Source organism: Streptomyces sp. NBC_00536 (assembly GCF_036346295.1).
Lineage (GTDB): Bacteria > Actinomycetota > Actinomycetes > Streptomycetales > Streptomycetaceae > Streptomyces.
In genome coordinates this window covers 574323-631608 of the sequence record NZ_CP107819.1, presented here as the reverse complement: position 1 = coordinate 631608, position 57286 = coordinate 574323, and the positions used below count along the sequence as shown (strand labels likewise).

Here is a 57286-nt window from a genome sequence, read left to right as displayed (position 1 = left end):
GGTGCATCTCCAGCAGGTGCCGGGCGGCGGCAGCGGCGCCGTGCCCGTCGTTGACCAGGGCCGTCGCGGCCATCCCGTGCATGGCGACCCGGACACCGGGCGGGATCGAGCGGTATACGGCGGTGGCGATGAGCGGGTGGAAGAACTCCACCACCTCCTTGCGCCGCACGCTGGTGAGCACGGTCAGGATGCGGGCCTCGCGCAGCTGGTCGATCGCCTCGGCGGCCTGTGCCTCGCCGAGCGCCGCGACTCCGCCGACGATGTCGGTCGGGACCGCGGTGCCGAGGACGGCGGCGGCCCAGGCGAGCCGCGTGGTGGACGGCCCGAGCTGTTCGAGCCGGTCGATGAGGCCGCTGCCCTTGACGGCGGAAGCCAGGTCGCGCAGTTGCGGGATGCTGTCCTGGTGCGGTTTCAGCCCGCGGTCGCGGCCCTTCATGGCCAACTCGACGACCTCGAAGGGGTTTCCGCCCGTGATCGCCCAGCACTCGCGGCAGAACACGTCGTCGGCGTCCTCGCCGAGGGCGTCGCGCACGATGCGCGCCACCGCGGTCGTGGTGAGGGGCGCCAGCTCGTGCGGCCGTGACCCCTGGCGCCCCATGAGGGCGCGTAAAGCCGCCGCGTCGGCGGGGATCTCGTCGGGTCGGCAGGCCACCATGATCAGCATGGCCAGCTCCTCCGCCCTGGCCGTGAAGGCGGTCAGCCAGGCCAGCGATTCGGCGTCCGCCCAGTGCGCGTCGTCGACGACCAGGACGACGGGGGCGCTGCGCACCGCCAAGTGCGTGACGACCCAGTCCAGTCCGTCGCGCACGCCCTGCGGGTCCGGTGCCGTGGGGCCCTTCGGCGCGGCGGTGAGCCCGAGGGCCGGGGCGACGATGCTGTACCAGTTGCCCAGCGCTTCGCGCCGTTCGTCCTCGCTCATGGCGGCGAACGTCGGCTGGATGAGCTGCCGCATCACGTGGAAGGGCACCTGCCGCTCCTGCTCGCCGCCGCGTGCGAAGAGCACGGTGCAGGAACGCTCGGCGGCCAGTCTGCGGGCCTCCGCCAGCAGTGTGGTCTTGCCTATGCCCGCCGACCCGGCGAAGGTCAGTACGCCTCCGCGGCGGGTGGCCGGACCCTGTAGCGGTCCCGGGGAACCGCAGAGTTCGTCCACCGCGCGGTGGATCGCCAGGACTTCGGATTCCCGTTCGAGCAGGGGCTTGGGCGCCCCTCCTCGTGGTTCCGTGACATGTGACACTCGTGCCCCCTCCAGCGCGTGCGCCCGAGTGTACGGGCCGAGGGGTGAGTTGTTCCTGCTTAAGTACATTCTTGCGGTATCTCGCCACCCGTACGAGAACAACCGTGTACCCTCCGCCACCGCCGGGCCCGCTGCCGCACGGGCCCGGGCGTCAGCGTCGCGCCGTGGGAATCATGGGCAGTTCGCTGGGCTGCGGGATCCCCGCGGGGACCTCGCGGACGGTGATGCCCGGGGCGGGGACCAGGCGCCACCGGGACGCCACGGTCGCCACCGCCGTCAGGATCTCCGCCACCGCGAACGAATCGCCGATGCACTTGTGCTGGCCCGCCCCGAACGGGAGGTAGCGGTGCGCCCGCGGCCGTTCGCCGGAGTCCTCGTGCCAGCGGTCCGGATCGAAGCGCGCCGGATCGCGGAAGAGCGCCGGGTCCCGGTGCAACGCGTGCGGGCTGTACGCCAGTTCGGCCCCTTGCGGGATGGCGACCCCGCCGAGGGTCAGCGGGACCAGCGCACGCCGGGTGAAGAGCAGGGGCGAGTGCAGGCGCAGTGTCTCCTGGAAGACGCTGTGCGCGTAGGTCAGCCGGGGCAGGTCCTCGGGGCGGACGGGGCGCTCGCCCACCACCGCGTCGATCTCGGCGTGCAGGCGCTCCTCCACCTCGGGGTGGCGGCCCAGCTCGTGGAAGATCCAGGACAGGGTCGTCGCCGAGGTCTCCGTACCGGCGAACATGATGGCGATCACCTCGTCGCGCACCTGCTCGGGGCTCATCCCCTCGCCCGTCTCGGTGTCCACGCTGGACAGCAGCAGGGACAGGAGGTCCTCCCGGCCGTCCGGCCCGTCGCCGTACTGCGCGATGACCTGGTCGATGATCCGGCGCAGCCGCGCGGCGGCCCCGTCGAAGCGCCGGTTGTACGGAATGGGCAGCCCGTCAAGGAACTTGGGCATGACCGCGCGCACCAGCATGCCCTCCAGGACGATCGGGAGCGAGCGGTGCACCTCCGCGACGGCGGGCCGGCTCATCTCTCCCGAGAAGATCATCTCGGCGACCGAGGAGAGGGCGTAGCGCCGGGCCTCGGTGACCATCGAGACCTCACGGCCCGCGGTCCACGAGCCGGCCATCTCCTCGGCCTGACGGCACATCACCTCGGCGTAGTCGGCGATGTGGTTGCGGTGGAAGGCCGGTTGCATCATCCGGCGCTGCTTGCGGTGGAACTCGCCGTCGGTCGTGACGATGCCGTTGCCGAACATCGGGCGGAGCCGGTCGAAGATCCGGCCGCGGCCGAACTGCTGGGCCTGCTGCACCAGTACGGCGTGCACGTGGTCGGGGTCGGTGAGCACGTGGACGGGCCAGGTGCCGATGTCGATGCGGACGATGTCGCCGTGGGTCCGTAAGGATTCCAGGAACGCGATCGGCTCCCGCCACAGCTGGAGCGCGTGGCCCAGGAGCGGCAACCGCCCCGGAACCACGGGTGCGTGGGTCACGGAGCCGGGGTGCGCGAGTTGTGCCATGGGTCCACTTCCTGTCATGCCACGTTGACCAGGTCGGGGCGGGTGTAGGCGGACTCCATCCCGGCCGCGAAGCGTTCGTCGCTGTACCGCGTGCACTCGTAACGCTGCCACAGATCCGCGCCGATCATCCAGTCCTCGTAGCTGCGCACGTACCGCTCGACCGCCGTGCGGACGGACGGGGGCGTGGCGCCGTCCGCGTCCATGACCTGGAAGAGCCGCCGCTCCGCGACCAGGTACTCCTCGATGCGGGCCTGGATGCGGGCCTCCACCACCTGGACGGCGGCCGGGAGGGAGACGCCGTCCCGGGCCGAGATGAGGGAGACGAGGTTGTTGTTGTCCCCGCAGGCGTGTTCCTTCGGCAGGGAGAAGACGTCGTTGCCCCAGGAGATGACGTCCAGGACGCTGGCGGTGAGGGTCTGGAACTCGGGGAGGTCGTGGACGGACTGCGGCAGGTCGAGGCCCAGCCCGGCCTCCACCATGTCCATCATCGGCAGGATCTGGGAACTGTGCCGCCGCATGAGGATGTAGTCCTGGACCGTCGGGTGCCCACCGGTCCGGCGGTTTCCGGCCTCCTGGTCCAACGAGTGCAGCATGAGCGGGACATGGGCGCGGTAGCGGGCCGCGGTCGCCCCGGACATCCCGGCGAGGATCCGGTCGCACAGATCGGTGAATCCGTTGACGAGCGGATTGCCGAGCGCCGCAGCCGCCTCGCTCCGGCCGGTCTCCAGGTGTTCGGTGATGGCGTCGGTGACGGGCCGCCAGGCCGCCAGTTCACCCGTCCTGATGAGATGGTCGTGCTGGTCGTCCAGGACGAAGGACCAGGCCATCCACTCGGCGAGCAGGACGACGCGCTCGTACGGCACCTCGCCGCTGACCCGTCCCGCGAGATGGCCGAAGCCGATGCCCGCGAACTGTTCCACCGCGGCGCTGACCAACTCGTGCTCCACGGCCCAGGCCGTGGCCTCGGCATTCGCCCTGGCCGCCTGCGGATGCTTGGAGTTCCCGAACGGAAGGTGGAAATCGGGAACGGAGAATGGGTCGAGCTGGGTCATTGATCCCCCCACGGAAAGTCGGATTCGCCAATACCCGCTCAATGTACGATCACGATTGCGGTCACGACGCTGCACACCCCCCTACTCCTGCGCCGCCAGTGACGACGGCGCACTCCAACCAGCAGGGTAGGGACCGGTCATGGACTGACCTGATCCCGCCATGTGCGACCACATCCGGCCACCCAAAGAGTAATTAACTCTCAGGGCGGAGCGCACTGTCAATGTAGGGCGACGGGGTATGTCGAATTCATTTCGCCGTTGTCGAAAGCATATTCATCGCGAATATGCACACAGCACCCACGGTGTCGCGCAGGTGCTCGACCCGTGGGAGCCAGGGGGAGCCGGGCGATTGGCCGGAGATCGACCACGCGTCCGTCAGGTCGAGGGGACGGGCGCCGAGGGGGCCGGAGGCGTGGCCGTCGGTGTGGCCGTGGGTGCGGGCGGAGTGGCCGTCGGGCTCGCCGAGGGGTCCGGGACGCAGGTCACTTCGTCGCGCGGGGTGTAATGGGTGCGGTACGTCTCGCGCTTGACCTCCTGGCCACCCCGTACGAAGACCCGGTCGACCGCCACGTCGAAGCCCTCCAGGGGCGTCTGCGCCTCGCAGTCGGGACCGGTGGCGGTCCGCTTGCCCGGAGGGGTCACGTGGGTGCGCGGGCCCTGGGTCGCGCGTATCGCGTCGTACCTCGGCGTGCCGCGCAGGGCGATGGTCACCGAGGTGTCGGTGGAGGTGGCGCGGATCCTGACCGGGTGGCCGGAATCGTTCCTCCAGCGCAGGTCGAGGGTGCCCCAGGCGACGGTGGCCTCGCGGCCTTCCGGGTACCGCTCGATGTAGAACGAGTGCGCCCCGTGCTCGACCGGAGCCAGGCCCGCGAAGAACATGGCGTTGTACATGGTGGTCGCGACGGCCGAGACGCCGCCGCCCGGAGCTTTCACGTACCGCCCGTCGTTAATCATGATCCCGTCGACGAAACCGTTCTGCTCGGTCCGCTCGCCGACTGCCGTGTTGAAGCTCCACGTCTCGCCGGGGCGGACGACGGCCCCGTCGATCAGCTCCACGGCCCGCGCGATGTTGTGGGTGCGGTAGGGCGCGGCGGGGAAGGCGACGGTGAAGGACGACAGCTGGCGCATGCCCTCGGGGGCGGAGCCGGTGCCGGAGCCGACGGAACCGGAGCCGACAGAACCGGAGCCGACCGTGCCCGCGGCCGGGGCCGCCGGACCCGCGGGGTGCTCCGCCGCCGTGGCGGTGCCGGGGAGCAGGGCGGTGAGGGCGAGCACGGCGGCCGCGCCCGCGGTGGTCAGGGCGATCCGCCTGGTGTCCGTACGGCCGTGTGCGCGTCGCATCTCTCTCCCGGTGGCTCTGGAAACGTGTCGGTACCGCCCCAGCGTGATCTGAATTTCCGGCAAATGGGATGGAATGTGCCGATTCTCACGGTGGAAGGCGAGCTGTCCACCGGCCTCGCCGCGCACGGGAGTGAGCAGGCCACTTGGTTCGGATTGGCCCTATCTGGTGTCCAGGGAGGTGCCACATGCTGACACGGTTAGCTCTTTGGTCCCCGGAAAGGATCCACGGTGTCCTCCGCCCCGTCCCGCCCCCCGCGCCGGCTCACCCGTCGGCTGTTCCAGCTCTACGCCGGGCTGGCCCTCTACGGCGCGAGCTCGGCGTTCCTGGTCCGGGCGGGCCTCGGCCTGGATCCGTGGGACGTCTTCCACCAGGGCATCGCGGAGCGCACCGGCTGGAGCATCGGCACCGTGTCCGTGGCCGTCGGCGCCCTGGTCCTGCTGCTGTGGGTGCCGCTGCGGCAGCGCCCGGGCCTGGGCACGCTGTCCAACGTCTTCGCGGTGGGTCTGACCATGGACGCCACGCTCGCCGTGGTGCCGGACGTGCGCGGCGCCGTGGCCCAAGGGGCGCTGCTGGCGGCGGGCATCGTCCTCAACGGCGTCGCCACCGGCCTCTACATCGCCGCCCGCTTCGGACCGGGGCCCCGCGACGGCCTGATGACCGGCCTGCACCGGCGCACCGGGCGGTCGGTGCGGCTGGTGCGGACCGCGATCGAGGTCACCGTCCTCGCGGCGGGCTTCCTGCTCGGCGGCACCGTCGGCGTCGGCACCGTCGCGTACGCGCTGGCCATCGGCCCGCTCTCGCAGCTCTTCCTCCGGCTCTTCGCCCTCCGCCCGCCGAGCCCGGCGCCGACCGCATCGGTTGTCGTGGCGTCGGCCTAGGCCACCGAGCGGATCCGGCGGACCAGGACCGAACCCACCAGGGCCAGGGCGCCCGCCAGGCCGTACAGGGCCGTGTACCCGCCGAGGTGCGTGACGACCGGGGCGGCGATCACGGGGGCCAGGACCTGCGGCAGCGCGTTGGCGATGTTGATGACGCCCAGGTCCCGGCCCCGGTCACCGGCCGTCGGCAGCACGTCCGTGAGCAGTGCGAAGTCCACCGACGTGTACACGCCGAAGCCGACGCCGAGGATCAGCGAGGCGACCACCGCCCCGGTCCAGGTCTGCCACCCGGCGAGCAGCAGGGTGGCCGCGGAGATGATCAGCCCCGACCGGATCACGTACGGCTTGCGGCGGCCGCTGCGGTCCGAGCGGACGCCGCTGATCACCACGGTCGAGAGCAGGGTCAGCGCGTTGAGCGCGGTGAGGATCAGCACCCCGGTGTCGGCGTCGTCGGTGTAGTGCACGGCGTCGGTCAGGTAGTACAGCAGGTACATCGTGCTGATCGAGTACGACAGGTTCATCAGGAACCGGGTGAGCCAGGCCCACCCGAAGTCCGGATGGCGGCGCGGGTCGATCCAGAAGCCGGCGAGGAAGGACCGCCAGCGGAAGGCGGGCCGGTCGGCGGGGGAGAGGACGGTGTCCCGTCGCATCAGGACGTACGGGAGGACCGCGACCACCGAGAAGGCCGCGCAGGCCAGGTACCCCGCGCCGGTGCCGCCCGCGACCGTCGCCAGGGCCGTGCCGACCAGGATGCCGACGACCTGGGAGACCCCGAGCCAGCCGCCGACCAGACCGCGGCGGCGCGGCGGCACCTGATCGGGTACGGCCGCGGTCAGCGCGGCGAACGAGGCGTTCAGGGCGAGCTGCACCAGGCACCAGCCCGCGATGACGGCGGGGACGCTCCGCGCCAGGGCGAGGAGGACCAGCCCGGCGCCGCCGCCCGCGGTGCCGGCGATCACCCAGGGGACGCGCCGGCCCGCGCGCGCCGTCGTACGGTCGGACAGCGCTCCGAAGACCGGGTTGGCGACCATCGAGACGGCCGCGCCCAGGCCCGTCACCAGGGCGAGGGTGGCGGCCTTGTGGCCGGGGGTGAACTGCTCCGCCTGCCGCGCCAGCAGCAGTTGCAGCGGGCCGAACCAGCCCACCCAGACACCGAGGTTGGCGAGCGAGAGCGCCCCCACCCAGCGCCCGCCCACCGGCGCGCCGGTCGCGGCGGCGGCCCGGCCGACGCTCACCGGCCGCCCCCGGCCGCGCCGCCATTGATCAGGTTGCCTTTGGCCGGGTTGCCTTTGATCAGGTCGCGGTACCAGGCGTACGACTCCTTGGGCGTGCGCCGCAGCGTCTCGTAGTCGACGTGGACGAGGCCGAACCGCTGCCGGTAGCCCTCCGCCCATTCGAAGTTGTCGAGGATCGACCAGATGAAGTAGCCGCGTACATCGGCCCCTTCGGCCATCGCCCGGTGCAGGGCCCGCAGGTGGCCCGCGTGGTAGGCGATCCGGCGCGCGTCCTCGATCCGGCCCGTGGCGGGGTCGGGCCCGTCGCCGTACGAGCAGCCGTTCTCGGTGATGTACAGCGGCGGCAGCCGGTCCCCGTAGCGCTCGCGCATGACGCCGAGCAGTTCGCGCAGCCCGTCCGGGACCACCGGCCAGCCGAAATCGGTGCGTTCGTGCCCCTCGATCGGGCGGATGCCGAACGGGAGGTCCGCCGGGAGCGCGATGCCGCCGAAGTCGGCGGCGTCGGCGGCCGGTTGGGGAGCGCCGACGAGCATGGGGTTGTAGTAGTTGATCCCGTACCAGTCCAGCGGGGCCGAGATCGTCTTCAGGTCCTCCGCGACCGGGCCTGGGAGCAGCTCGGCCAGGCCCTCCGGGTAGGCGCCGGTCAGCAGGGGGTCGGCGAAGAGCCGGTTGGTGAGCGTGTCGTACAGCTCGGCGGCCGCGCGGTCGGCCGCGTCGTCACCGGCGGTCCAGACGGGGCTGTGGGAGGCGGCGATGCCGATCCCGCGGGCGCCCGCGGCGCGCAGGGCCTGTACGCCGAGGCCGTGGGCCAGGAGCTGGTGGTGGGCCACGGGCAGCGCGTCGAAGACGAGTTGCCTGCCCGGGGCGTGCTCGCCGAGCCCGTATCCCAGGAGCGTGACCTCGGCGGGTTCGTTGATGGTGATCCACAGGGGGACGCGGTCGGCGAGCCGTTCGGCGACCACGGCGGCGTACTGCGCGAACCGTTCGGCGGTGTCGCGGTTCAGCCAGCCGCCCCGCTCCTCCAGGGCGAGCGGGGTGTCCCAGTGGAAGAGGGTCGGCGCCGGGGCGATGCCCGCGGCGCACAGCTCGTCGACGAGCCGGTCGTAGAAGTCCAGCCCCTTGCCGTTGACCTGCCCTTCGCCCCGCGGCAGGACGCGCGACCAGGACACCGAGAACCGGTAGGCCCCGACGCCGAGCCCGGCCATCAGGGCCACGTCCTCGCGGTAGCGGCGGTAGTGGTCGGTGGCCACCTCGGCGTGCGAGCCGTCCTTGACGCGGCCCGGCTCCCGGGTGAAGGCGTCCCAGGAGGAAGGGCCCCGGCCGTCGGCCGTGAGCGAGCCCTCGATCTGGAAGGCGGAGGCGGAGACGCCCCAGAGGAAACCGGCCGGGAACCCGGGTACGGACGCAGTCATGCGGACTCGCTTCGGTCGGGAGGGAGGCGCGTGCGGAGGAACGCGTGCGGAGGAACGCGTGCGGAGGGAGGCGCGTGCGACGGGGCGCTGACGGAACTCTCGGGTCCCGGGACCCGGCCTGTCAATGGAAAGTGAACAATCCTCAAGTTCTGCCGTCGCCGTGCCCGGCCGGGGTGTGTACCCCGGCCGAGGGCGGGCAGACGGCAGGGGAGAGCACCAGCGAGGAGGGTCAGGTGTGAGGGTTGTGAACGCGCGGGTGGTGCGCAGGAACGGGCCGGAGGCCCCGTCCGACGCGGCCGGTGCCCGTGCCCTCGTGGCGGGTCTGCTCGGCGCCGGGACCGCCGCGGCCGGACGGCATGTGACCGGACCGCACGTGAGCGGGGCGGCCCTGGCGGACGCCCTGCTGGTGACCTCCGAGCTGGTCACCAACGCCTACCGGCACGGCGGGGGCCTGGTCGGCTTCGAAGCGGAGGTCGACCGGGAGGCCCTGGAACTCACGGTCACCGACCGCAGTGGTGAGGTCCCCCACGTCGTGCCCCACCCGGCCGTCCTGTCGGGCGGAACGTCGGAGGCCATCGCCGAGGGCGGCTTCGGATGGCCCCTGATCCGCCTCCTCGCGGACCGCGTGTCGGTGGCGCCGCTGCCGAAGGGCGGCAAGTCCATCCAGGTGCGTCTGCTGATCCGGTGACGCGTCCACGCGCGCCTGCGCGCTGATCAGTCGAGGGGGCGGGCCCGCACGGGCGCCGTGGGGTCCTGATGGCCGCCCGTCGGGAGGATGCGCACCTCGCCCTGATCGCTGATCTCCGCACGCAGGATCCCGGTCTCGTCCTCGTACACCGGGTGGCCTCCGGGGCCCGTCTGCGCGGTGCGCGTGACCACGACGGCGTCGGTGCCCTGGGCGCTCTCCGTGCTCTCTGGGCTCTCCGTGCTCTTGAACACCAGCTCGTACCGGTTCACCGTTCCATTGTGGCTCAGGCAGGCGTACCGAGCGCGTCCCGGACGTCCGGGTGGATGGCGAGGACCGTGTCCGCGCCGGTCAGCTGGAAGAGCCGGACCAGTTGTTCGGCCGGAGCGGCGATGCGCAGCGTGGTGGTCCGGTGCAGCCGCAGGAGCATGTTCAGGAACGAGGAGTCACCGAAGGTGATGGCTCCCGCGTCCAGGACCACCAGCGGGTGCGACCCGGCGGCCGAGGCGAGGGCGTCCTCCAGGGGCGCCAGCGTGTCCTGGTCGAGTTCGCCGCGTGCCTCGATCACCCAGCCCGGCCCGGCCCCGTAGGCTCTGCCGACCACTCCCGCGCCGTGTGCTTCCGTGTCCCGCACCGTGTCCGCCTCCCGTGGTCGTGTGCGTGGTCTCCCGCGCGGTGTCCCCGCGGGGTGTCCAAGGGAGCGAGTATGCCCGGTCCGCCCGCGGAGGGCGACGGCCCGGCCCCCGCGGGCCCTCCTCGGGAAGTTTTCCGGCGCGCGGGTGTGTAAGGGTCGAGGTTGTGGGCACGAGCGCCTGCGCAGCCATTCGCCAAAGGGAGGAACGGCCACATGTCTCGCACGGACACACTTGTCAGCCGCGGTCTTGGGGCGGGAGCGCCGGTCGCGCCCGTCGCGGGGCCCCCGGCGGGGCAGTCCGCCGTGGACCTGCCGCGGGTCGACAACGCCCGCGAGGTGGCGCCAGCGGACGCGCGCGAGATGTCCCGGGTGTTCCTGGTCCGGCTGCGCTCCCTGGAGGAGGGGACGCGCGAGTACCAGTACGTGCGCAACACACTGATCGAGATGAATGTCTCACTCGTGCACTTCGCCGCGCGGCGCTTCCGCTCCCGCGCCGCGGGTGCGGGCGGCGGCGTCGAGATGGAGGACATCCTCCAGGTGGGAACCATCGGCCTGATCAAGGCGATCGACCGCTACGACCCGGAGCGCGAGGTGGAATTCTCCACCCTCGCCCTCCCCTACATCACCGGTGAGATAAAGCGGTACTTCCGGGACACCACCTGGGCGGTGCACGTCCCGCGCCGCCTGCAGGAACTGCGGACCGGACTCGCCCAGAGCCAGGAGGCGCTGAACGGCGTCCTCGGCCGGGCCCCCACCGTCAAGGAGCTGGCCCAGCACCTCGAACTCCCCGAGGAAGAGGTCATCGAGGGCCTGGTGGCCGCGAACGGCTACACGAGCGGCTCGCTGGACACCCCGGCCGACGCCGACGAGCAGGCTCCGGCGGGACGCAGAGCACGGCCGCTGGCCGAGAGCGTCGGCGAGGTCGACGCCGCCATGGAACTCTTCGAGGAGTTCCACACCCTCGCACCCCTGCTGGAAGACCTCGGCGAGCGTGACCGCAGCATCCTGCGGATGCGCTTCGGCCAGGAGCTGACACAGGCCGAGATCGGCTCCGAGCTGGGCATTTCGCAGATGCAGGTGTCCCGCCTGCTGTCCCGCACCCTGACCAGGCTGCGCACCGGCATGCTCAGCACCTGAGCGCCCGGCTCGTCCCTCCGGACCGGGGCCCGGGCCGCCGGCCCCGGCAGCCGTCATACTCGCTGCGACGAGTAGAGCGAGTGAACGGGTGACCGAGCGGCCGAGCCGACGCGTGGCGGAGCCGACGCGCGGCCGAGCCGTTCCCGGAGCACGCCGCACTGGAGGGTGCAGCATGGCCCACGGCACCACCCCTCCGGCCGCGGCCCCCGGCCCCTTCGTCCACCCCGCCCTCTTCTACCGGGGCCGGGCGCAGTACGTGGCGGGGGTGGGTGCCTTCGTGCGGGACGCGCTGCGCGCCCGGGAGCCGGTCCTCGTCGCCGTTCCGGGTCCGAACCTGGACGCGCTGCGCCGCGGCCTCGGCGCGCACACCGACGGGGCGGCCGGAGCGGACGGGATCCTGTTCGCGGACATGCGGGAACTGGGCCGCAACCCCGGTCGCATCCTGGGCGCCCTCCAGGAGTTCGCCGACCGGCATCCCGGCCGCTCGCCCCGGATCGTCGGCGAGCCGGTCTGGCCCGGGCGCACCCCGGCCGAGGTGCGCGAGGCGACCCGGCACGAGGCACTGATCAACACCGCCTTCGCGGGCCGCCCCGCCCGCATCCTCTGCCCGTACGACACGGCCGCGCTCCCCGCACGGGTCGTCGCCGACGCCCGGCGCACCCACCCCACGCTGATCGAGCACGGCCGGGACACCGCCAGTCCCGCGTACACGGACGCCCGGGTCGTCTGCGCCGACTGTGACGTCCCGCTGCCCGAGCCCGCCGCGGCGGACCTCGTCCTGGACTACCGCGCCGGGGAGCTGGCCCGGGTACGGGAACACGCGCAGGCCTGGGCGCACGGCACCGCCCTCGCCCCGGCCCGGCGCGACGACCTGGTCCTCGCCGTCAGCGAAGCGGCCGCCAACTCCCTCGCGCACGGCGGCGGCAGCGGCACCCTGCGCCTGTGGTCCACCGACGCGGGCGCGGTGGTGGCGGAGGTCCACGACGCGGGCCGCCTCGCCGACCCGCTGGCCGGCCGCCGCAGACCGCCCCGGGCCTCGGGCGACGGCGGCCGCGGACTGTGGATGATCCACCAGCTCTGCGACCTGGTCGAGGTCCGGGCCCTGCCCACGGGGCTCACCCTGCGCCTCCACATGACGCCCGGCCGAGGTCCGGCCGACAGCTGATTCAGGGGCTGATTCAGGGGCCGGCTCGCGGCCGACCCGTGGCGGCGCAGGGCGTACAACCATGTCGTGGTTCGACCGGTCCAAGAGGGCAGCGGTTTGCAATCATTGGGGATCGATCATTGTGAGGACCAGTGTCAACGGGGACGGGTGAGGCCACAGTGACGGCCATCGGATCGGACACCGGCGACCCCCTGCGCGCGCGCCCGCCGCTCGCGGGCCAGCGCCGCAGGCTCGCCCTGCGCGGCGTCCGCGGGCACGTGGCGAAGGGCCGCGACTTCACCCGTACGGCCCTGCGCGACTGGGGCTGGGAAGCCAACCAGACCACCGAGGACGCCCTCCTCGTGGTGTCGGAACTGCTGACCAACGCGAGCCTGCACGCGGGCGGCTGCGACGAACTCGTCCTGACCGTCGGCACGGCCCTGCGCATCGAGGTCCTCGACGGCGATACGGAGCTGCCCGCCCCGCGCGTCACACCGCGCGGCGCCCCGGGCGGCCACGGCCTCGCCATCGTCCAGCGGCTCGCGGACCGCTGGGGCGCCGTCGCGCACGCCGACGGCAAGGCGGTCTGGGCGGAGATCGACGGCGCCAGGCTGACCACCGGCAGCCCCGCGCCCGTCCGGGAGTAGGCCGTCCGGCCGGGCCCGAATGGCGCAACCGCGCGGTAGCCGCCCTCCGTACGGGGAACCGATGGGTGCCGGCCGTCCGCTCGGACCGCCGGACCACCAGCGGTTTCCGCACGCAGAGAGGTGCGCTCCCATGGCACACACGGCAGACACGGCACACGCGGACGGCGCGGGGGCACAGGGATGAGCCCCAACGCCACCCACCTCGCCAAACCGGGCGCCAAGACCGCCCGCGACCTGATGACACCGGGCGCGCACTGCGTCGGCCACGACGAGACCGTGCTGCGGGCGGCCCGGCAGATGGCCGAGCTGGGCGTGGGCGCCCTCCCCATCCGCGACGCCGGTGACCGCCTCATCGGCATGATCACCGACCGCGACATCGTGGTCCGGGTCCTCGTGCCGGGAAAGGACCCCGCCACGACACCCGCGGGTGAACTCGCCGCGGGCGCTGTGACGGTCGGCGCCGACGACGACGCCGAGAAGATCCTGCGGACCATGGCCGCGCACAAGGTCCGGCGGCTCCCCGTCCTCGACGGTCACCGCCTGGTCGGCATGGTCGCCCAGGCCGACGTCGCCCGCGCCCTGCCGCACCCGGAGGTCGGCGCCCTGCTCAGCGCCCTCTCCAGCGACTGACCCCGTACGGTTCCCCCGCATCGCGCGCTTCCCGCTCCCCGGGACCCGAGCCGCCGATCGCGGGGGAACCACGGCCCCGGCCGGGTCCCGTCGGCGTCGGCGTCAGCGGTGGCCGTCGCCGTCGGTGAGGACGACGTGTACGCCGTCACCCGCGGCGCCGACGTGGACGACATGGGCGCCCACCCGGACCGTCATCGTCCCCTCGGCGGTCCAGCAGCCCTCGGGGCCGTCCGCGCCGGGCAGCGGGGTCCACACCTCCAGGAAGGTCGAGCCGTCGGCATTGGTGCCGGTCTCGATCATGCGGCTGCCGTCGGCGCGCAGTGCCCCGACGTCGAGGCCGGGTTCGCCGACCTCGTGGTGGAAGGTGACCCGCGCCCCGTCGTAGGAGGTGCTCCCGGCGAAGCCGCGGCTGTCGGCGTACAGGACACCGGTCTGGAGCCACACGACGTGGCCGGTCTCCCGGAGCGGGCCGCCGTCACGGCTGATTCCGGCGCGCAGCCATGCGCCGCGGGTGGGTGCGTCCATGGCCCCAGGGTGCCAGAGCCGCTGGTGAGGGCCCCGGGGCGGGCGGTGTTCAGTGCGCGCCCCAGCCGCCGTCCAGGGGCAGCGAGGCTCCGGTGAGGTAGCCGGTGTGCGGGCCGCACAGCCACAGCACGGCCGCCGCTACCTCCTCCGGTTCGATCAGGCGTTTGATCGCCGAGCGGGTCAGCAGCACCTCGGACACCACGTCGGCGGGGCTGATGCCGTGCGCGGCGGCCTGGGCCTGGATCTGGTCCTCGACCAGCGGGGTGCGGACGTACCCCGGGTTGACGCAGTTGCTGGTCACGCCGTACGGAGCGGCCTCGATGGCGGTCACCTTGTTCAGCCCCTCCAGCCCGTGCTTGGCGGCGACGTAGGCGCACTTGTAGGCGCTGGCCCGCAGGCCGTGGACGCTGGAGATGTTGACCACGCGGCCCCAGCCGCCCGCGTACATGTGCGGCAGGACGCGCCGCAGCAGCAGGAACGGCGCGGTCACCATCACCTGCTGGATCAGGGTGAACCGCTCGGGCGGGAACTCCGTCAGCGGGGCCACGTGCTGGAGTCCGGCGCTGTTGACCAGGATGTCCACGGCGGCGGGCAGCGACTCGATCGCGGCCGGGTCGGACAGGTCGACGGTGTGCGCGGGCCCGCCCACCGCCGCTGCCGTGGCGGCGGCCGACTCCCCGTCGACGTCGACCACGTGCACGGCGGCGCCCGCGGCGGCCAGGGCGATCGCGCAGGCCCGGCCGATACCGCTGCCCGCACCGGTCACCAGGGCGACCCGCCCGGTCAGGTCGATCCCGTCGGAGGGGGCCGCGGGCCGGGTCGCCGGGGGAGGAGGAAAGCTCGTCATGGCGGGCAACAGTAGGCAGCGGTGACAGCGACTGACATGGTGCGCGCGCCCACACTCCGCAGAGCCATCGTGGTGCGCACCGCCACCCGCCCCGCCACCCGCCCCGCCGTCCACCCCGAGGCCGGCCCCGCCACCCCGCGCACCCGCCGGGCGACTCGCGCGCGCCCGCCGCCGAGTGGCCGCCGGATCTTGCGCTTTCGAGTGACACCCGCGCTCGGCTGCGGCGCGTCCGGGGCGGGGCTCCCCCACGATTCCCCTCGGCCGGACGTGCTCCGGTCAACGTTCGTCCGCCGAGTGGCCCGGCCGCAGGGAGAGCACGTGCACATCCTGCTCGTAGCGAGCGCGTTCAACAGCCTCACCCAGCGCGTCCACGCCGAACTCCGCGACCGCGGTCACAGCGTGGCCGTGGAACTGGCGCTGCCACCGGCCCCCGGGGGAGAGCCGTCCGCCCCCCAGGACGAGGCGCTGCGCGCCGCCGTCGCGCGCCACCGCCCGGACCTGATCCTTGCCCCCATGCTCAAGACCGCGATCCCGCGGGACGTGTGGTCCGCCCACACCTGCCTGATCGTCCACCCGGGCCCGCCGGGGGACCGCGGCCCCTCCTCCCTCGACTGGGCCGTCCACGAGGGCATGACCCGGTGGGGCGTGACCGTCCTCCAGGCCGACGAACGGATGGACGCGGGCGCCGTCTGGGCCTCGGCCGACTGCGCCGTGCCCCCGGTCGGCAAGAGCGACCTCTACCGCGGCGAGGTCTCCGACGCGGCCCTCGCCGCCGTCCTGCTGGCCGTCGACCGCTTCGCCTCCGGCACGTACGTCCCCCTGCCCCAGCGCGAACCCCGCCCCGGGGAGGCCCAGGACGGCCCGTGCCGGACCCGCCCGTACTTCCGCCAGGAGCTGCGCCGCATCGACTGGCAGCGCGACACCACCGACACCGTGGTCCGCAGGCTGCGCGCCGCCGACTCCCAGCCCGGCGTGCTGGACGAGCTGCTCGGCGCCCAGTGGTTCCTGCACGGCGGCCACCCGGAGCGCGCCCTGCGCGGGCGCCCGGGGGAGCTGCTGGCCACCCGGTCGGGAGCGATCTGCCGGGCCACCGCCGACGGCGCCGTCTGGATCCCCGAGCTGCGCGCCCGGCGGCTGCCGGGGGAGCCCGTCCCGGTCAAACTGCCCGCCGTCACGGCCCTGGGCGAGCGGCTGCCCGAGCTGCCCGAACTGCCCGCCCGGGGACGCGGCTGGTCCGACATCTCCTACCGCGAGGAGGGCCAGGCGGGCTTCCTGTCCTTCACCTTCCCCGGCGGCGCGATGAGCACCGGTCAGTGCCGCCGCCTGCTCGCGGCCTACCGGGCCGCCTGCGCCCGCCCGACCTCGGTCCTGGTGCTGGGCGGCGGCCGGGACTTCTTCTCCAACGGCATCCACCTCGGCGTCATCGAGGCCGCCGCAGACCCCGCCGCGGAATCCTGGGCGAACATCACGGCCATCGACGACCTGGTCGAGGCCGTGCTGTGCACCACCGACCGGCTGATCGTCGCCGCGCTCGGCGGCAACGCGGCCGCGGGCGGGGCCATGCTCGCCCTGGCCGCCGACGAGATCTGGTGCAGGTCCGGGGTGGTGCTGAATCCGCACTACCGGCTGATGGGGCTGTACGGCTCGGAGTACTGGACGTACACCCTGCCCCGCCGGGTCGGCCCCGCCGTGGCGGAGAGGCTCACCACCGAGGCGCTGCCGGTGTCCGCCGAGGCGGCGCGGCGCCTGGGCCTGGTCGACCGTACGACGGCCTGCGCGCCGCAGGACTTCGCCGGGGAGACCGGGCGGCTCGCGGCCCGGCTGGCGGCCTCGCCCGCCGTATCGGCCCGGATCGCCGCGAAGAAGGCCGCGCGGGACCGGGACGAGGCGCTGCGGCCGCTGGCCGCCCACCGGGCGGCGGAGCTGGCCCGGATGCGCCGCACCTTCTTCGACCCGGAGGCCCCGTACCACGCGCTGCGCCGGGACTTCGTCCGCAAGGCGCCCGCCTCCGGCACTCCTCCCCACCTGGCCCGGGCCACCCCCGAGCGCCGCCGTGTCACTGGATCGGCGGCAGCTGACGGCGCACCCGGACCGGTCGGCTGTTACCAAGAAGGGTGATGGCCGGTATGACGGCTTTCACCGCATACATCCCCAAGGAGGCATCCCCATGGATGCTGAAACCACCACCTCCCCGAACGCGGTCGAGGACCCTCCGATCCACATCCTCTGGATCAACGCCGGACTGAGCTGCGACGGCGACTCGGTCTCCCTGACCGCCGCGATGCAGCCCAGCATCGAAGAGATCGTGATGGGCGTCCTGCCCGGGCTGCCCAAGATCGCCGTGCACTGGCCGCTGATCGACTTCGAATGCGGTCCCGTCGGCGGCGCGGACACGTTCATCGAATGGTTCTTCAAGGGCGAGCGCGGCGAAATCGACCCCTTCGTGCTGGTCGTCGAGGGGTCCATCCCCAACGAGAGCATCAAGCCCGAGGGGTACTGGTGCGGCTTCGGCGACGATCCGGAGACCGGCCAGCCCATCACCACCAGCGAGTGGATCGACCGGCTGGCCCCCAAGGCCCTGGCCGTCGTCGCCATCGGCACCTGCGCGACGTACGGCGGCATCCACGCCATGGAGGGCAACCCCACCGGCGCCATGGGCCTGCCCGACTACCTGGGCTGGGACTGGACCTCCAAGGCGGGCATCCCGATCGTGTGCGTGCCGGGCTGCCCGATCCAGCCCGACAACTTCTCCGAGACCCTCACCTACCTCCTCTACCAGGCGGCCGGATCCGCGCCGATGATCCCGCTGGACGACAAGCTGCGGCCGACCTGGCTGTTCGGCAACACCGTCCACGAGGGGTGCGACCGGGCCGGCTACTACGAGCAGGGCCAGTTCGCGCACACCTACGACTCGCCCAAGTGCCTGGTCAAGCTCGGCTGCTGGGGCCCGGTCGTCAAGTGCAACGTGCCCAAGCGCGGCTGGATGAACGGCATCGGAGGCTGTCCCAACGTCGGCGGCATCTGCATCGCCTGCACGATGCCCGGCTTCCCCGACAAGTTCATGCCGTTCATGGACGAACCCCCCGGCAGCAAGGTGTCCAGCGCCGCCAGCGGGGCGTACGGAGCGGTGATCCGCAAGCTCCGCGCGGTCACGGCGCACACCGTCGACCAGGAACCCAAGTGGCGCCACCGCGGCGAGAAGCTCACCACCGGCTACCGGCCGCCCTGGTCCGGGCGGTAAGCCCCCCCCCGACATCCACGCAGCTCCCCGTAGTCCACGCACGTCCGTACGTACGCACGCACTGAAGAAGGGTCACGGCAGACACGATGGCACCGAAGACGAAGGCGGCCGGTGACGGCAGCGGCCTGGTCGAGATGGCCTGGGATCCGATCACCCGGATCGTGGGCAGCCTCGGCATCCACACGAAGATCGACTTCAAGCAGAAGCGGGTCGCGGAGTGCTACAGCACCTCGTCGGTCTTCCGCGGCTACAGCGTCTTCATGCGCGGCAAGGACCCCCGCGACGCGCACTTCATCACCAGCCGCATCTGCGGCATCTGCGGTGACAACCACGCCACGTGCTCCGTCTACGCGCAGAACATGGCCTACGGGGTGAAGCCCCCGCACCTCGCCGAGTGGATCATCAACCTCGGCGAGTCCGCGGAGTACATGTTCGACCACAACATCTTCCAGGAGAACCTGGTCGGGGTCGACTACTGCGAAAAGATGGTCCGCGAGACCAACCCCGGCGTCCTGGAACTGGCCGAGCGCACCCCCGCCCCGCACGCCGGCGAGCACGGCTTCAAGACGATCGCCGACATCATGCGCTCGCTCAACCCCATCGAGGGCGAGTTCTACCGCGAGGCACTGCAGGTCAGCCGCTACACGCGGGAGATGTTCTGCCTCATGGAGGGCCGCCACGTGCACCCCTCCACCCTCTACCCGGGCGGCGTCGGCACCATCGCCTCCGTCCAGCTCTTCACGGACTACATGAGCCGCCTCATGCGGTACTGCGAGTTCATGAAGCGGGTCGTCCCGCTCCACGACGACCTCTTCGACTTCTTCTACGAGGCCCTGCCCGGGTACGAGGAAGTCGGCAGGCGCCGCGTGCTGCTCGGCTGCTGGGGCGCGCTCAACGACCCCGAGCACTGCGACTTCACCTACGCCAACATGACCGACTGGGGACGGAAGATGTTCGTCACCCCCGGCGTGGTGGTCGACGGCAAGCTCGTCACCAACGACCTCACCGAGATCAACCTCGGCATCCGGATCCTGCTCGGCAGTTCGTACTACGACGACTGGCAGGGCCAGGAGCAGTTCGTCACCCACGACCCGCTCGGCAACCCGGTCGACCCCCGCCACCCGTGGAACCAGCACACCATCCCGGCCCCGCAGAAGCGGAACTTCGACGACAAGTACAGCTGGGTCATGTCCCCTCGCTGGTTCGACGGCAAGGACCACCTGCCCCTGGACACCGGCGGCGGCCCGCTCGCCCGGCTGTGGTCCACGGCGCTGTCCGGGCTGGTCCACACCGACTACGTGCAGGCCACCGGCCACAGCGTGGTCATCACCCTGCCCCGCACCATGACCAAGCCCGAGACCCGCTTCGAGTGGAAGATCCCGAAGTGGAGCAACGCGCTGGAGCGCAACCGCGCCCGCACGTACTTCCAGGCGTACGCGGCCGCCATCGCGCTGCACTGCGCGGAGAAGGGCCTGGCCGAGGTCCGCGCCGGACGCACCCAGACCTGGGAGAAGTTCGAGGTCCCGGACGAGGGACTGGGCGTCGGCTTCACCGAAGCCGTCCGCGGGGTCCTCTCGCACCACATGGTGATCCGCGACGGCAAGATCGCCAACTACCACCCGTACCCGCCGACCCCGTGGAACGCGAGCACCCGAGACACCTACGGCACCCCCGGACCGTACGAGGACGCCGTACAGAACACCCCGATCTTCGAGGAGAACACCCCGGAGAACTTCAAGGGCATCGACATCATGCGCGCCGTGCGCAGCTTCGACCCCTGTCTGCCGTGCGGTGTGCACATGTACGTCGGCCCCGGCAAGACCGTCAAGCAGATGCACGTGCCCACCGGCCTGAGCGGACTGGGCGGATGAGCGCCTCCGCCTCCGCCTCCGCCTCCGCCTCCGCCTCCGCCTCCGCACCCGCCCCCGTCGACGCCAGGCAGGCCGGGATCCGGGTCGAGGAGGTACTCGACCGGCTCGCCGCCACCGGGGACCGGGAGGTGTGCGACGCCGCCGAGGAACTGGTCCGCGTCCTCATGGACTTCTACGGCGCCGGGCTCGCCCGGATCGTCGAACGGCTCGCCGCGGCCCCCGGCGGGCTGCCCGGCGGCCCCCTCGGCGGACTGCTGGACGACGAACTCGTCGTCGGCCTGCTCACCCTGCACGACCTGCACCCCGAGGACGTCCACACCCGGATCGGGCGCGCCCTGGCGGCCTCGGCGGACCCGGTCGAGCTGATCGGCTTCGACGGGGCGAGCGGGATCCTGCGGCTGCGGCCCGCCGCCCCCGGGAGCGGCTGCGGCTGCGGCTGCCCGTCCGGCGGCTCAGCGGCCGCCCCGGCCCACCGGAGCATCGAGGACGCCCTCGCCGCCTTCGCCCCCGAGGTCACCGCCGTGGAACTCGAACCGGCCGCGGCGCCAGCGCCCGCACTGCTCCAGATCGGCCGCTCCCCGCAGTCCCCGGCGCGCGTGCCGTGACGGCGCCCACGGGACGGCCCGGGCCGCTGCGCCCGGGCCCGCGCGGCCTGCGCCGCTTCGCCGGGCCGCGCCTCCCGCGCCGGGAAGTGTGCGAACTCTGCGGGGTGGTCGTGGCCGAGGAGCACCACCGCCACCTCGTGGAAACCGAACGGCGCGCCCTGGTCTGTGCCTGCGTGCCCTGCGCCCTGCTGCTCGACCGGCCGGGCGCCGCCGTCGGCGGCCGGTTCCGCGCCGTCCCCGACCGCTACCTCACCGACCCGGACCACCGGCTCGACGACGGGGCGTGGGAACTGCTCCAGATCCCGGTCAGCGTCGCGTTCTTCTTCCGCAACGCGGCCCTCGACCGGCTCGTCGCGCTCTACCCGAGCCCGGCCGGAGCCACCGAGAGCGAACTCGATCCGGCGACCTGGCAGACCGTACTCGGTGCGAGCCGCCTCTCGGCCCTGCTCGAACCCGACGTCGAGGCCCTGTTGCTGCGGCGCTCCGGGGGCCGGACCGAGTGCCATCTGGTCCCGATCGACATCTGCTACGAACTGGTGGGACGCATGAGGCTGCTGTGGCAGGGCTTCGACGGCGGGGCGGAAGCCCGCGCCGCGCTGGACGCCTTCTTCGCCCAGGTCGAACGCCGGGCCAAGGTGCCGACGGGTACGGGTACGCCCACCGCCGAGGCGGGCCGACCGTGACCGACTTCGCCTTCACCTGCACGGGCGTGCGCGCCGACGCCTACGCGGCCGGCCCCACCCTCGTCTTCCGGCTGCGCGTCACCGCCACCCCCGGCACCCGGGTGCACGCCCTCGCGCTGCGCTGCCAGATGCGCATCGAACCGGCCCGGCGCGGCTACGAACCCGCCGAGGCGGCGGCCCTCGCCGACCTCTTCGGGGCCCGCTCCCGCTGGGGCACCACCCTCCAGCCCGTGCAGTTCACCCAGGTCACCGCGATGATCCCCAGCTTCACCGGGGAAACCGAGACCGACCTCGTGGTGCCCTGCACCTACGACATGGACATCGCGGCCACCCGCTACTTCAACGCCCTCGAAGACGGCGAGGTGCCGCTGCTGATGCTGTTCTCCGGTACGGCCTTCACCGGGTCCACCGGCTTCCACGTCGAACCCGTCCCCTGGGACCGCGAGGCCTCCCACCGCATGCCGGTGAGCGTGTGGCGGGAGATGGTCGAGCAGCACTTCCCCGGCTGCGGCTGGCTGCGGCTGCCCCGCGACACCATGGACGACCTCCTCGCCTACCGTTCGCGGCACGCCCTCGCCTCGTGGGAGGCGACCGTACGAGCCCTGCTCGACGCGGACGCCGCCGCCGGGAACCCCGGGCCGCAGGACCCCGCGTGGGCCGGCGCCGTACTGCCGCGCGCGACCGAAAGGACGGCGCCGTGACCGCGACCGCCCCCGCCCCGGCCTCCTCTTCCATCATCGCCCCGGCCCTCTTCGACCACGCCCGGCAGGTGGCCGACGCGGTCCTCTTCGAGGGGTACGTGCTCTACCCCTACCGGGCCTCGGCGGCCAAGAACCGGCTGCGCTGGCAGTTCGGCGTGCTGGTGCCCCCCGCCTGGGGGCCCGCGCACCACGAACACGCCGACCAGCGGACCGAGATCCTGATGGAACCGAAGGGAGCCGCCACCCTCGCCGTGGAGCTGCGCTTCCTGCACGCCCAGCGCCGCACCGTCCAACGGGCCCTGCCCGGCGGCGGGTTCGAGGACGTGGCCGAACTGCAGCTGCCCGACCGGGTGCTCGTCCCCTGGGACGAGGGAGCCGAGGAACGCGTCGAACTGACCGTCCCCGTCGCCGGACTCGGCGGCCCCGGGACCGTGTTCCCCTTCACCCGACCCGCCCGCGAGGACACCGAAGCGGTCCTCGACGGCGCCGGGCGCACCGTGGGACGCCTCGTCCGCCGCACCGAGGAGATCAACGGCTCGGTCCGGCTCACCGCCACCGAACTCGACGGCCCCTACCGGGTGCTGAAGCTCACCGCGGCCGTCGAGAACACCAGCACCTGGCGGCCCGCCCCCGGCACCGCCGAGGCGGATGACCGCGACGCCGCCCTGCCCCGCTCGCTCGTCGCCGCCCACCTGCTGCTCGGACTCGACACGGGCGGTTTCCTGTCCATGACCGACCCGCCCGAATGGGCCAAGGGCGCCGTCGCGGACTGCGTCAACGAGCGCACCTGGCCCGTGCTCGCCGGTGAACCCGGCCGCGCCGACGTGGTCCTGTCCTCCCCGATCATCCTGGAGGACCACCCCGCCATCGCCCCCGAGAGCGCCGGGGCGATGTACGACTCCACCGAGATCGACGAGATCCTCGCCCTGCGCACCGCGGCCCTGACCGACCAGGAGAAGCGCGAGGCGCGCGGCACCGACCCGCGCGCCGCCGCGGTCATCGACCTGGCCGAGTCGATGCCGCCCGAGGTCCTGGAACGGCTGCACGGCGCCGTACGGGCCCTGCGCGAGATCACCGGCGAGGCCCCCGGCCCGGCCCCCGCCCCCGCCCCCTTTGGCGCCCCCTTCGGTGACCCGTTCGGCGAACCCTTCGACGAGCAGGCCGTGTTCCGGCCCGAACACCCCTGGTGGGACCCGGCCCACGCCGATCCCGCCGACCCGGCCCGGGACCGTATCTCCGTCGACGGGGTGTCGGTCGGCGCCGGCAGCCGGGTCCTGCTGCGCCCCGGCGCGCGCCGCACCGACGCGCAGGACCTGTTCCTGCACGGCCGCGCCGCCCTCGTCGAAGCCGTCCTGCACGACGTCGACGGCGGAGTGCACCTCGCCGTCACCGTCGAGGGCGACCCCGGCGCCGACATCCGCCGCGAACAGGGCCGGTTCCTGTACTTCCAGCCCGACGAGGTCACCCCCCTGGAGGACGCGTGAACGACGAGCGCCCACCGGGCGCCACCCTGATCGCCGGGATCGGCAACGTCTTCCTGGGCGATGACGGCTTCGGCGTGGAGACCGTACGGCAGTTGGCGGCCCACCCGCTGCCCGCCGGCGCCGAGGCGGTGGACTTCGGGGTGCGCGGGGTCCACCTCGCCTACCAGCTCCTCGACGGGTACGACATGCTCGTCCTGCTCGACGCCACCGCCCGCGGCGGCGCCCCGGGCACCCTCTACCTGATCGAGGCCGACGCACCCGGTTCCGTCGAACCGGGCCGGGCCGTCCTGGACGGCCACCACATGTCCCCCGACGCGGTCCTCGCCCTGCTGGGCACCCTGTGCGAGGGGACCGGCGCGACACCGCCGCGGCGCACGCTCGTCGTCGGCTGCGAACCCGCCTGCGTCGAGGAGGGCATCGGGCTGAGCGCCCCGGTGGCCGCCGCCGTGCCGCGGGCCGTGGGGATGGTCCTGGAGCTGCTTCAGGACGGGGACGAGGACCGGGAACCGCTGCGCGAACTGAGGAGGATCCGATGACCGGCACGACCAAGAAGAAGACGACCGTCATCGGCGGTGCGACCGTCGTCGCGCTCGCCGCCGTGATCAAGCAGATCATCCCCGACATCCGGCGCTACCTGAAGATGCGCCGGATGTGACCTCGGATGTGACCCCGGATGTGACCCGGGTGTGACCCCCTCCGGTGCCCGAGCACCCCGGCGCCCGAATGGCGTACGGGGCACACGGCGCGTCGGCGTGCCCGACCGTACGGTCCCCCTCCTGCCGGTCTAATGAGGCCCGGCAGGACGGAGTCCCGATGCACGAGATGTCGATCGCCATGGCCGTCGTGGGCCAGGTGGAAGAAGCCGCCCGGGCGGGCGGCGCCCGGGCCGTCACCCTCGTCCGGCTCCAGGTCGGCGAACTGGCCGGGGTGGTGCCCGACGCCCTCGCCTTCTGCTTCGAACTGGCCTGCGCCCAGACGGTGCTGGAAGGCGCCGCACTCGTCACGGAAGCGGTCACCGCCCGCGCCCGCTGCGGTGCCTGCACCGGCGAATGGGCCGTCGGCATGCCCCCCGAACTGTGCTGCCCCGCCTGTGGCCGGGCCACCGACGTCGAACTGCTCACGGGCCGCGAACTGCGCATCCTCAGCGTGGAGTGGGAGGACTGCCCCGGCCCCGGAGCCGCCGCCCCCGCCGCCGCCCGTGAGCGTGACCGTGAACCCATCTCCGAGGAGCACTGAAGACACCATGTGCCGTGTGGTCGACCTCCAGCAGGCGGTACTCGCCAAGAACGAAGCAGCCGCGCACACCCTGCGCGCCGGACTCACCGCCCGCGGCACCACGCTCGTCAACCTGCTGTCCAGCCCCGGCAGCGGCAAGACGGCGCTGCTGGAGCGGGAGTTGCTGCTCGCCCGCGAACGCGGGGTGCCGGTCGCCGCGTTGACGGCCGATCTGGCCACCGAGAACGACGCGACCCGGCTCGCCCGCTCCGGCGCCCCCGTCAAACAGGTGCTCACCGACGGACTCTGCCACCTGGAGGCCCACATGCTGGGCCGCCACCTGGACGGCTGGCTCGCCGAGGACACCCGGCTGCTCTTCGTGGAGAACGTCGGCAACCTGGTCTGTCCCGCCTCCTACGACCTGGGCGAAACCCTGCGCGTGGTCCTCGCCTCGGTCACCGAGGGCGAGGACAAGCCGCTCAAGTACCCGACCGCCTTCGGCCTCGCGCAGCTGGTGGTGGTGACCAAGACCGACATCGCCGGGGCCGTCGACTTCGACGAGGCCGCCTTCCGCGCCAACGTCCGGCAGGTCAACCCCGGTGTGGACGTGGTCCTCACGTCGGCCCGTACGGGCACGGGCGTGGGCATCCTGCTCGACCGCGCGCTCGCCGCCGCGGCCGGAGCCCCGGTCCACCAGCCGGTCATGGCCCGCCGACAGCCCCCCGCACACCGCCACGACGACGGTCTCGCCCCCGCCCACGACCACGATCACACCCACTCGCACGACCACAGCCACGGGCACGACCACGCTCACCCGCACGACGGCCCGCACCAGCACCCGCACCCCGCCGCGGTGCAGACCCGCTGATGGAAGCGGTGCAGCGGCGCCGGGTCATCGTCCGCGGCGTCGTCCAAGGCGTCGGATTCCGGCCGTACGTCTACACCCGCGCCACCGGTCTCGGCCTCGCCGGGCACGTCACCAACACCCCTGACGGCGTGGTCGCGGAGGTTGAGGGCGCCCCGGCCGCCGTATCGGCCTTCTGCGAGCGGCTCGCCGCCGACGCGCCCCCGCTCGCCGTGGTGGACGCCGTCGACCACCACGAGGTACCGGTCGCGGGCGGCGCCGGTTTCACCATCGTCGCCTCCCGCACCGGCGGCCCCGCCCGTACGCTCGTCTCCCCGGACGTCGCCACCTGCGCGGACTGCCTCGCCGAGCTGGCCGACCCCGCCGACCGGCGCCACCGCCACCCCTTCATCACCTGCACCCACTGCGGGCCGCGGTTCACCATCGTCACCGGGCTGCCGTACGACCGCGCCCACACCACCATGGCCCGCTTCCCGATGTGCGCCGACTGCGCCCGTGAGTACGCCGACCCCGGCGACCGGCGCTTCCACGCCCAGCCCGTCGCCTGCCCCGCCTGCGGCCCCCGGCTGCGGCTGCTGCGCGCGGGGACTCCGGGCAGGACGGGCGCCGGGCCGACGCCACCGCCGCGCGAGGACCCGGCCGGGCCCGACCCGGTGGCCGAAGCCCGGCGGCTGCTCGCCGCGGGGGCGGTCCTCGCCGTCAAGGGCCTCGGCGGGTACCACCTCGCCTGCGACGCCGCCCACCCCGGCGCCGTCGCGGAACTGCGCCGCCGCAAGGGCCGCGGGGACAAGCCCTTCGCCCTGATGGCCCGGGACCTCGCCGACATCGAGGCGCTGGCCGAGGCGGGCCCCGAGGAGCGCGCCCTGCTCACCGCGGGCGCCCGGCCCATCGTCCTGCTGCGCCGCCGGGCCGGGGTGGCGGCCCCGCCGGGGGTGGCGCCCGGCGCCCCCGACCTCGGCGTGATGCTCCCGTACACCCCCGTGCACCACCTGCTGCTGGGCCTGCCCGGCGATCCTCCCGGACCCCGCCTCCTCGTCATGACCAGCGGAAACCTGTCCGGCGAGCCCATCGTCACCGATGACGCCGAAGCCCTGGAGCGGCTCGCCCCCCTCGCCGACGCCTGGCTCACCCACGACCGCCCGATCCACGTGCCCTGCGACGACTCCGTCGTGCGGATCTGCGACGGCGAGGTCCTCACGGTCCGCCGCGCACGCGGCTACGCCCCGCTGCCGCTCGCCCTCCCGCTGCCGGTCCCGCCGACCCTGGCCACCGGCGGCGACCTCAAGAACGCCCTCTGCCTCGGCGAAGGACACCGGGCCTGGCTGTCCGCCCACATCGGCGACATGGACGATCTCGCCACCCAGCACGCCTTCGAACGCGCCGAGCGGCAGCTGGAATCCATCACCGGCGTCACCCCCGAACTGCTCGCCGCCGACCGGCACCCCGGCTACCGCTCCGCGCAGTGGGCCCTGCGCCACCGCGGCGGACGCCCGGTGGTCCGGGTCCAGCACCACCACGCGCACATCGCGTCCGCCCTCGCCGAACACGGACAGGGCGGCGCGCGCCGGGTGATCGGCGTGGCCTTCGACGGGACCGGCTACGGCGACGACGGGGCGGTCTGGGGCGGCGAGGTGCTCCTCGCCGACTACGCCGGGTTCACCCGCTTCGCCCACCTCGCCTACGTCCCCCTGCCGGGCGGTGACGCCGCCGTGCACCGCCCGTACCGCATGGCCCTGTCCCACCTGCGCGCCGCGGGCCTCGACTGGGACCCCGCGCTGCCCTGTACGGCGGCCTGCCCTCCCGATGAACTCCGCGTCCTGCGCACTCAGTTGGAGCGGGACCTGAACTGCGTCCCGACCTCCAGCATGGGCCGCCTCTTCGACGCGGTCTCCGCGCTCGCCGGGGTCTGCCAGCACGCGGGCTACGAGGCGCAGGCCGCGATCGAGCTGGAGAACGCGGCCCTGGCGGCGCCCGAGGCCGCCGGTGCGCCCGGCCGCGGATACGGTCACGGATACACCTTCGCCCTGCGCGACCCGCAGCCGGTCGACCCGCAGCCGGGCGGGCCGACCGGTGCGGTCATCGCCGATCCGGCCCCCGTCCTGGCCGCCGTCGTGGCCGACGTACGCGCCGGCGTTCCGACGGCCGTGATCGCGGCCCGGTTCCACGCGTCGGTCGCCGCGCTCGTCGGCGCACTGTGCGCGCGGGCCCGGGACCGGCACGGCCTGGACACGGTGGCGCTGACCGGCGGGGTCTTCGCCAACACGCTGCTGTCCACGGCCTGCGCGCGCATCCTGCGCGCGGACGGGTTCACCGTCCTGCGCCACCACCGGATCCCGCCGGGCGACGGCGGACTGGCCCTCGGCCAGCTGATGGTGGCCGCCGCCGCGCGGCCCACCGAACACCCACAGCGAGGAGAAGCCCATGTGCCTGGCGGTACCCGGCAGAGTGCTTGACATCGAGGAGAAGGACGGCACCCGGATGGCGACCGTCGACTTCGGCGGGGTGGTCAAGGAGGTGTGCCTGGAGTACCTGCCGGACCTCCAGGTGGGCGAGTACGCCATCGTGCACGTCGGCTTCGCCCTCCAGCGGCTGGACGAGGAGTCGGCCAAGCAGACCCTCGAACTCTTCGCCCAGCTCGGCATGCTCCAGGAGGAGTTCGGCGACCCGTGGGAGCAGGCGGCGCAGGCGGGCGGATCCCCCTGGCCGTTCGAAGGGGATCCCTTCGAGGGCGACCAGGCCGAAAGTGACGCCGTCGAGGAGGCGCGGAAGTGAAGTACATCGACGAATTCCAGGACCCGGACCTCGCCCGTAGGCTCCTCGACGACATCCACGCCACCGTCACCCGGCCGTGGGCCCTGATGGAGGTCTGCGGCGGCCAGACCCACACCATCATCCGGCACGGCATCGACCAACTCCTGCCCGAACAGGTGGAATTGATCCACGGGCCGGGCTGCCCCGTGTGCGTGACCCCGCTGGAGGTCATCGACAAGGCCCTGGAGATCGCCTCCCGCCCCGGAGTGATCTTCTGTTCCTTCGGGGACATGCTCCGCGTCCCGGGGACCGGCCGCGACCTCTTCCAGGTGCGCAGCGAGGGCGGTGACGTACGGGTCGTCTACTCCCCGCTCGACGCCCTCAAGGTCGCACAGCAGAACCCCGGCCGCGAAGTGGTGTTCTTCGGCATCGGCTTCGAAACCACCGCCCCGCCCAATGCGATGACGGTGTATCAGGCGAAGAAGCTCGGCATCCCCAACTTCAGCCTGCTCGTCTCCCACGTCCGCGTTCCCCCGGCGATCGAAGCGATCATGGGCTCGCCCGGTTGCCGGGTCCAGGGCTTCCTCGCCGCCGGGCACGTGTGCAGCGTGATGGGCATGGGGGAGTACCCGGAACTGGCCGCCCGCCACCGCGTTCCGATCGTGGTGACCGGCTTCGAACCGCTGGACATCCTCGAAGGCGTACGCCGCGCCGTGCACCAGCTGGAACGCGGCGAGCACACCGTCGACAACGCCTACGCCCGCGCGGTCCGCCCGGAGGGCAACCCGGCCGCGCTCGCCATGCTGGAGGACGTCTTCGAGGTCACCGACCGGGCCTGGCGGGGCATCGGCATCATCCCCGGCAGCGGCTGGCGGCTCTCCGAGCGCTACCGCGACTTCGACGCCGAACACCGCTTCTCGGTCACCGGGATCACCACCCTGGAGCCCGCCGAATGCCGCAGCGGCGAGGTGCTCCAGGGCCTGATCAAACCGAACGCGTGCGAGGCCTTCGGAACCACCTGCACCCCGCGCAACCCGCTCGGAGCCACCATGGTCTCCAGCGAGGGCGCGTGCGCCGCCTACTACCTCTACCGCCGGCTGGAACTCACCCCGGCCAGGACCGCCGCACCGCTGGAGACGAGCCCCGTTGCCTGACACCGCGCCCGACATGCTCGCCTGGACCTGCCCGGCCCCGCTGCGCGACCGCCCCCGCGTGGTGATGGGCCACGGCGGCGGTGGCGCGCTCTCCGCCGAACTCGTCCAGCACCTCTTCGCCCCCGCCTTCGGCGGCCCGGTGCTCGCCCAGCTCGGCGACTCCGCGGCCGTCACCCTGGGCGGGGTCCGGCTCGCCTTCTCCACCGACTCCTACGTCGTACGGCCGCTGTTCTTCCCCGGCGGCAGCATCGGCGACCTCGCGGTCAACGGCACGGTCAACGACCTCGCCATGAGCGGCGCCCGGGCCGCCTATCTGTCCGCCGGGTTCATCCTCGAAGAGGGCGTCGAGATGTCCGTGGTCGCCCGGGTGGCCGAGGCCATGGGCGCGGCCGCGCGGGCCGCCGGGGTGGAAGTGGCCACCGGCGACACCAAGGTCGTCGAGGCCGGGCACGGCGACGGGATCTACATCAACACCGCGGGCATCGGCCTCATCCCGGCCGGGGTCGACCTGCGCCCGCAGCGGGTGGTCCCCGGGGACGTGGTCATCGTCAGCGGTGCGATCGGCGTGCACGGCGTGGCGATCATGAGCGTCCGGGAGGGCCTGGAGTTCGGCGTGGACATCGCCAGCGACTGCGCCCCGCTGGGCGGGCTCGTCCAGAGCATGCTCGCGGTCACCCCCGACCTGCACGTGCTGCGCGACCCCACCCGGGGCGGCCTGGCGGCCGCCCTCAACGAGATCGCGCAGGCCTCCGGCGCGGGCGTGGTCATCGACGAGCGGGCCGTCCCGGTGCCGCCGCCCGTGGCCAATGCCTGTGCGATCCTCGGCCTCGACCCGCTGTACGTCGCCAACGAGGGCAAGCTGGTGGCCTTCGTCCCGCGCGAGCACGCCGACGCGGTGCTCGACGCGATGCGGGCGCACCCGCTGGGCGCGGACGCGACGGTGATCGGGGAGGCGGTGGCCGACCACCCCGGGCTCGTCGTGGCCCGTACCGGCCTCGGCGGCACCCGCGTGGTCGACCTCCCGCTCGGCGAACAGCTGCCCCGCATCTGCTGACCCCCTTTCCACGGCCGGGGGCCCGTCACCCCCGGCCGGGCACGGCCCGCCCGCCGACGAAGGCCTCCGGGGCCGTGGCGTACGGCAGCCCGGCCAGCGGCTGGTCGGTCACGAAGCGGGCCATCAGGTCGGCGAAGTCCGCGCTGCGCTCCAGCGGGGCCAGGTGATCGGTCTCCAGGATGGTCAGGAACTGCGCGGTGGGCAGTACGGACGCCACCCGGCGGCCCATGTCGGGGGTGGTGAGCGTGTCGTGCTCACCGGTGACCACCAGGGCGGGCACCGCCGGGCAGGGCTCGGGGCGGTACCACTCGTGCCGGATCAGCCGCCGGTTGTGCTCGGCGGACTTCCGCAGGGAGGCGGGGCTCTGCCCGGCGATCTGCTGGTAGACGAGCCGGCCGACCGCCGCGTGCTTGCGCACGGTCCCGGTGCCGGGCGGAGACATGAACCGGTCGGTCAGCTCGCGCGCGATGTCCTGCGTCTCGCCGCGCGCGATCATGCCGTCCCAGCGCTCCATCGCCGCCGTGTACTCGTCGGTGACCGCCGTCGCCATCCCGCTCAGCATCAGCCGCTCGACGAGCGCCGGGTAGTGCTGGACGAAGCGCAGGGCGATCGCCCCGCCGAAGCAGGTGCCGAAGAGGCTGATCCGCTCCAGCCCCAGCGCGTCCACGAGGTGCCGGGTGGCCGCGGCGAGGTGGTCGATGCCGTAGCGGGCCGGGAGGAAGTCCGCGGTGCCGTAGCCGGGCAGGTCGACCGTCACCACGGGGCCGTGCGGGACGAGCCGCTTCTCGTGCCGGGTCCAGGACGTCCGGTTCTGCTCGGAGCCGCCGAGGATGAGGACGGGCGTACCCGAGCCGCCCGCCCGGGCGATCCGGCATACGTAGCCGAGACCGTCGAAGACCAGGTGCCGCTCCTCGACCCGCAGGGGCGCCGCGTCCGGGCCGCCGCCCTGCGCGGGGACGGGAAGGGGGACGGCCGGGTCCCGGTGCGTGAGCGATCCCTGGCCCTGGACCGTGACGGAACTCGGCATGACTGTCATTGATCGCTCCAAGAGGCGCCGGAAAGACAAAGCGCGCTGTACAACCCTCCCCGGCGGCGAAAAGTGTCGGCGCGGGCCGCACGGGTGCGCCACCCGGCCGATGACTCGGACGGGTGGCGCGGGGGAGGAGCGGTGACGGAGCGGTGACGAAGCGGAGGTCAGGCGACGGGCGAGTCCTCGGTCTCCGGAATGGTCACGAGCCAGCGGGAGTCCTGGCGCGGGCGCAGGTAGAGCGCCCAGTACAGGGTGGCGACCGCGGTGATGCCGCCCGTCCAGAGCAGGTACACGGTCTCCTGCTGGGTGAGGATGTAGGCGAGTACGAGGATCAGCGCGACCGGCACCGCGGGCCACAGCGGCATCCGCCAGGCGGCGACCGTGCGGTGCGCGCCGCGGCGGCTGTACAGCGCCGCCACCGCCACCAGCAGGTACATGCCGGTCACCGAGACCCCGGTCACGCCGTAGAGGGTGTCCAGGTTCACGAAGCAGAGGCCCGCGCCGGGGACGCCGACGAGCAGGGTGGCGACCCAGGGGGAGCCGGTGCGGCCGAGCCGGGACAGGGCCTTGTTGACGGGCTCGGGCCAGGCCTTGTCGCGGGCGGAGGCGAAGAGCACCCGCGAGTTCTGGATGACCATGACGATGCCCGCGTTGATGATGGCCAGGGCGACGCAGAGGCTGACGAAGGTGCCGACGGCCGAGTTCGACCAGGCGGTGACCATCGCGCCGATGTCTCCGCTGGTCAGGGCCGCGAGGTCGGGGGCGCCGACGGTGATGGCGATGACCGGGACGAGGATCACGGCGGTGGAGATGGCCAGGGTGGCCAGGACGGTCCGGGCGACGTTGCGCCGCGGGTTCTCCAGCTCCTCCGACAGGTAGACGGCGGTCGAGAACCCCTGGGTGATGAACAGGGCGATGGCGAGTCCGGAGACCACCATCATCGCGGTGACCGTCGAGGTCGAGGCGCCCGTCTCACCGGCCACCGAGCCGTGGATCAGGGCCGAGGCGCCGCGCTCGCTGTGGGCGAAGCCGAGTACCGCCACCAGGGCGGCGGCCACGACCTCCAGCACCAGGAAGATGCCGGTGATCCAGGCGTTGGCGCGCAGGTCGAGCAGACCGGCGAGGGTGGCGAGCAGCATGACCGCTCCGCCCGCGATCGGGGCCGGTATGTGCACGATCGGCGCCAGGTAGTCGGCCGTGCCCATGGCGATCACGGGTGGCACGATCATCACGACCAGCAGCGACAGGACGAAGACCAGCCAGCCCGCGAGCCGCCCGGCGAGCGTCGACACGATGGCGTACTCGCCGCCCGCGCTGGGGATCAGGGTGCCCAGCTCGGAGTAGCAGAACGCGACGCCGATGCACAGCAGCGAGCCGATGGCGATCGTGAGGGCGGCGTAGGTGCCGAGGCTCGAAAACAGGTCGGGCACGACCACGAAGAGGGTCGAGGCGGGCGTCACGCACGACAGGGTGAGCAGGGTCCCGCCCACCACGCCGATGGAGCGCTTGAGCTTCTGGGGGACGGGGCCGGTCGCGGGGGCGAGCGCCTGGGGAGCGCTGATCGTGTCGGACATCAGTGCGGGTTCCGATCGGCAGATGCTGGGTGATGAGTGCGGGAGCGGTATCGCCTCCGAGGCGGCTCGTGATCAGGTGGTTCTGTGTGGCTCCCGAGCCGTAATGCAAGCTCCACGAGATCCGCTGGTCAATAGCTGTTTACCTGCGGAATCCATCGTTCCGACACGCTGACGATGTCCGTTTCGGCGTTAAGGCCGCGTAAACACTGCCCTCCGGGGGGTGCGGGAACCGCAGCTCGGCCGCGAATTATTTGCGCGATTGTTTCTCACGGCGCTCGTCCTCGGTCAGCCCGCCCCACACCCCGTATGCCTCGTGGGTGCGCAGCGCGTGCTCCAGACACGCGCGCCGGACCGGGCACCCGGCGCAGACCCGCTTCGCCGCCTCGTCCCGGTCCTCCCGCTCCTCGCCGCGCTCACCGGCCGGATGGAAGAACCGGCTCGGGCCGAGATCGCGACAGGCCGCCCGGTCCTGCCACTCCCAGTGGTGGAGCGTGGGTCCGGGCAGCAGTGACACGTCGGGCATGACAGTTCCCCTCTCGCCGGCACGTTCGGCTCGTGGACGCGTCTGACCGCTCGAAGGGGCTTGAAACACACCGCGCGTGACGGGCTGTGAGTGCGCGTGCCCGATACTCGGGGCGCAGGGAACAGGAACCATCACAGGGCCAGGCACAAGGCCGGGACAGAAGAGGAGACGAGGGTGCGCCCCACCGGCATCGCGCGCCGCACCCGGCTGCGGAACCCGGCGGCCGCGGCCGCCCTCTCGCTCGCCTTCCTGGCCACCGCCGCCCCCGTGGTCACCGCCGCGGCGACCGCCCCCGCCGCCGAGGCCGCGCAGCCGGCCGCGGGCGTCCTCGACCCCGCGGCGCTCACGGAGGAGCTGGACGCCGTCCACGCCGCGGGCATGTACGGGGCGTACGCGTCCGTCCGCGACGGCGCCGCCGAGTGGAACGGCGCCACCGGCGTCGCCGACCTCGCCACCGGCCGCCCCACCCGCCCGGACATGGAGCACCGCGTCGGCAGCGTCACCAAGTCCTTCACCGCGGTCGCCGTCCTCCAGCAGAGCGCCGCGGGCCGCATCCGGCTGGACGCACCGGTCGGCGACTACCTCCCCGCCCTCGTCCCGGGCGAGCGCGGCCGCCTGATCACCGTCCGCATGCTGATGAACCACACCAGCGGCATCGCCGACTACGTCCCGCAGGCCTTCCCCTCCCTCGCCCTGGGTTCCACCGCGAGCCTGGACGAGTACCGCCACCGCACGGTCCGGCCGGCCATGCTGATCGCCTGGGGCCTCGGCGCCCCGCAGCTCTTCCCGCCCGGCACCGACTGGTCGTACTCGAACACCAACTACGTCCTGCTCGGCGAGCTGCTGCGCACGGTCACCGGCCGGGACCCCGAGGAGGTCATCGCCCAGGACGTCATCCGCCGCGCCGGGCTGCGCCACACCTACTTCCCGGGGACGGACCCGCTGATCCGCGGCCCGCACGCCAAGCTGTACGAGAACCTCCACGGGCTGGTCGACCCGCGCCGCGACGCCAGCGAATACAGCGAATACAACATGACCATGGCGGGCACGGCCGGGGCGCTGATCTCCACCCCGCAGGACCTCAACACCTTCTACCGGACCCTGCTCCGCGGCGGCCTGCTGCCCGCCGCCCAGCTCCGCGAGATGCGCACGACCACGCCCGTCAAGGACGAGAACGGGCGGGTCATCGCCGGATACGGACTCGGCATCTACACCCTCGACACCCCCTGCGGCCCGGCCTGGGGCCACGACGGCTCGGTCTGGGGCGGCGGCACCACCGCCCTGTCCAGCGCCGACGGCACCCGCCAGTTCGCCCTCGGCTTCAACCTCACCAAGTACCAGCGCACCGACGCCGAGGGCCGGCCGGTCCCGCACCCCGTGGACGCGGCACTCGACCGGCTCCAGGCCGGGGCCCTGTGCGGTACGGGCGTCCTCGCGCCCGGCACCCCGTCCGCGCTCCCGCGGGCCCACCCGCCGCTCCTCCCGCTGGTCCCGCCGTCCCTGTCCTCGGCGACCGCTCAGCGCTTGCGGTAGTCCCGCGCGTCCGCTGCGGCGGCGAGCACCGAGTCCAGGTCCCCGCCGACCGCGGAGGTCAGGGTGATCGCCACCGCTCCCTCCAGGAACGGCGCGTCCACGATCCGGGTACCGGCGGGCAGCCCCGCCTCCTCGTCACCGATCAGCGAGTTCACGGTGAGCACCGCGCTGCCCATGTCACACAGCACGGCCACGCCCCGGCCCTCGTCCACCGCGCGAACGGCGCCGCGGATCAGCGCCGCGCTGGTACCGATGCCGCCGTCCTGGGTGCCGCCCGCCAGCGCGAGCGGGCCGGGCTCCGCCGAACCGAGGAGCGCCCGGGTCAGCGCGGCCACCGACTCGGCGACCGCCTTGCTGTGCGACACCAGCACGACACCGACCCGGCCGGTCGTGGACCCCGCCCCGGGCCCCGCCCCGACGGCCGGCTCCCCGGCGAGGGAATCGCCCCCGGTGTCGGGGCCGACCTCGACCTCGGCCTCGCCTTCGCCGTCGACGGCGATGCGCAGCGCCTCCATCAGCAGCGCCACCGAGTTGGCGCCCGCGTCCTGGTGCCCGACGCTGCGCTCGCCCAGGTAACTGGCCCGGCCCTTGCGCGCCTGGAGCCCCGCCGTGACGTCGGCCCCCGTGCGCGCCGCCTTCGACGCCGCGTCCAGGGCCTCGCGCAGCGGCCGTCCCGCCTCGGCGGCGTCGCTCAGGGCCAGCACGGCCGGAGCCAGCGCGTCCACCATCGTCGCGTCGCCGATCTCGGCGCCGCCGAGCTTCTGGACGGAGCGCAGACCGGCGCCGAGCGCGGCGCCCAGCTCCCCGGCCGTCGGCCGCTCGGTGTCGCCCAGCACCTTGCCGGTGCGGCGCAGCGCGGTGCCGAAGAGCGGACCGGAGGCCCCGCCCACCGTGTTGGTGAGGGTGGACCCGGCCAGGGTCAGCAGGGCGCCCGGGGTGCGCGGCCGGGTCTCGGTGACGGCGGCGGCGACCGCGCCGAAGCCGCGGACCAGGTTGGCGCCGTGGTCCCCGTCGCCGATGACGGCGTCCAGTTCGGTGAGCCGCTCGGCGTCGCGGCGTACCAGACGGGTGGTCTCGGCGAGCCAGCGCTGGAAGCAGGCGGCGTCGAGAACGGGTGCTTCCGGCTGCATGGTCGTCATGCGTGTCACTCCTGGAGGGGGATCGGGTGGGACGTGGAAGGATTCAGCAACCCCAGCGCAGGGACGGGGTGTTCACCGGCGCGTCCCACAGACGCAGCAGTTCGGCGTCGGCGCGGCACAGGGTGAAGGTGCATCCGGCCATGTCCAGGCTGGTGACGTAGCTGCCGACCAGCGAACGGGCCACGGTGACGCCCCGCTCCGCGAGGACGCGCCCGGCCTCGGCGCGCATGACGTACAGCTCGATGGGCGGGGTCCCGCCGAGCCCGTTGACCAGCAGGATGACCGGGTCGTCGGAGCACCGGGGGAGGTCTTCGAGGATCGCGTCGAGCATGGCTCCGGCCGTGGCGGCCGCGCTCATCGACGGGCGCCGCTCGCGGCCGGGTTCGCCGTGGATGCCGATGCCCAGCTCGATCTCGTCCTCGCCCAGCGAGAAGTTGGGGCTGCCCTTGGCCGGGGTGGTGCAGGAGGTCAGGGCCACTCCGTAACTGCGGGAGCGCTCGGCCACCTTGCGGGCCACCGCCGCCACCTCCGCCAGCGGCGCGCCCTCCTCGGCGAGGGCGCCCGCGATCTTCTCGACGAAGAGGGTGGCGCCGGTGCCCCGACGGCCGGGTCCGGCCGCGTCGGCGGCGACGGCGACGTCATCGGCGACGACGACCTGCGCGACCTCGATCCCCTCGTCCTCGCAGTCCTCGGCGGCCATCGTGAAGTTGAGGATGTCCCCGGTGTAGTTCTTCACGATGTGCAGCACGCCCGCGCCGGAGTCGGCGCCAGCCGTGGCGCGGGCGATCGCGTCCGGCACCGGCGAGGTGAAGACGGGCCCGGCGACCGCCGCGGTGAGCATGCCGCGGCCGACGAACCCGGCGTGCAGCGGCTCGTGCCCGCTGCCGCCGCCGGAGAGCAGCGCGACCTTTGCGTCCCCCGGCCCGCCGACCCGCGTGACGATCCCCGCGGTCGCGTCGACATCGAGGTCCGGGTGGCCGGCGGCCATTCCCCGCAGGGCGTCATGGACCACGGTTTCCGGGGAATTGATCAGCTTCTTCACTGCGGACCTCTCTTGAATGCGTGCGCGCTTGAATGCACGCGTTTTAATGCGGAAGAAAAATGCACATATCGCAGGGATGGTTCCGGCTGCCTTACGGCTGTTTGACCTGGGCTGTTGCTAGGAACCCTACGTCGTGGACGGGGCCGTCGGGGCCGGGTATTTGGTCCTGGACTTGGCGGCGGAAAGACCCGCTCGAAGCCCTCGGCGCCGTGATAGGGATGAAAAAGGCGCCGATTAAGCCGTCTGCAATTCAGGAGGATTTTCCGTGAAGACCGTCGGTACACGCATGCTCATCAGCCCGCCGAAGTACGTCCAGGGCGCGGGGGCCATGAACGACCTGGGCGAGCACCTCGCCCCCCTCGGCGGCAACGCTCTGGTCCTCGCCGACCAGGGGGTCTGGGGCTTCGTCGACACCGCCGTCACCGACTCCCTCGCCGCCGCCGGGGTCCGCCTGACCAAGGAGGTCTTCGGCGGGCTCTGCACTCAGCGGGAGATCGACCGGGTCGCCGCGGCCGCCCGGACGGCCGGCGCGGACGTGGTCATCGGCATCGGCGGCGGCACCGCGATCGACACGGCCAAGGCGGTCGGCCACGCGCTCGGGGACATCGCCGTGGTCAGCGCCCCCACCGTGGCCTCCACCGACGCCCCGACCAGCGCGCTCGCCGTGATCTACACCGAGGACGGCGCCTTCGAGCGCTACTCCTTCTTCCGCCGCAACCCCAACCTGGTGCTGGTCGACACCGCGCTCGTCGCGAACGCGCCCAGCCGCTTCATCGTCTCGGGCATGGGCGACGCCCTCGCCACCTGGTACGAGGCCCGCGTCTGCGTCGCCGCGGACCGCACCGCGATGGCGGGCGGGCTCGCCACCGCCGCTTCGCTGAGCCTGGCCCGGCTCTGCTGGGAGACGCTCATGGAGTACGGCCACCAGGCCCGCCTCGCCGCCGAGGCCCATGTGGTCACCCCGGCCCTGGAGAAGGTCACCGAGGCCAACACCCTGCTGTCCGGCCTCGGGTTCGAGTCCTGCGGTCTCGCCGCCGCGCACGGCATCCACAACGGCCTGACCGTCTCCCACCGCACCCACGGCATGATGCACGGCGAGAAGGTGAACCTCGGCACCCTCGCGCAGCTCGTCCTGGAGGGCGCGCCCACCGAGGAACTCGACACCTGGCTCCGGTTCAGCCGCAGCGTCGGCCTGCCCACCACGCTCGCCGAGGTGGGCCTGGCCGACCCGGACCGCGGGGAACTCCTCGCCATCGGCCGCGCGGCCACCGCCGAGGGCGAGACCACGCACAACATGCCCTTCCCGGTCACCCCGGACATGGTCGCGGACGCGCTCCTCGCCGGTGACGCCTACGCCCGCGCCACCGCCCGGAAGCACTGCTGAGCACTCCTGATGTCACCGCGGCCGGCCGCCCGGGCCCCGGGCGGCCAGCAGCAGCGCGATGTCGTCCGGGCGGTCGGTGGCCTGCCCCGCCTCGCTGACCAGCCGGTCCGCCGTCTCGGTCAGCGGGCCCGGGCCCGCCGCGGCCAGCGCCGCCCGCAACCGCTCCACCCCGACGTCGATGTCCGTCCCCGGCGTTTCCACCAGCCCGTCCGTGTACAGGGCGAGCACCGCGCCGGGCTCCAGGGTGAGTTCGGTGACGGGGTACGTGGCCCGCACGTCGATGCCGAGCACCACCCCGCCCGGCAGGTCCAGCACCTCGGTCCGCCCGTCGGGATGGCGCAGCAGCGGCTGGGGGTGCCCCGCCCGGACCGCGAGGGCCCGGCCCGACGCCGGGTCGAGCAGGACGTAGCAGCAGCTGGCGAACTGCCCCGGATCCAGGCCGATCAGCAGCCGGTTCGTGCCGCTCACCACCTCCTGCGGGCTGCTCCCGCTGAGCGCGAAGGCCCGTACGGCGCTGCGCAGTTGGCCCATGGTCGCGGCGGCTGCCACCCCGTGCCCCTGGACGTCACCGATCACCAGCGCCAGCAGCCCCGGCCCGGTCTCGACGACGTCGTACCAGTCCCCGCCGACGTCCATCCCCTGGGTGCCCGCCAGATAGCGCGCCACCGTGTCCACCTGCTCCAGCACCGGCAGCCGGGCCGGCAGCAGCGCCGCCTGCAGACCGCGCGCCATGGCGGCCTCGGTGTCATAGCGCTGCGCCCGCTCCAGGGCCTGCGCGATCAGCCCGGCCAGCGCGGTCAGCACAGTGCGCTCCTCCGGGCTGAAGCCGCGGGGGGCGTCGAAGCCGAGGATGCACGAGCCCACCGGACGGCCGGAGGCGATCAGCGGCAGGAAGGCCCGGGCGCCGACGTCGGTCTCCATCGGGATCCCCGGGTAGGCCTCGGCGAGGTGCTGCATCGACTCGAAGAACAGGGGCCGCCCCGAGGTCAGGGTCTCCACGCCGGGCAGCCGGACGTCCAGCGCCACCCCGTCGAACCGGTTCAGGAAACCGGGCGGGAAACCGGTCTCCCAGGCCAGGTGCAGATGCCGTTCGTTGAGCAGGTAGATCGCCAGCTGGCGGCCGCCGAAGGCGGGCAGCAGCTCCTCGGTCACCACCGCCGACACCTGGCGGGCGGTCACCGCCTCCGTCAGCGCGATGGCCATGGCCACCGGGCGGTACACGGCGGTCGCCCGGTCCGCGGGCGACCCGAGCCCGGCGCCCGGCCGCGTCACCGACCCGGGCGTGTACGCGGGCGGCCGGGCGGCGGCGAGCAGCACGGTCACCCCGTCCGCCCCCGGATAGAGGTCCACGGAGATCCAGTCCCCGGACGGGTGGTGGGCCAGGAACCCCAGCGGCTCCCCGGACATGTACACGGCCCGGAAACTGTCCTCGTGCACGGGCTGGCCCAGCCAGGGCAGCGCCTCCCACAGGACGTGCCCCCGCAGTCCCGCCGCCTCCGGGCCCAGCAGGGCGTCCGCACCCGTACTGGCGAACCCCACCCGGCCGAGCCGGTCCAGGGACAGCAGCGCCTGCGGCATCCGGCCGACCGCCGCCGGGACGTCGTCCGGGGACCCGGGCGGGTCCACGCCCAGCGGGTCGCCGTCCCACACCACCGGTGCGCCCGCCGCGGTCAGCGCGGCCAGGTCCCGCGCCAGTGCCGCGGCCGCGTCGCGCAGCCGCTCCCGGTCTTCCGGGCCGACCGGCTTGCCGGGTGTCGCCGTACGCAGCACCATCAGGACCCCGTACCGCTCGCGCCCGGCGGTCACCGGCTCGTACAGCGAACCGAAGGCGAACGGCAGACCGGCCATGAGCTGCGGGAACAGCCGCATCGTCGATTCCGCGTCGGGCAGGTGCACGGCGTGCCCGGAGCGGTACGCCTCGGCCACCGGATAGGGGCGGTTCACCTGCATCCGCCACCAGGGACGGAACAGCGGCCCCGGCAGCCCCGCCAGGACCGCGAGCCGCAGCAGACCGTCCGTCCCCGAGCGCAGGTACACCCCGCCCGCATAGCCCCCGACGGCCTCGACCACCCCCACCGTGGCCCGCACGAGCGCCCGGCCCGTAGCGTCCGGGGCGGGCCCGCGGAGGTCCGGTCTCGCCGTCACACAGTCAGGATGCGCCCCGACCGTCGGCCGCTGCATCCCGGGGGCCCGTCTTCCCCCGGTAGCCGGTCACCACGGCCACCGTCACCACCAGCAGGACCACGGCCACCGTCCGCAGCGCCACCCCCATGGCAGCGGTGAAGGCGGCGGCCTGCGCCGGATCCTGCGGATTCCCGTGGAACCGCGACGCGAGCACCGTGCCCACCACCGCCACCCCGAGCGCGGCCCCGATCTCCCGCGCCGCCGTGTTCAGCCCCGACCCCAGCCCGGCCTGGTGCACCGGGAGCCCGGCGACCACCGACAGGGTCAGCGCGGGCGCGCACAGCCCGGTGCCGACCGACAGGACCAGCAGGTAGCAGGCGTACACCGGGTACGGAGTGCCCGCGTCCACCGTCGACACCAGCAGCAGCCCCACACCGATCAGGCCCAGCCCCGCCCCGGCCGGCAGCCGCGGCCCGGTCCGCTGCTGGAGCCGGGCGCCGAGCCGGGGCACCAGCACCATGCCGACGGTGAGCGGCACGATCGCCAGACCCGTCTGTGCGGGCGAGAACCCCTTCGCGTACTGGAGGAACTGCGCGTTGACGAAGAACAGGGAGAAGAGCCCGAAGAAGGCCGCCCCGATCCCGAGCGCCCCGGCCCGCAGCCGCCGAGAGGCGAAGATCCGCGGATCCAGCAGTGGCCGCGCGGCGCGCAGCGCGTGGCCGGTGAACGCGGCGAGCAGGGTGACCCCCGCCCCGAAGGAGCACAGCACCCGCGCCGACGCCCAGCCGTGCGAGGGGCCCTCGATGATCCCGTGGACCACCCCGAACAGCGCCCCCGCCAGCAGCAGCGCACCCAGCGGGTCCACCGCCGCGTCGGCCCGGGCCGGGGTGCGGGGGACCGTACGGGCCACGGCCAGGGCGAGCAGCGCACCGAGTGGCACCACCGCCCAGAACAGGGCGCGCCAGGTCAGGAACTCGCCGACCAGGCCACCTCCCACATTGCCCGCCAGCCCGCCGAGGCCCGCGGAGAGGGTCCAGGTCGCCAGGACCCGGCCGCGCCCCTCGGGCGTGCTCAGGTGCACCAGGACGGACATGGTGGCGGGCATGATCAGCGCCGCTCCGGCGCCGCACACCCCGCGCCCCGCGATCAGGACGGCGGGGGAGTGGGCCAGGGCGCTCAGCGCCCCGCCCGCGGCGAACAGGCCGAGCCCGGCGAGCAGCGCGCCCTTGCGGCCGTACCGGTCGCCCAGCGCCCCGGCGGGGATCAGCAGCGCGGCGAAGACGATGACGTACGCGTCGACCGCCCACAGCAGCCCACCGGGCGAAGGGTGCAGGGAGGAGGCGGCGAGCTGCGGGATCAGCAGGTTGACGGCCGCGACCATCGCCTGGGCGACGAGGACGCAGGCGCACAGCACGAGGACGACGGCCCGGGAGGGACCGGACGGGGCGTCAGGGCCCGGGGGTGCGGCGGACGCTGAGGGCGCGGGGCGGTTCTGGGCAGGGCGGAGCACGGCTCCTCCTCGGAGCTGGGGATCGGGATGCCCTCACCGTAGAGTTGGCTTGACCTGCTTTCCAGTGCAAGTTGTGCAAGGGATGTATGCGTGTGACGCAATCCAGCCTGGACCTGAACCTGCTCGTGGCCCTCGACGTGCTGCTGGAGGAGTCGAGCGTCTCCCGCGCGGCCGCCCGGCTGCACCTGTCCGAACCCGCAATGAGCCGCACCCTCGGCCGGATCCGCAAGGCCCTCGGCGACCCCGTCCTCGTCCGCGCCGGACGGACCATGGTGCCCACCCCGCACGCCCTCGCCCTGCACGGCGAGGTGCGCGCCGTGGTCGAACGGGCCCGCTCCCTCTTCCTCTCCGGCGGCCGGGTCGACCTCGCCACCCTCACCCGCACCTTCAGCGTCATCGCCAACGACGCCTACGTGGCCGCATGCGGAGCCACCCTCTTCGACCGGGTGGCCCGCGAGGCGCCCGGCGTACGGCTGCGCTTCCTGCCCGAGAGCCACGCGGACCTCGCCGCCCTGCGCGAAGGGATCGCCGACCTGGAACTCGGCGTCGTCGACACCCGCTCGCCCGAGGTGCACGTGGAACACCTCGGCGACGACCACGTCCGGGCCGTCGTGCGCCCCGGACACCCGCTGCTGCGCGGCCGGGTCACCCCGCGCCGCTTCGCCGCCGCCGACCACCTGATCGCCTCCCGGCGCGGCCGCCTGGAAGGGCCCGTGGACGCGGCCCTCGCCGAACTCGGCCTGAGCCGCCGGGTGGTGGGCAGCGTCGGCACCTTCCCCGCCTCCCTGTTCGTACTCCGCCAGGGCGACCTCGTCGGGCTGATCACCACCCAGGCCGTGCCCCTGGCCGACGCCCTGGGACTGGAGACCTTCCCGGTCCCGCTCGACCTGCCCGCCATGCCCTTCGGGATGGCCTGGCACCCGCGGCACGACGCCGACCCGGCCCACGCCTGGCTGCGCTCCTGCGCCCGCGAACTCGCCCCGCCGCCCGCCCGGCCGCCCGTGATCCCCTCCTGAGCTGCGAACTCGCGCGAGCCGAGGCCGAGCTGACACAGTGAAACCATGCGCGTACTGATGGTGACAGCTGGCTCCTGGGGCGACGTCGCCCCCTACACCGGACTCGGGACGCGGCTGCGCGCCGCCGGACACGAGGTCGTCCTCGCCACCCACAGCCGGTACGAGGGCGCCGTCACCGCCCTCGGCCTGGGCTTCCGCCCGCTGCCCGTCGACCCCAGGACGGAGCTGGCCTCGCCCGCGGGCCAGCGGCTGACCCGGGCCGTCACCACCCCCGTCGCCATGGCCCGGGTGATCCGCCTCGCCCGCGAGTTCATCCCGCCGCTGACCGACGGGGTCGCGGCCGCGGTGCGCGCGGGCGCCGACGTCGTCCTCGCCTCCACCCTCACCGAACCGCTGTGCGCCACCCTCGCCGAGGGGTACGGACTGCCCTGCGTCGGCGTCCACCTGCTGCCCGTCACCCCCACCCGGGCCTTCCCGCCGCTCGTCGTCGGCGGCCGCTCCTTCGGCCCGCACGGCAACAAGCTGACCGGACGGGCCGTCTGGGCCTGCGGCGACCGCGCCTTCGCCCCCGGAGTGCGCGCCCTGCGCCGCGAACTGGGCCTGCCCGCACGCCGGTTCAGCGGGCCCCTCGGCCTGGACCCCGACCGGCGGGTGCACCACGGATTCAGTCCCCTCGTGCTGCCCCGCCCCGCCGACTGGCCCGCCGGACACCGGGTCGGCGGCTACTGGTGGCCCGAACGGCCCCCCGGCTGGCGGCCGGAACGGCGGCTCCTCGACTTCCTCGACGCGGGCCCGCCGCCCGTCTTCGCCGGCTTCGGCAGCCTCGTCGCCGGGGACGCGGAACGGCTCGGCGGACTGCTCGCCGCCGCCCTGCGCAAGGCGAAGGTGCGCGGGATCGTCCAGGCGGGCTGGAGCGGGCTGAGCGCCGAGGGCGACGACCTGATCAGCGTCGGCGAGGTCCCGCACGACTGGCTCTTCCCGCGCACCGCCGCGGTGATCCACCACACGGGCGCGGGCACCACCGCCGCGGGACTGCGCGCGGGCGTGCCCACCGTCCCCGTCCCCGTCCAGCTCGACCAGCCCTTCTGGGCCGCCCGGCTGTACGCGCTCGGCGTGGCCCCGCGCCCGGTCCGCTACCAGCGGCTCACCGTCGACGGGCTGGCCGCGGCGATCCGCGCGGCCACCACCGACCCGGGCATGCTCGCCCGGGCCCGGGGCCTCTCCGTCGCCCTGGCCCGCGAGGACGGCGCCGAGCCGCTGCTCAAGACGCTCGCGGAGCTGGGGTGAGTGGTACGGGCGCCAGGGCGCGCCCGGTGCTGGTCGCGCTGAGCCCCGTACGCCCCGTGGGCCCCGTACGCCCCGCGCGGTCCGGACGCCCCCGATAGGCCGACCGCTTCCCTCGTCCGGGGGACGGCACGCGGACCGGGCCGTCGCCGACGCGCGCGCGGGGCACGATACGGATCATGCGGAAGCAGTACGACACCATCGGCGCGCGCTATGCCGAGTCCAAGACCACGGCGGCCTCCTCGGCGGCCGACACCTTCACCCTGCTGGGCGCCCTCGACGCGCTCGGCGGGGTGCACGGGCTCGACACCCTCGACCTCGCCTGCGGGTACGGCTACACCACGCGGCTGCTGGCCCGCGGCGGGGCCCGCCGCACCGTCGGCGTCGACATCTCCGAACGGATGATCGCACTGGCCCGGGCCGAGGCCCACGAGCCGGTGGCCGCGGCCCCCGGGGCACGCATCGAATACGTGGTCGGCGACGCCGCCGGGATGCCCCAGCTCGGCCCCTTCCACCTGGCCACCGCGGTCCACCTGTTCAACTACGCGCCCGACCGCGGCGCCCTGCACGCGATGTTCCGCTCGATCCGGCTCAACCTGCGCCCCGGCGGCCGGCTGCTGGCCATCGTGCCCAACCCCGGCGCGTTCCCGCACCAGGACTGGTCGCCGTACGGCGTCCGGATCCTCGACCGCGACCCCGCCGGGGACGCGCCGCTGCTGCGCGCCCAGTTCCTCACCGACCCGCCGGTGCCCTTCGAGTTCCGCGAATGGGCCCACGCCGACTTCGCCGAAGCGGCCGTCGAGGCGGGCTTCGCCACCGTCGGCTGGCAGCCCGCCCGCACCCCGCCCCCCGACGCGCACCGCGACGAGGCCTTCTGGGCCGCCTACCGGGCCCGGCCCATCAGCTCCCTCATGACCTGCGCGGCCTGAGCGGGCCGCGCCCAGTGCCCAGAGGCGTGCCGTCAGTCGCCGTCGGTCGCCGACCGGACCAGCCGGACGATCTCCGCCCGCGCCGCACGGCCCTCCGGGACCGGGAGCAGCGGGTAGCCGTGGGGCAGCCCGGCCGCCTCGTGGTAGTCCACCTCGACCCCGTCCGCCCGCGCCCGGCGCACCAGCTCACGGCTGTCGGTGACCAGCACGTCCCGCGAGCCCGCGAACACCGTCAGCGGCGCCAGCCCGGCGAAGGAACCGTGCAGCGGGCTCACCCGCGGGTCGTCGGTGGCCAGCGTCCCGGCGTACAGCCGGCCCGCCTCCACCAGCCCCGGCCGCGCGAGCAGCGGATCGGCGGCCTCCAGCGCGGCCTGGTCCGGATGGGTCATCGTCACGTCCAGCCAGGGCGAGACCAGCACGATCCGGGAGGGCTGTGCACCGGTCCGGTCGCGCAGCCGCTGCGCGGCCGCGAGCGCCAGCCCCGCGCCCGCCGAGTCCCCGATCAGCACCGTGCCGCCGTCCCCACCGCTCGCGATCAGCCCGCTCAGCAGGTCCGCGGCCACCGGAACCGTCCGGTCGGCGGTCCCGCGCGGCGCCAGGATGTAGGCGGGTACGACACAGCGCGCCCGCGCCTCGGTCACCAGGGTGCGGATCAAAGCCCAGTGCGGCCGCACCAGTTCGTCGATGAACTCGCCGCCGTGCACGTACAGCACCCGGGCCGCCGGCTCCGCCCCGAGCGGCGAGACGTCGTACACCGGCCACGCCCCGACGAAGGTGCGCGAGACCTCGGCGACCTTCCCCAGCCAGCGCGGCGGCAGGTGCGACGCGGGTCTGCGCGCCGACTCGGCCACCCGGGCCCGTACCGCCTCGGCACTCGCGAACCGTCTTCGCCGACCCGCCGCGATCAGCGCGGCCGACAGCGCCCGACTGCGCAGACTCGGCACCGCTGCCACCTCCCCGTTCCCTGCCCCTGCCCGGCCCCGTCACGTGAGGAGCATAGGCGTGAAGCTGCGCTGTCGACCCGCTTAAGAAATCCTCGATGGACTGATCGTTACGGGGTCGGCAGATTGGTGCCTGTCGATGCACCGCACCCGCCCCAGGGGTCGCGGCGCCCCCTCCGCATGCCTGGAGCCACGCCATGAAGGCACTCGTCAAGCACAAGGCCGAGCCCGGACTGTGGCTCATGGACGTGCCCGAGCCCGAGTACGGCCCCGGCGAGGTGCTCATCAAGGTGCTGCGCACCGGCATCTGCGGGACGGACCTGCACATCCGTTCGTGGGACGGCTGGGCGCAGGGCGCCGTCAAGACCCCGCTGATCCTCGGCCACGAATTCGTCGGCGAGGTCGCCGCGATCGGCGCCGACGTCCAGGACATCGAGGTCGGCGCGCTGGTCAGCGGCGAGGGGCACCTCGTGTGCGGCAAGTGCCGCAACTGCCTGGCCGGACGCCGCCACCTGTGCCGCAGCACGGTCGGTCTCGGCGTCGGACGCGACGGCGCGTTCGCCGAGTATGTCGTCCTGCCCGCGCAGAACGTGTGGGTGCACCGGACCAAGGTCGACCTGGACGTGGCGGCGATCTTCGACCCGTTCGGCAACGCCGTGCACACGGCCCTGTCCTTCCCCCTGGTCGGCGAGGACGTCCTGATCACCGGCGCGGGCCCGATCGGCATCATGGCGGCGGCCGTCGCCCGGCACGCCGGTGCGCGCAGCGTGACCATCACCGACGTCAGCCCCGAGCGGCTGGAGATCGCCCGCAAGGCGGGCGCCACGCTCGCGCTCGACGTCCGCAGCGCCACGATCGCCGACGCCCAGGCGCAGCTCGGCCTGCGCGAGGGCTTCGACATCGGCCTGGAGATGTCGGGCCGTCCCGAGGCGATGCGCGACATGATCGACAACATGACGCACGGCGGCCGGATCGCGATGCTGGGCCTGCCCGCGCAGGAGTTCCCGGTGGACTGGGCCAAGGTGGTCACTTCGATGATCACCATCAAGGGCATCTACGGCCGCGAGATGTTCGAGACCTGGTACGCGATGACGGTGCTGCTGGAGGGCGGGCTCGACCTCGGCCCGGTCATCACCGGCCGCTACTCGCACCGGGACTTCGACGCCGCCTTCGACGAGGCCGCGACCGCCCGCAGTGGCAAGATCATCCTGGACTGGACGGCGTAACCGCCCCTCCGGACGGTCCGCGCGCCACGGTCCGCGCGCCGACGCCTTCGGCGCGCCCACTCCTCGCGCCACCCCTGAACCATCTCCCTCCGGCCGGGCCCCGCACCACCCTCCCCCTCCGCGGGGTCCGGCCCCCCTCCGTCCGCCGCCGCTCCAGTGGAAAGAGAGCACCATGTTCGAGTCCGTACGCGAAGACCTGCGCACCACCCTGGACGAGATCCGTTCCGCCGGGCTGCACAAGCCCGAGCGCGTCATCGGCACCCCGCAGAACGCGTCCGTCGGCGTCACCTCCGGCGGGGTCCCGGGCTCCTCCGGCGAGGTGCTGAACTTCTGCGCCAACAACTACCTCGGCCTCGCCGACCACCCCGAGGTGGTCACCGCCGCGAAGGACGCGCTGGACCGCTGGGGCTACGGCATGGCCTCCGTCCGCTTCATCTGCGGCACCCAGGAGGTGCACAAGGAACTGGAGGCCCGGCTCTCCTCGTTCCTCGGCCAGGAGGACACGATCCTCTACTCCTCCTGCTTCGACGCCAACGGCGGCGTCTTCGAGACCCTGCTCGGCGCCGAGGACGCGGTGATCTCCGACGCCCTCAACCACGCCTCGATCATCGACGGCATCCGCCTCTCCAAGGCCCGCCGCTTCCGCTACGCCAACCGCGACATGGCGGAGCTGGAGACCCGGCTCAAGGAAGCCACCGAGGGCGGCGCCCGCCGCAAGCTGATCGTCACCGACGGCGTCTTCTCCATGGACGGCTACGTCGCCCCCCTCACGGAGATCTGCGACCTCGCGGACCGCTACGACGCCATGGTCATGGTCGACGACTCGCACGCCGTCGGCTTCGTCGGCCCCGGCGGCCGCGGTACGCCCGAACTGCACGGGGTCATGGACCGCGTCGACATCATCACCGGCACCCTCGGCAAGGCCCTCGGCGGAGCCTCCGGCGGCTACGTCGCCGCCCGCGCCGAGATCGTCGCCCTGCTGCGCCAGCGCTCGCGCCCGTACCTCTTCTCCAACTCCCTCGCCCCGGTCATCGCCGCCGCCTCGCTCAAGGTCCTCGACCTGCTCGAATCGGCCGGTGACCTGCGCGAGCAGCTCGCCGCCAACACCTCGCTCTTCCGTACGAAGATGACCGAGGCGGGCTTCGAGATCCTGCCCGGCGACCACGCCATCGCCCCCGTCATGATCGGCGACGCGGCGGAGGCGGCCCGCATGGCGGAGCTGCTGCTGGAGCGCGGCGTGTACGTGATCGGCTTCTCCTACCCCGTCGTCCCGATGGGCGCCGCCCGGATCCGCGTACAGCTCTCGGCCGCCCACTCGACGGCGGACGTGGAGCGCGCGGTGGCCGCCTTCATCGACGCCCGCGCGGCGCTCGGCTCCTCTGCGGGCTGACATCATGGAGGGGTGATCGACCCCCGCCGGCTGCGCATCCTGCGGGCCGTGGCGGACCACCGTACGGTGACCGCCGCGGCCGCAGCCCTGTACCTGACCCCCTCGGCCGTGTCCCAGCAGCTCGCGGCGCTGGAACAGGAGAGCGGGCACGTACTGCTCACCCGCAGCGGGCGGGGCGTACGGCTCACCGCCGCCGGTGAGATCCTCGTCGGGCACGCCCACGAGGTACAGGCCCAGCTGGAGCGCGCCGAGGCCGAACTGGCCGCCTACGCGGGCGGTGCGGCGGGCGAGATCACTGTGGCCGCCTTCGCCACCGGCATCACCGAAGTCCTCGCCCCGGCCATCGCCCGGCTCGCCCTGGACCACCCGGGCATCCGGCTGCGGGTCCGCGACGCGGAAGGCGACCAGAGCCTGCCGCTGCTGCTGGACGGGGAGGCCGACGTGGCGCTCGCCGTGGAGTACCGGGGCGGCCCGGGCGCCGACGACACCCGGCTCTCGGTGCTCCCGCTGTACGCGGAACCCTTCGACGCGGTGCTCCCCGCGGGCCATGCCCTCGCCGCCCTCCCCGAGGTGTCCCTCGCCGGACTCTCCGACGCGGACTGGGTGGGCCAGTACCCCGGCAACCCCTGCCACGACGTGACCCTGCTGGCCTGCGAACTGGCCGGCTTCCAGCCCAGGTTCAGGCACTCGTCCGACGACTTCCGGGCCGTGATCGCCCTGGTCGGCGCGGGGGCGGGCGTAGCCCTGGTCCCGCGCTCGGCGCTGCGCGGCACCGACCTCAAGGAGGTCCAGGTCCGCCCGGTCGAAGGCCCGGCGGCCACCCGCCGCGTCTTCGCGGCCACCCGCAGAGGCGCCGAAACCCACCCCCTGATCGCCCCGGTCCTGGCCGCCCTGGCCCGCGAGGCGGGCCGCCTGCCGGCGCACTGAGCCCACTGGCGGCAGCGCGGCTATTTCTCGGTGGGGGCGGGCCGCTGGTGGGCGGCGGTCACCTGGTGCAGGTGGATGAGGACGTCGTACGAGGCGGCGAGCGCGATCCGGGCCTCGGGCCCGGCGGGGCCGGGATAGGCGCCGCCGATGTGGCGGGTCGGGCGGGGCATCGCCAGCCAGTCACGGGCCGCGGGCGGGGCGTTGCGCAGATCGAGGACGTAGTCCCGCAGACGCACCTCGTCCAGGGTGTACTCGTTGGTGCCGGGACCGGCGGACCCCACCGTGTGGGTCCGCAACCGGCCGTCGTCTCCGTAGGCGTTGAACGAGCCCTGGTCGAAGGTGGAGCCGATGCTCACGTAGTTCTTGCCCAACGTGTCGCGCAGGTAGCTCCCTTGCACCTTGGGGTAGTGCGCCGGATCATGGCTCTGCAAGGCGACATGGCCGTTGTGAGCCGCCAGCAGCACCTTGTCACCCGTCTGCTTCTGCCACCAGTCGACGTTGTCCGCCATGATCCGGTCCCGGTAGCGCATGCCCTCGGCACCTTGTTGCGGGTTGTCGAAGTCGAAGGAGTACCCCCTGGCCGTCTGGTCGATGGCGGTGGCGTGCTGCACCGCCCAGGCGTACGCCCGGGCATCGCCCCCGGTGCCGGGCCGCTGCTGCTTGAGCAGAGCCAGGGCGCGCCCGGTCCGACCGGCGATCTCCTGCCGTTCGGCCAGGGGTCGTTCCGGGTACTCCTTCATATGGGCTTCGGCGGTCGCCGTGGGCCGCAGACCGTCGTACAGCTCGGTGAACCGCGACAGCAGCTCCGGGCGGGCCCTGGCGACGTACGCGGTCACGTCGTCGTAGAGCTGCGGACCCGCGTACCCGAAGTCGTCGCCCATGAACTGCACGGGGTCCTGCGGGTGCTGCAGGTTGTACGTGCGCATCCACCGCAGGAGGTTGAGGTACTCGGAGTTGTTCCAGAAGACGTAAAGGGCCTGGAATTCCTCGCGCATGATCTGCTCGGGGTCGCCCTGGCCACGCACCACGTAGTCGTTGAGCCGCAGCCCGGTGCTCCAGCTCGCCTCCAGGGCGAAGCTGCGGAAGCCCTTCTCCTCGACGAGGTAGCGGAAGACCCGCTGCTTCATGGTGAAGAACTCGTGCGAGCTGTGGGTGGCCTCACCCAGCCCCACCACCCGGGCGTCGTTCACCATCCGCCCGACCGGCCGCAGATCGTCCAGGTCCCCTTGCACCTCGGTGCTCCGCAGCGCGTACGCGCCGCGCTCCAGGGCGGGTATGGGCGCGGGCGATTGTGCGGGCGATTGCGCGGGTGATCGTGCGGGCAGGGTGGTCGCGGCGTCTGCGACGGGCGCTGCGGCGAGCACCGCGCCGACGGTGAGCAGCAATGCGGCCATGGGGGCACGGGCGGGCTTGCGTTGTTTCATGATCCAATAATTTCCCGGGGGAGGGGGAGTGACCATGGGTCCTACCCCCCGGGGCGGGGTGGAGGTATCCCTACCAACCGGGCGTTCCCGGCTGCGCCGGGTGCGGCTTCGCCGGGGCGCGGCTGCGCCGCGGGGGGCGGTGGCGTTGTGCGGGCGGGGTCGGTGGGGTTCCGGGGGCTGCCCGTCAGTTCAACTGTCTCTTCGTGGTGCCGTGACCTGTCAAGGGCGCTCCCTGCGGTCGCGTCGCTTCGCGATGGCCTTCGGCCACCCTTGACAGATCCCGTCCCCACGAAAAGCCAAGAACTGTCGGGCGGCCCCCGGGGGAAGGCAGGGGGGACCTGGTCCACTTCCCGGGGTTCCGGGCGGGTGGGCCAGCGGCCGGGTGCGGCCCAGCCGCGCCCTTCGGGCGAACAGGCAACAGACGACAAGCACGCGGGCAGATCGCTACACAGTTGCGCTCGGGGAGGCGTCTGCGGGCTGTTTGGGGTCCGGACTTCCGTCAGGCCGAAGTGGAGACAGGTCAGGCGGCTGTCCGCCCCAAAGTGCGGGGTCTAAACCGCCACAAAAAGGGCATTTTGGAGGGGTGTTGAGTGTCGAGAGTCGCTTGACCCGACTCCATGCTCGTCCAGCCGAGCTTTCGGCCTCCCCGCACCACTCACCAGCCCCAGACAGCTCGCAGACGCCGCTTCCAGAGGAGCGCGTAGCGATTTGGGTGCGGCTTGTCGTCTGTTGTCTGTCCGCCCGGAGGGCGCGGCTGGGCCGCACCTGGCCCCTGGGCCACCCGCCCGGAACCCCGATAGGTGGGCCAGGTCCCCCATGCCTTCCCCCGGGGGCCGCCCGACAGTTCTTGGCTTTTCGTGACGGGGCGCGCTGTCAAGGGTGGCCGAAGGCCATCGCGAAGCGACGCGACCGCAGGGAGCGCCCTTGACAGCGTGACCCGGCACGAAGAGACAGTTGAACTGGCGGGCAGCCCCCGGAACCACCCCGACCCGGCCACACAACGCCACCGCCCCCGCGGCGGAGCCGCGCCCCGACCCCGGGCGCTCGGAACACAGGCAAGAGCGGCGAAGCCGCGCCCCGGCGGAGCCGGGGCTGCACGGCTCACACCCGCACGACCTCCACCCCCGCCTCCTCGAAGGCTTGGGCTCCGGCGTCCGACAGGCCCGTGTCCGTGACCAGGATGTGTACCGCCGAGGCCGGGCAGATGCGGGCGAAGGCGCGTACGCCCAGTTTGCTGGAGTCCGCCGCGATGACCACCCGGCGGGACCGGTCGCACAGGAGGCGGTTCACCGCCGCCTCGTCCTCGTGCCGGGTGGCGGCCCCGTCCACCGGGTCGAAGCCGTCCACGCCGAGGACCGCCGTGTCCACCGTGAGCTGGCCCAGGACGCCCTGAGCCAGGGGTCCGGTCAGCTCGTAGGACTGGGGGCGCGCCACGCCCCCGGTGAGCACCGTCTTGAACTGCGGCCGGATGACCAGCTCGCCCGCGATGTTGAGCGCGTTCGTGACCACGGTCAGCGCGGGCGACCCGCTCACCCCCGCGCTCAGGTCCGCCCGGCCCGCGAGCGCGCGGGCGACCTCGGTGGTGGTCGTACCGCCCGTCAGGCCGACGACCTCGCCCGGGGCGATCAGCGCGGCCACCGCTTCGCTGATCCGGCGCTTCTCCGCCGCGCGGCGCGTGGTGCGGTAGCGCAGCGGAAGCTCGTACGACACGCCGTGCAGCACCGCCCCGCCGCGCGTGCGCACCAGCAGCTGCTGCTGCGCCAGTTCGTCGAAGTCGCGCCGGATGGTGGCGGCGGACACGCCGAGCGTCTCGGCGGCCGGCTCGACCTCCAGGCGACCGCGTTCCACCAGCAGATCCAGCAGCGTTTGCCAGCGCACCTCCCGGGACATGGACCCCACGGCGGCGTACCCCCTTCTGTGCGTTCGAGCGGTGATCGCGTTCGAAACGTGATCGCGTTCGAGCGTTGCTCGCGTTCGGGCTGTGTTCGTTCGGGCCGTGTTCGGGCTCTGCGTCGACATTAACCCAGTCCATGACCCCCTCGATGCTTGAAGTTGCGCGAAACAACCCGCTATCTTGCAGAAAAATGCACTGCACGCACTCCACCGCACAGGGAGCCGACATGAGCCATGTCGCGTACGAGCTGACCACGCAACCCGACTGCTGGGAGCGGGCCGCCGAAATGGCCCCGGCCCAGCGGGCCGTGCTCCCGCAACCGGGGGAGCGCACCGCGATCGTGGGGTGCGGGACCTCGTACTACATGGCGCAGGCCGCCGCCGCGCTGCGCGAGGATTCCGGTGCCGGGGAGACGGACGCTTTCCCCGCGTCGGAGTTCCCGCGCCACCGGCGCTACGACCGGGTCGTGGCCCTCACCCGCTCCGGCACCACCACGGAGGTGCTGGACCTGCTCGCGCAGCTGCGCGACGCGGGGGTCCGTACCACCGCCGTCATCGGTGACCCCGACACGCCGGTGATGACCCTCGCCGACGACCTGGTCGTCCTGGACTTCGCCGACGAGCGCTCGGTCGTGCAGACCCGCTTCGCCACCACGGCCCTCACCCTGCTGCGCGCCCACTTCGGCCTGCACAGCCCGGCGGTCGTCGCGGACGCGCGCGCCGCGCTGACCGAGCCGCTGCCCGAGCAGCTGGCGAGCCGAGGCCAGTTCACCTTCCTGGGCCGGGGCTGGAGCATCGGTCTGGCCAACGAGGCCGCCCTCAAGATGCGCGAGGCCTCGCTGTCCTGGTCCGAGTCCTACCCGGCGATGGAGTACCGGCACGGTCCGATCAGCGTCAGCGGCCCCGGCACCGTCACCTGGGCGATGGACGAGGCCCCCGACGGCCTCGCCGATCAGGTCCGTGACACGGGGGCGCAGTGGGTGGAGGCCCGGCACGATCCGCTGGCCGAGCTGGTACGGGTGCACCGGCTCGCGATCGCCGTCGCCGCGCACCAGGACCTGGACCCCGACCGGCCGCGCAACCTCACCCGTTCGGTGATCCTCACCAGCGAAGAGGAGGCCGTCCGATGAGCCTCGTTCCCGCGGGCACCCTCGTCCAGGAGGCCGCCGCCGGGGGCCGGGCCGTGGCCGCGTTCAACATCATCACCCTCGAACACGCCGAGGCCGTCGTCGCCGGGGCCGAGCGGACCGGTACGCCGGTCATCATCCAGCTCAGCGAGAACGCGGTCCGGTTCCGGGACGGCCGCCTGCTGCCCATCGCGCGCGCCGCGCTGGCCTGCGCCGAGGCCGCCGGGGTGCCCGTCGGCCTGCACCTGGACCACGTCAAGAGCACCGATCTGCTGCGCCAGGCGGCCGACGCGGGCTTCGGCTCGGTGATGTACGACGCCGCGCACCTGCCGTACGGGGAGAACCTGGAGGCCACCCGCTCGGCCGCCGACTGGGCGCACGCCAACGGTCTGTGGATCGAGGCGGAGCTGGGCGAGGTGGGCGGCAAGAACGGCGCGGCCCCGCTGGACCCGCACGCTCCCGGCGCCCGTACGGACCCGGACGAGGCGCGGCGCTTCGTCGCGGACTCGGGCGTGGACGCGCTGGCCGTAGCGATCGGGAGCAGTCACGCGATGACCTCGCGGACCGCCGCCCTGGATCACACGCTGCTCGCCCGGCTGGCCAAGACCGTGGACGTACCGCTCGTCCTGCACGGGTCCTCGGGTCTGCCGGACGCGGAACTGGCGGCGGCGGTCGCGGGCGGCATCCGCAAGGTCAACATCGGCACCGCGCTGAACGTGGCGATGACCGAGGCCATCCGCACGCACCTGACCAAGGCCGACCCCCGCCCGTACCTGACGGCGGCCCGTACGGCGATGACGGCCACCACGGCAGCCATGATCACGGCCCTGAACTCCGCGCACCCGGTGGGAGCGGGCGCCGCCCGGCACTGAGGAGGACGGTGCGCGCCGACCCTTCCGGATTCTTGGAACACGTTCTACTCTACGCCCGCCAGCGCAGGACGGACCGTGAGACTCCCGGAGGGGCCGTGCACCTCGAATACACGCCTGAGCAGCAGCGGTTGCGCACCGAACTGCGCGCCTACTTCGCCGAGCTGGTCCCGGAGGACGTCTACGGGCGCTACCAGGACGCCACCGCGCAGAAGCGCTTCTACCGCGAGACGATCCGGCGGCTCGGGGCGGACGGCTGGCTCGGGGTCGGCTGGCCGAAGGAGTACGGCGGGCGCGGGATGTCGCCCATGGACCAGTTCATCTTCTTCGACGAGGCCGCGCAGGCCGTGGTCCCGCTGCCGCTGATGGCCCTCAACACCGTCGGCCCGACCATCATGCAGTTCGGCACGGACGAGCAGAAGGCGTACTTCCTCCCCCGGATCCTCGCCGGGGAGATCGACTTCGCCATCGGCTACAGCGAACCCGAGGCGGGCACCGACCTCGCCGCCCTCAAGTGCAAAGCCGTCCGCGAGGGCGACGAGGAGAGCGGCACCTATGTCGTCAACGGGCAGAAGATCTGGACCACCAACGGCGACACCGCCGACTGGGTCTGGCTCGCCGTGCGCACCGACCCCGAAGCCCCCGCCCACAGGGGCATCACCATGCTCCTGGTCCCCACCGACGACCCCGGCTACTCCTGCACCCTCATCAACACCCTCGCCTCGCACGACACCACCGCGAGCCACTACGAGAACATCCGCGTCCCCGCGAACCGCCGGGTCGGCCAGGAGAACAAGGGCTGGCGCCTGATCACCAACCAGCTCAACCACGAGCGCGTCACCCTCGCCGCCCACGGCACCATGGCCATCCGCGCCCTGCACGACGTACAGCGCTGGGCCGCCGACACCAAGCTCGCTGACGGCCGCCGGGTCATCGACCTCGGCTGGGTGCGCGGCCGCCTCGCCCGCACGCACGCCCGGCTCGACGCGATGAAGCTGCTCAACTGGCAGATGGTCAACGCCGTCCAGAGCGGCACCCTCACCCCGCAGGACGCCTCCGCCGTCAAGGTCTACGGCTCCGAGGCCCGCCGGGACGCCTACGCCTGGCTGATGGAGGTCGTCGGCGCGGCGGGCATCCTGAAGGACGGCTCGGCGGGCTCCGTCCTGCACGGCGAACTCGAACGCGGCTACCGCAGCGCGGTCATCTTCACCTTCGGCGGCGGCAACAACGAGATCCAGCGCGAGATCATCTCCTGGATCGGCCTGGGCATGCCCCGCGTCCGCCGCTGACCCCGCTGTGACGAGGATTGCTCGACCAGTGGCGTATGTCGGCTACCCCGGCCGGCAAAAGGCCCTGGACCGGGTCGGGCGCCGGGTTGCCGGCCCGGGCCCGACCCTGTGTTGGCTCAGCTCTTGCCGGTCAGGCGCCAGACCTGGTTCTTCTTGGTTGCCAGGGCACTGGCGGAGTCACAGGTCCACTGGTGGACCAGTGCTCCGACGGCGGTGGAGATCTCGCTGACGTCCACGCACTTGCCGCTGTGCACCGCGACGAGCTGGTAGTCGTTGGCGGCGACCTGCCGCAGCGTGAACTGCTGGTTCGTGCCGCCGTGGCAGGTCCACTGGTGGACGGCCGCGCCGTCGGCGGTGGAGACGCCGCCGATGTCGAGGCACTTGCCGCTGTAGTGGTTCACCAGGAAGTAGGTGTCCGCCACCCCTGGCACCGGGTGGAAGTCGAACCGCTGTTCCTCACCGGCGCCGCAGGTGTACTGCCGGTACTGAGTGCCGTCGGCGGTGCTCTGGTCGGGGTCGTCCAGGCAGTACCCGCTGTGCTGGGCGACGGCGGTTGACGAGAAGGTGGGCCGGCCGGTGGTG

At 73.2% G+C, this 57286-nt stretch carries 52 protein-coding genes and 2 pseudogenes (2 of these 54 only partly in view); 32 read left to right on the top strand and 22 right to left on the bottom strand.

All coding sequences use genetic code 11. The features are described 5' to 3' along the window. The 4 genes and pseudogenes from OHS33_RS02765 to OHS33_RS02750 all read right to left on the bottom strand — a co-directional run. Positions 1-1234 carry the 5' portion of an ATP-binding protein gene (locus OHS33_RS02765; protein ID WP_330328766.1) on the bottom strand. It extends 1679 nt beyond the left edge of the window, so 1234 of the gene's 2913 nt are visible here — the first part of the coding sequence; its start codon is at positions 1232-1234; the stop codon falls past the left edge of the window. 151 nt (positions 1235-1385) lie between these two features. Continuing rightward, positions 1386-2738: a cytochrome P450 gene (locus OHS33_RS02760; RefSeq protein ID WP_330328765.1), complete on the bottom strand. Its 1353-nt coding sequence runs from the start codon at positions 2736-2738 to the stop codon at positions 1386-1388. 14 nt (positions 2739-2752) lie between these two features. Beyond that, positions 2753-3790, bottom strand: coding sequence for a terpene synthase family protein (locus tag OHS33_RS02755; protein WP_330328764.1), 1038 nt, complete (start codon positions 3788-3790; stop codon positions 2753-2755). 375 nt (positions 3791-4165) lie between these two features. Beyond that, positions 4166-4912 (bottom strand): annotated as a pseudogene (locus tag OHS33_RS02750) (VanW family protein); the annotation flags it as partial. A 447-nt stretch (positions 4913-5359) separates the two neighbouring features. Between OHS33_RS02750 and yczE the strand changes: the two are divergent. Continuing rightward, on the top strand, positions 5360-6010 hold the full coding sequence (yczE, locus tag OHS33_RS02745; protein WP_330328763.1) for a membrane protein YczE: 651 nt from the start codon (positions 5360-5362) through the stop codon (positions 6008-6010). On the opposite strand, the gene OHS33_RS02740 is transcribed toward yczE, so the two are convergent. Both OHS33_RS02740 and OHS33_RS02735 read right to left on the bottom strand, forming a co-directional pair. Then, positions 6007-7245: an MFS transporter gene (locus OHS33_RS02740; protein ID WP_330328762.1), complete on the bottom strand. Its 1239-nt coding sequence runs from the start codon at positions 7243-7245 to the stop codon at positions 6007-6009. The genes yczE and OHS33_RS02740 overlap by 4 nt on opposite strands. Then, positions 7242-8657, bottom strand: coding sequence for a GH1 family beta-glucosidase (locus OHS33_RS02735; protein ID WP_330328761.1), 1416 nt, complete (start codon positions 8655-8657; stop codon positions 7242-7244). The genes OHS33_RS02740 and OHS33_RS02735 overlap by 4 nt, the downstream gene beginning before the upstream one ends. Positions 8658-8892: 235 nt before the next feature. Between OHS33_RS02735 and OHS33_RS02730 the strand changes: the two genes are divergently transcribed. Further along, positions 8893-9345 (top strand): ATP-binding protein, encoded by a 453-nt coding sequence (locus OHS33_RS02730; RefSeq protein ID WP_330328760.1) that lies wholly within the window; start codon positions 8893-8895, stop codon positions 9343-9345. A 26-nt stretch (positions 9346-9371) separates the two neighbouring features. Here the strand turns inward: OHS33_RS02730 and OHS33_RS02725 are convergent, their stop codons facing one another. Together OHS33_RS02725 and OHS33_RS02720 are read right to left on the bottom strand one after the other, a co-directional pair. Continuing rightward, positions 9372-9614, bottom strand: coding sequence for a DUF6296 family protein (locus OHS33_RS02725; protein ID WP_330328759.1), 243 nt, complete (start codon positions 9612-9614; stop codon positions 9372-9374). Between the two features lie 14 nt (positions 9615-9628). Then, positions 9629-9946 carry an STAS domain-containing protein gene (locus OHS33_RS02720; protein WP_330328758.1) on the bottom strand — a complete coding sequence of 106 codons (318 nt, stop codon included), beginning with the start codon at positions 9944-9946 and terminating at the stop codon, positions 9629-9631. A 243-nt stretch (positions 9947-10189) separates the two neighbouring features. On the opposite strand from OHS33_RS02720, the gene OHS33_RS02715 reads away from it, so the two are divergent. The 4 genes from OHS33_RS02715 to OHS33_RS02700 all read left to right on the top strand — a co-directional run bounded on the left by OHS33_RS02715 (position 10190) and on the right by OHS33_RS02700 (position 13534). Further along, positions 10190-11113, top strand: coding sequence for a SigB/SigF/SigG family RNA polymerase sigma factor (locus OHS33_RS02715; protein ID WP_443065193.1), 924 nt, complete (start codon positions 10190-10192; stop codon positions 11111-11113). A 172-nt stretch (positions 11114-11285) separates the two neighbouring features. After that, a complete protein-coding gene (locus OHS33_RS02710) occupies positions 11286-12278 on the top strand; it encodes a sensor histidine kinase (RefSeq protein ID WP_330328757.1) in 993 nt (330 codons plus the stop codon). Positions 12279-12436: 158 nt separating this feature from the next. Further along, positions 12437-12904, top strand: coding sequence for an ATP-binding protein (locus OHS33_RS02705; RefSeq protein ID WP_330328756.1), 468 nt, complete (start codon positions 12437-12439; stop codon positions 12902-12904). 180 nt (positions 12905-13084) lie between these two features. Continuing rightward, entirely contained in the window at positions 13085-13534 is a 450-nt protein-coding gene (locus OHS33_RS02700; RefSeq protein ID WP_330328755.1) for a CBS domain-containing protein, read from the top strand. Positions 13535-13636: 102 nt separating this feature from the next. On the opposite strand, the gene OHS33_RS02695 is transcribed toward OHS33_RS02700, so the two are convergent. Next, a complete protein-coding gene (locus OHS33_RS02695) occupies positions 13637-14059 on the bottom strand; it encodes a hypothetical protein (RefSeq protein WP_330328754.1) in 423 nt (140 codons plus the stop codon). A 49-nt stretch (positions 14060-14108) separates the two neighbouring features. Next, a complete protein-coding gene (locus OHS33_RS02690; protein WP_330328753.1) occupies positions 14109-14906 on the bottom strand; it encodes a 3-hydroxybutyrate dehydrogenase in 798 nt (265 codons plus the stop codon). A 318-nt stretch (positions 14907-15224) separates the two neighbouring features. On the opposite strand from OHS33_RS02690, the gene OHS33_RS02685 reads away from it, so the two are divergent. The 15 genes from OHS33_RS02685 (at position 15225) to hypE (ending at position 30530) form a co-directional block, all read left to right on the top strand. Beyond that, a complete protein-coding gene (locus tag OHS33_RS02685; RefSeq protein ID WP_330328752.1) occupies positions 15225-17024 on the top strand; it encodes a hydrogenase maturation protein in 1800 nt (599 codons plus the stop codon). 49 nt (positions 17025-17073) lie between these two features. Then, the gene (locus tag OHS33_RS02680) at positions 17074-18147 is read left to right on the top strand and encodes a hydrogenase expression protein HypE (protein ID WP_330328751.1); all 1074 of its coding nucleotides are present in this window, start codon (positions 17074-17076) and stop codon (positions 18145-18147) included. A gap of 86 nt (positions 18148-18233) precedes the next feature. Beyond that, on the top strand, positions 18234-20018 hold the full coding sequence (locus OHS33_RS02675; protein WP_330328750.1) for a nickel-dependent hydrogenase large subunit: 1785 nt from the start codon (positions 18234-18236) through the stop codon (positions 20016-20018). After that, entirely contained in the window at positions 20015-20623 is a 609-nt protein-coding gene (locus tag OHS33_RS02670; protein ID WP_330328749.1) for a hypothetical protein, read from the top strand. Before OHS33_RS02675 ends, OHS33_RS02670 begins: the two co-directional genes overlap by 4 nt. Further along, the gene (locus tag OHS33_RS02665; protein ID WP_330328748.1) at positions 20620-21306 is read left to right on the top strand and encodes a DUF5947 family protein; all 687 of its coding nucleotides are present in this window, start codon (positions 20620-20622) and stop codon (positions 21304-21306) included. Before OHS33_RS02670 ends, OHS33_RS02665 begins: the two co-directional genes overlap by 4 nt. After that, entirely contained in the window at positions 21303-22007 is a 705-nt protein-coding gene (locus OHS33_RS02660; RefSeq protein ID WP_330328747.1) for a DUF6084 family protein, read from the top strand. The genes OHS33_RS02665 and OHS33_RS02660 overlap by 4 nt, the downstream gene beginning before the upstream one ends. Beyond that, the gene (locus OHS33_RS02655) at positions 22004-23491 is read left to right on the top strand and encodes a hypothetical protein (RefSeq protein ID WP_443065192.1); all 1488 of its coding nucleotides are present in this window, start codon (positions 22004-22006) and stop codon (positions 23489-23491) included. The genes OHS33_RS02660 and OHS33_RS02655 overlap by 4 nt, the downstream gene beginning before the upstream one ends. Next, positions 23488-24027 (top strand): hydrogenase maturation protease, encoded by a 540-nt coding sequence (locus OHS33_RS02650; protein WP_330328746.1) that lies wholly within the window; start codon positions 23488-23490, stop codon positions 24025-24027. The genes OHS33_RS02655 and OHS33_RS02650 overlap by 4 nt, the downstream gene beginning before the upstream one ends. Continuing rightward, on the top strand, positions 24024-24146 hold the full coding sequence (locus OHS33_RS02645) for a DUF6893 family small protein (RefSeq protein ID WP_330328745.1): 123 nt from the start codon (positions 24024-24026) through the stop codon (positions 24144-24146). Before OHS33_RS02650 ends, OHS33_RS02645 begins: the two co-directional genes overlap by 4 nt. A 158-nt stretch (positions 24147-24304) precedes the next feature. Continuing rightward, positions 24305-24727, top strand: coding sequence for a hydrogenase maturation nickel metallochaperone HypA/HybF (locus OHS33_RS02640; RefSeq protein ID WP_330328744.1), 423 nt, complete (start codon positions 24305-24307; stop codon positions 24725-24727). Positions 24728-24734: 7 nt separating this feature from the next. Continuing rightward, a complete protein-coding gene (gene hypB, locus OHS33_RS02635) occupies positions 24735-25574 on the top strand; it encodes a hydrogenase nickel incorporation protein HypB (protein ID WP_330328743.1) in 840 nt (279 codons plus the stop codon). Continuing rightward, positions 25574-28024 carry a carbamoyltransferase HypF gene (gene hypF / locus OHS33_RS02630; protein ID WP_330328742.1) on the top strand — a complete coding sequence of 817 codons (2451 nt, stop codon included), beginning with the start codon at positions 25574-25576 and terminating at the stop codon, positions 28022-28024. Before hypB ends, hypF begins: the two co-directional genes overlap by 1 nt. After that, complete coding sequence (locus tag OHS33_RS02625) at positions 27993-28343, top strand: HypC/HybG/HupF family hydrogenase formation chaperone (protein WP_330328741.1); 351 nt, start codon at positions 27993-27995, stop codon at positions 28341-28343. Before hypF ends, OHS33_RS02625 begins: the two co-directional genes overlap by 32 nt. Beyond that, complete coding sequence (gene hypD, locus OHS33_RS02620) at positions 28340-29476, top strand: hydrogenase formation protein HypD (protein WP_330328740.1); 1137 nt, start codon at positions 28340-28342, stop codon at positions 29474-29476. The genes OHS33_RS02625 and hypD overlap by 4 nt, the downstream gene beginning before the upstream one ends. A gap of 13 nt (positions 29477-29489) precedes the next feature. Then, positions 29490-30530 (top strand): hydrogenase expression/formation protein HypE, encoded by a 1041-nt coding sequence (hypE, locus tag OHS33_RS02615; protein ID WP_330334876.1) that lies wholly within the window; start codon positions 29490-29492, stop codon positions 30528-30530. Positions 30531-30555: 25 nt separating this feature from the next. Here the strand turns inward: hypE and OHS33_RS02610 are convergent, their stop codons facing one another. The 3 genes from OHS33_RS02610 to OHS33_RS02600 all read right to left on the bottom strand — a co-directional run bounded on the left by OHS33_RS02610 (position 30556) and on the right by OHS33_RS02600 (position 33657). Beyond that, a complete protein-coding gene (locus OHS33_RS02610) occupies positions 30556-31557 on the bottom strand; it encodes an alpha/beta fold hydrolase (protein WP_330328739.1) in 1002 nt (333 codons plus the stop codon). A 167-nt stretch (positions 31558-31724) separates the two neighbouring features. Beyond that, positions 31725-33134, bottom strand: coding sequence for an APC family permease (locus OHS33_RS02605; protein ID WP_330328738.1), 1410 nt, complete (start codon positions 33132-33134; stop codon positions 31725-31727). 247 nt (positions 33135-33381) lie between these two features. Beyond that, entirely contained in the window at positions 33382-33657 is a 276-nt protein-coding gene (locus OHS33_RS02600; protein ID WP_330328737.1) for a WhiB family transcriptional regulator, read from the bottom strand. Positions 33658-33831: 174 nt separating this feature from the next. Here OHS33_RS02600 and OHS33_RS02595 point away from each other — a divergent pair, with 174 nt between their 5' ends. Beyond that, positions 33832-35190: a serine hydrolase domain-containing protein gene (locus tag OHS33_RS02595; protein WP_330328736.1), complete on the top strand. Its 1359-nt coding sequence runs from the start codon at positions 33832-33834 to the stop codon at positions 35188-35190. On the opposite strand, the gene OHS33_RS02590 is transcribed toward OHS33_RS02595, so the two are convergent. The 3 genes and pseudogenes from OHS33_RS02590 to dhaK all read right to left on the bottom strand — a co-directional run bounded on the left by OHS33_RS02590 (position 35175) and on the right by dhaK (position 37371). Beyond that, a complete protein-coding gene (locus tag OHS33_RS02590; protein ID WP_443065409.1) occupies positions 35175-35555 on the bottom strand; it encodes a PTS-dependent dihydroxyacetone kinase phosphotransferase subunit DhaM in 381 nt (126 codons plus the stop codon). The two genes, OHS33_RS02595 and OHS33_RS02590, sit on opposite strands and share 16 nt — an antisense overlap. A gap of 108 nt (positions 35556-35663) precedes the next feature. Then, positions 35664-36320: pseudogene (dhaL, locus tag OHS33_RS02585) on the bottom strand (dihydroxyacetone kinase subunit DhaL); the annotation flags it as partial. Between the two features lie 52 nt (positions 36321-36372). Continuing rightward, the gene (gene dhaK, locus OHS33_RS02580; protein WP_330328735.1) at positions 36373-37371 is read right to left on the bottom strand and encodes a dihydroxyacetone kinase subunit DhaK; all 999 of its coding nucleotides are present in this window, start codon (positions 37369-37371) and stop codon (positions 36373-36375) included. Positions 37372-37636: 265 nt separating this feature from the next. On the opposite strand from dhaK, the gene OHS33_RS02575 reads away from it, so the two are divergent. Further along, positions 37637-38755, top strand: a complete 1119-nt coding sequence (locus OHS33_RS02575; protein ID WP_330328734.1) for a glycerol dehydrogenase — start codon at positions 37637-37639, stop codon at positions 38753-38755. Positions 38756-38767: 12 nt separating this feature from the next. Here OHS33_RS02575 and OHS33_RS02570 read toward each other — a convergent pair whose 3' ends face one another. Together OHS33_RS02570 and OHS33_RS02565 are read right to left on the bottom strand one after the other, a co-directional pair. After that, complete coding sequence (locus OHS33_RS02570) at positions 38768-40936, bottom strand: SpoIIE family protein phosphatase (protein ID WP_330328733.1); 2169 nt, start codon at positions 40934-40936, stop codon at positions 38768-38770. After that, entirely contained in the window at positions 40905-42389 is a 1485-nt protein-coding gene (locus OHS33_RS02565) for an MFS transporter (protein ID WP_443065191.1), read from the bottom strand. Before OHS33_RS02565 ends, OHS33_RS02570 begins: the two co-directional genes overlap by 32 nt. A gap of 86 nt (positions 42390-42475) precedes the next feature. Here OHS33_RS02565 and OHS33_RS02560 point away from each other — a divergent pair, with 86 nt between their 5' ends. From OHS33_RS02560 to OHS33_RS02550, 3 genes are all read left to right on the top strand, one after another. Beyond that, positions 42476-43405: a LysR family transcriptional regulator gene (locus tag OHS33_RS02560; RefSeq protein WP_330328732.1), complete on the top strand. Its 930-nt coding sequence runs from the start codon at positions 42476-42478 to the stop codon at positions 43403-43405. A 45-nt stretch (positions 43406-43450) separates the two neighbouring features. After that, positions 43451-44692 (top strand): glycosyltransferase, encoded by a 1242-nt coding sequence (locus OHS33_RS02555; protein WP_330328731.1) that lies wholly within the window; start codon positions 43451-43453, stop codon positions 44690-44692. Positions 44693-44868: 176 nt separating this feature from the next. Further along, positions 44869-45618: a class I SAM-dependent methyltransferase gene (locus OHS33_RS02550; protein WP_330328730.1), complete on the top strand. Its 750-nt coding sequence runs from the start codon at positions 44869-44871 to the stop codon at positions 45616-45618. Positions 45619-45650: 32 nt separating this feature from the next. On the opposite strand, the gene OHS33_RS02545 is transcribed toward OHS33_RS02550, so the two are convergent. Beyond that, positions 45651-46562, bottom strand: a complete 912-nt coding sequence (locus OHS33_RS02545) for an alpha/beta hydrolase (protein WP_330328729.1) — start codon at positions 46560-46562, stop codon at positions 45651-45653. A gap of 194 nt (positions 46563-46756) precedes the next feature. On the opposite strand from OHS33_RS02545, the gene tdh reads away from it, so the two are divergent. The 3 genes from tdh (at position 46757) to OHS33_RS02530 (ending at position 50102) form a co-directional block, all read left to right on the top strand. Then, on the top strand, positions 46757-47785 hold the full coding sequence (gene tdh / locus OHS33_RS02540; RefSeq protein WP_330328728.1) for an L-threonine 3-dehydrogenase: 1029 nt from the start codon (positions 46757-46759) through the stop codon (positions 47783-47785). 172 nt (positions 47786-47957) lie between these two features. Next, entirely contained in the window at positions 47958-49175 is a 1218-nt protein-coding gene (locus OHS33_RS02535; protein WP_330328727.1) for a glycine C-acetyltransferase, read from the top strand. A gap of 12 nt (positions 49176-49187) precedes the next feature. Continuing rightward, positions 49188-50102: a LysR family transcriptional regulator gene (locus OHS33_RS02530; protein ID WP_330328726.1), complete on the top strand. Its 915-nt coding sequence runs from the start codon at positions 49188-49190 to the stop codon at positions 50100-50102. Positions 50103-50122: 20 nt separating this feature from the next. On the opposite strand, the gene OHS33_RS02525 is transcribed toward OHS33_RS02530, so the two are convergent. Both OHS33_RS02525 and OHS33_RS02520 read right to left on the bottom strand, forming a co-directional pair. Continuing rightward, on the bottom strand, positions 50123-51526 hold the full coding sequence (locus OHS33_RS02525; RefSeq protein ID WP_330328725.1) for an erythromycin esterase family protein: 1404 nt from the start codon (positions 51524-51526) through the stop codon (positions 50123-50125). Positions 51527-52627: 1101 nt separating this feature from the next. Next, positions 52628-53416: a DeoR/GlpR family DNA-binding transcription regulator gene (locus OHS33_RS02520; protein ID WP_330334873.1), complete on the bottom strand. Its 789-nt coding sequence runs from the start codon at positions 53414-53416 to the stop codon at positions 52628-52630. Positions 53417-53646: 230 nt separating this feature from the next. On the opposite strand from OHS33_RS02520, the gene OHS33_RS02515 reads away from it, so the two are divergent. From OHS33_RS02515 to OHS33_RS02505, 3 genes are all read left to right on the top strand, one after another. Further along, positions 53647-54549, top strand: a complete 903-nt coding sequence (locus OHS33_RS02515) for an SIS domain-containing protein (protein ID WP_330328724.1) — start codon at positions 53647-53649, stop codon at positions 54547-54549. After that, on the top strand, positions 54546-55418 hold the full coding sequence (locus OHS33_RS02510; RefSeq protein WP_330328723.1) for a class II fructose-bisphosphate aldolase: 873 nt from the start codon (positions 54546-54548) through the stop codon (positions 55416-55418). The genes OHS33_RS02515 and OHS33_RS02510 overlap by 4 nt, the downstream gene beginning before the upstream one ends. A 95-nt stretch (positions 55419-55513) precedes the next feature. After that, the gene (locus tag OHS33_RS02505) at positions 55514-56704 is read left to right on the top strand and encodes an acyl-CoA dehydrogenase family protein (protein ID WP_330328722.1); all 1191 of its coding nucleotides are present in this window, start codon (positions 55514-55516) and stop codon (positions 56702-56704) included. Between the two features lie 116 nt (positions 56705-56820). Here the strand turns inward: OHS33_RS02505 and OHS33_RS02500 are convergent, their stop codons facing one another. Then, on the bottom strand, positions 56821-57286 hold the 3' portion of the coding sequence (locus OHS33_RS02500) for a family 43 glycosylhydrolase (protein ID WP_330328721.1). It continues 1307 nt past the right edge of the window; 466 of the gene's 1773 nt are visible here — the last part of the coding sequence; the start codon falls outside the window, past its right edge; the stop codon is at positions 56821-56823.

Coding starts and splice junctions, on each gene's coding strand:
- OHS33_RS02610 (WP_330328739.1), bottom strand. CDS start 31,557: ATGCCGAGTTCCGTCACGGTCCAGGGCCAGGGATCGCTCACGCACCGG.
- OHS33_RS02525 (WP_330328725.1), bottom strand. CDS start 51,526: ATGAAACAACGCAAGCCCGCCCGTGCCCCCATGGCCGCATTGCTGCTC.
- OHS33_RS02645 (WP_330328745.1), top strand. CDS start 24,024: ATGACCGGCACGACCAAGAAGAAGACGACCGTCATCGGCGGTGCGACC.
- OHS33_RS02555 (WP_330328731.1), top strand. CDS start 43,451: ATGCGCGTACTGATGGTGACAGCTGGCTCCTGGGGCGACGTCGCCCCC.
- hypB (WP_330328743.1), top strand. CDS start 24,735: ATGTGCCGTGTGGTCGACCTCCAGCAGGCGGTACTCGCCAAGAACGAA.
- hypF (WP_330328742.1), top strand. CDS start 25,574: ATGGAAGCGGTGCAGCGGCGCCGGGTCATCGTCCGCGGCGTCGTCCAA.
- OHS33_RS02675 (WP_330328750.1), top strand. CDS start 18,234: ATGGCACCGAAGACGAAGGCGGCCGGTGACGGCAGCGGCCTGGTCGAG.
- OHS33_RS02570 (WP_330328733.1), bottom strand. CDS start 40,936: ATGCAGCGGCCGACGGTCGGGGCGCATCCTGACTGTGTGACGGCGAGA.
- OHS33_RS02670 (WP_330328749.1), top strand. CDS start 20,015: ATGAGCGCCTCCGCCTCCGCCTCCGCCTCCGCCTCCGCCTCCGCCTCC.
- OHS33_RS02520 (WP_330334873.1), bottom strand. CDS start 53,416: ATGTCCCGGGAGGTGCGCTGGCAAACGCTGCTGGATCTGCTGGTGGAA.
- OHS33_RS02640 (WP_330328744.1), top strand. CDS start 24,305: ATGCACGAGATGTCGATCGCCATGGCCGTCGTGGGCCAGGTGGAAGAA.
- OHS33_RS02560 (WP_330328732.1), top strand. CDS start 42,476: ATGCGTGTGACGCAATCCAGCCTGGACCTGAACCTGCTCGTGGCCCTC.
- OHS33_RS02680 (WP_330328751.1), top strand. CDS start 17,074: ATGGATGCTGAAACCACCACCTCCCCGAACGCGGTCGAGGACCCTCCG.
- OHS33_RS02605 (WP_330328738.1), bottom strand. CDS start 33,134: ATGTCCGACACGATCAGCGCTCCCCAGGCGCTCGCCCCCGCGACCGGC.
- OHS33_RS02700 (WP_330328755.1), top strand. CDS start 13,085: ATGAGCCCCAACGCCACCCACCTCGCCAAACCGGGCGCCAAGACCGCC.
- OHS33_RS02715 (WP_443065193.1), top strand. CDS start 10,190: ATGTCTCGCACGGACACACTTGTCAGCCGCGGTCTTGGGGCGGGAGCG.
- OHS33_RS02535 (WP_330328727.1), top strand. CDS start 47,958: ATGTTCGAGTCCGTACGCGAAGACCTGCGCACCACCCTGGACGAGATC.
- OHS33_RS02600 (WP_330328737.1), bottom strand. CDS start 33,657: ATGCCCGACGTGTCACTGCTGCCCGGACCCACGCTCCACCACTGGGAG.
- OHS33_RS02690 (WP_330328753.1), bottom strand. CDS start 14,906: ATGACGAGCTTTCCTCCTCCCCCGGCGACCCGGCCCGCGGCCCCCTCC.
- OHS33_RS02510 (WP_330328723.1), top strand. CDS start 54,546: ATGAGCCTCGTTCCCGCGGGCACCCTCGTCCAGGAGGCCGCCGCCGGG.
- OHS33_RS02710 (WP_330328757.1), top strand. CDS start 11,286: ATGGCCCACGGCACCACCCCTCCGGCCGCGGCCCCCGGCCCCTTCGTC.
- OHS33_RS02735 (WP_330328761.1), bottom strand. CDS start 8,657: ATGACTGCGTCCGTACCCGGGTTCCCGGCCGGTTTCCTCTGGGGCGTC.
- OHS33_RS02755 (WP_330328764.1), bottom strand. CDS start 3,790: ATGACCCAGCTCGACCCATTCTCCGTTCCCGATTTCCACCTTCCGTTC.
- hypE (WP_330334876.1), top strand. CDS start 29,490: ATGCTCGCCTGGACCTGCCCGGCCCCGCTGCGCGACCGCCCCCGCGTG.
- OHS33_RS02760 (WP_330328765.1), bottom strand. CDS start 2,738: ATGGCACAACTCGCGCACCCCGGCTCCGTGACCCACGCACCCGTGGTT.
- OHS33_RS02695 (WP_330328754.1), bottom strand. CDS start 14,059: ATGGACGCACCCACCCGCGGCGCATGGCTGCGCGCCGGAATCAGCCGT.
- OHS33_RS02625 (WP_330328741.1), top strand. CDS start 27,993: ATGTGCCTGGCGGTACCCGGCAGAGTGCTTGACATCGAGGAGAAGGAC.
- OHS33_RS02550 (WP_330328730.1), top strand. CDS start 44,869: ATGCGGAAGCAGTACGACACCATCGGCGCGCGCTATGCCGAGTCCAAG.
- tdh (WP_330328728.1), top strand. CDS start 46,757: ATGAAGGCACTCGTCAAGCACAAGGCCGAGCCCGGACTGTGGCTCATG.
- OHS33_RS02515 (WP_330328724.1), top strand. CDS start 53,647: ATGAGCCATGTCGCGTACGAGCTGACCACGCAACCCGACTGCTGGGAG.